The 57,671-nt window shown below is 59.8% G+C and carries 44 protein-coding genes and 4 pseudogenes (1 of these 48 running past the window's edge); 26 read left to right on the top strand and 22 right to left on the bottom strand.

Going from position 1 to position 57,671, the window contains the following annotated elements:
- Positions 1–140 carry the 3' portion of a conjugal transfer protein TraD gene (locus RFM98_RS25100; RefSeq protein ID WP_320311370.1) on the top strand. It extends 109 nt beyond the left edge of the window, so 140 of the gene's 249 nt are visible here — the last part of the coding sequence; the start codon falls outside the window, past its left edge; the stop codon is at positions 138–140.
- Between the two features lie 94 nt (positions 141–234).
- Here the strand turns inward: RFM98_RS25100 and RFM98_RS25095 are convergent, their stop codons facing one another.
- From RFM98_RS25095 to RFM98_RS25050, 10 genes are all read right to left on the bottom strand, one after another.
- On the bottom strand, positions 235–1,254 hold the full coding sequence (locus tag RFM98_RS25095; protein WP_320311312.1) for an IS110 family RNA-guided transposase: 1,020 nt from the start codon (positions 1,252–1,254) through the stop codon (positions 235–237).
- A 381-nt stretch (positions 1,255–1,635) separates the two neighbouring features.
- A complete protein-coding gene (locus RFM98_RS25090; RefSeq protein ID WP_320311311.1) occupies positions 1,636–2,595 on the bottom strand; it encodes a methyltransferase domain-containing protein in 960 nt (319 codons plus the stop codon).
- Between the two features lie 76 nt (positions 2,596–2,671).
- A complete protein-coding gene (locus RFM98_RS25085) occupies positions 2,672–3,601 on the bottom strand; it encodes an NAD-dependent epimerase/dehydratase family protein (protein WP_320311310.1) in 930 nt (309 codons plus the stop codon).
- Complete coding sequence (gene rfbC / locus RFM98_RS25080) at positions 3,601–4,164, bottom strand: dTDP-4-dehydrorhamnose 3,5-epimerase (protein ID WP_320311309.1); 564 nt, start codon at positions 4,162–4,164, stop codon at positions 3,601–3,603. The genes RFM98_RS25085 and rfbC overlap by 1 nt, the downstream gene beginning before the upstream one ends.
- Positions 4,161–5,228 (bottom strand): NAD-dependent epimerase/dehydratase family protein, encoded by a 1,068-nt coding sequence (locus RFM98_RS25075; protein WP_320311308.1) that lies wholly within the window; start codon positions 5,226–5,228, stop codon positions 4,161–4,163. The genes rfbC and RFM98_RS25075 overlap by 4 nt, the downstream gene beginning before the upstream one ends.
- A complete protein-coding gene (gene rfbF, locus RFM98_RS25070; protein ID WP_320311307.1) occupies positions 5,225–6,028 on the bottom strand; it encodes a glucose-1-phosphate cytidylyltransferase in 804 nt (267 codons plus the stop codon). Before rfbF ends, RFM98_RS25075 begins: the two co-directional genes overlap by 4 nt.
- A gap of 2 nt (positions 6,029–6,030) precedes the next feature.
- Positions 6,031–9,102, bottom strand: a complete 3,072-nt coding sequence (locus RFM98_RS25065; RefSeq protein WP_320311306.1) for a rhamnan synthesis F family protein — start codon at positions 9,100–9,102, stop codon at positions 6,031–6,033.
- A gap of 50 nt (positions 9,103–9,152) precedes the next feature.
- On the bottom strand, positions 9,153–10,499 hold the full coding sequence (locus RFM98_RS25060) for an HlyD family type I secretion periplasmic adaptor subunit (protein ID WP_320311305.1): 1,347 nt from the start codon (positions 10,497–10,499) through the stop codon (positions 9,153–9,155).
- Positions 10,489–12,720 (bottom strand): peptidase domain-containing ABC transporter, encoded by a 2,232-nt coding sequence (locus RFM98_RS25055; protein ID WP_320311304.1) that lies wholly within the window; start codon positions 12,718–12,720, stop codon positions 10,489–10,491. The genes RFM98_RS25060 and RFM98_RS25055 overlap by 11 nt, the downstream gene beginning before the upstream one ends.
- A gap of 33 nt (positions 12,721–12,753) precedes the next feature.
- Positions 12,754–13,509 carry a hypothetical protein gene (locus RFM98_RS25050; protein ID WP_320311303.1) on the bottom strand — a complete coding sequence of 252 codons (756 nt, stop codon included), beginning with the start codon at positions 13,507–13,509 and terminating at the stop codon, positions 12,754–12,756.
- 249 nt (positions 13,510–13,758) lie between these two features.
- Here RFM98_RS25050 and RFM98_RS25045 point away from each other — a divergent pair, with 249 nt between their 5' ends.
- From RFM98_RS25045 to RFM98_RS25035, 3 genes are read left to right on the top strand one after another with little or no spacing between them, the layout of a single operon-like run.
- On the top strand, positions 13,759–16,311 hold the full coding sequence (locus RFM98_RS25045) for a glycosyltransferase (RefSeq protein WP_320311302.1): 2,553 nt from the start codon (positions 13,759–13,761) through the stop codon (positions 16,309–16,311).
- Position 16,312: 1 nt separating this feature from the next.
- Positions 16,313–18,619, top strand: coding sequence for a glycosyltransferase family 2 protein (locus RFM98_RS25040; protein WP_320311301.1), 2,307 nt, complete (start codon positions 16,313–16,315; stop codon positions 18,617–18,619).
- A gap of 25 nt (positions 18,620–18,644) precedes the next feature.
- Complete coding sequence (locus RFM98_RS25035; RefSeq protein WP_320311300.1) at positions 18,645–19,796, top strand: NAD(P)/FAD-dependent oxidoreductase; 1,152 nt, start codon at positions 18,645–18,647, stop codon at positions 19,794–19,796.
- 155 nt (positions 19,797–19,951) lie between these two features.
- Here RFM98_RS25035 and RFM98_RS25030 read toward each other — a convergent pair.
- The 3 genes and pseudogenes from RFM98_RS25030 to RFM98_RS25020 form a co-directional block, all read right to left on the bottom strand.
- Positions 19,952–20,086, bottom strand: a pseudogene (locus RFM98_RS25030) (integrase); the annotation flags it as partial.
- Positions 20,087–21,639: 1,553 nt separating this feature from the next.
- Positions 21,640–22,428, bottom strand: a complete 789-nt coding sequence (locus RFM98_RS25025; RefSeq protein WP_320311299.1) for an undecaprenyl/decaprenyl-phosphate alpha-N-acetylglucosaminyl 1-phosphate transferase — start codon at positions 22,426–22,428, stop codon at positions 21,640–21,642.
- The gene (locus RFM98_RS25020; protein ID WP_320311298.1) at positions 22,425–23,438 is read right to left on the bottom strand and encodes an NAD-dependent epimerase/dehydratase family protein; all 1,014 of its coding nucleotides are present in this window, start codon (positions 23,436–23,438) and stop codon (positions 22,425–22,427) included. Before RFM98_RS25020 ends, RFM98_RS25025 begins: the two co-directional genes overlap by 4 nt.
- A gap of 404 nt (positions 23,439–23,842) precedes the next feature.
- On the opposite strand from RFM98_RS25020, the gene RFM98_RS25015 reads away from it, so the two are divergent.
- On the top strand, positions 23,843–25,858 hold the full coding sequence (locus tag RFM98_RS25015; RefSeq protein ID WP_320311297.1) for an acyltransferase family protein: 2,016 nt from the start codon (positions 23,843–23,845) through the stop codon (positions 25,856–25,858).
- A 46-nt stretch (positions 25,859–25,904) separates the two neighbouring features.
- Positions 25,905–27,959 carry an acyltransferase family protein gene (locus RFM98_RS25010; protein WP_320311296.1) on the top strand — a complete coding sequence of 685 codons (2,055 nt, stop codon included), beginning with the start codon at positions 25,905–25,907 and terminating at the stop codon, positions 27,957–27,959.
- Here the strand turns inward: RFM98_RS25010 and RFM98_RS25005 are convergent.
- From RFM98_RS25005 to RFM98_RS24995, 3 genes are all read right to left on the bottom strand, one after another.
- Positions 27,889–29,916 (bottom strand): hypothetical protein, encoded by a 2,028-nt coding sequence (locus RFM98_RS25005; protein WP_320311295.1) that lies wholly within the window; start codon positions 29,914–29,916, stop codon positions 27,889–27,891. The genes RFM98_RS25010 and RFM98_RS25005 overlap by 71 nt on opposite strands.
- Positions 29,917–29,919: 3 nt before the next feature.
- Complete coding sequence (locus RFM98_RS25000) at positions 29,920–31,179, bottom strand: glycosyltransferase (protein WP_320311294.1); 1,260 nt, start codon at positions 31,177–31,179, stop codon at positions 29,920–29,922.
- A gap of 143 nt (positions 31,180–31,322) precedes the next feature.
- A complete protein-coding gene (locus tag RFM98_RS24995; protein WP_320311293.1) occupies positions 31,323–32,222 on the bottom strand; it encodes a hypothetical protein in 900 nt (299 codons plus the stop codon).
- Between the two features lie 140 nt (positions 32,223–32,362).
- Here RFM98_RS24995 and RFM98_RS24990 point away from each other — a divergent pair, with 140 nt between their 5' ends.
- Complete coding sequence (locus RFM98_RS24990; protein ID WP_320311292.1) at positions 32,363–34,183, top strand: ABC transporter ATP-binding protein; 1,821 nt, start codon at positions 32,363–32,365, stop codon at positions 34,181–34,183.
- Here RFM98_RS24990 and RFM98_RS24985 read toward each other — a convergent pair.
- Complete coding sequence (locus RFM98_RS24985) at positions 34,180–35,013, bottom strand: class I SAM-dependent methyltransferase (protein ID WP_320311291.1); 834 nt, start codon at positions 35,011–35,013, stop codon at positions 34,180–34,182. The genes RFM98_RS24990 and RFM98_RS24985 overlap by 4 nt on opposite strands.
- Entirely contained in the window at positions 35,010–36,137 is a 1,128-nt protein-coding gene (locus tag RFM98_RS24980; protein WP_320311290.1) for a glycosyltransferase family 4 protein, read from the bottom strand. Before RFM98_RS24980 ends, RFM98_RS24985 begins: the two co-directional genes overlap by 4 nt.
- Positions 36,138–36,361: 224 nt before the next feature.
- On the opposite strand from RFM98_RS24980, the gene RFM98_RS24975 reads away from it, so the two are divergent.
- From RFM98_RS24975 to RFM98_RS24945, 7 genes and pseudogenes are all read left to right on the top strand, one after another.
- Positions 36,362–37,642 carry a nucleotide sugar dehydrogenase gene (locus tag RFM98_RS24975; protein WP_320311289.1) on the top strand — a complete coding sequence of 427 codons (1,281 nt, stop codon included), beginning with the start codon at positions 36,362–36,364 and terminating at the stop codon, positions 37,640–37,642.
- Between the two features lie 13 nt (positions 37,643–37,655).
- Positions 37,656–38,699, top strand: a complete 1,044-nt coding sequence (locus RFM98_RS24970; RefSeq protein ID WP_320311288.1) for an NAD-dependent epimerase — start codon at positions 37,656–37,658, stop codon at positions 38,697–38,699.
- A 34-nt stretch (positions 38,700–38,733) separates the two neighbouring features.
- A complete protein-coding gene (locus RFM98_RS24965) occupies positions 38,734–39,528 on the top strand; it encodes a class I SAM-dependent methyltransferase (RefSeq protein WP_320311287.1) in 795 nt (264 codons plus the stop codon).
- An 80-nt stretch (positions 39,529–39,608) separates the two neighbouring features.
- Entirely contained in the window at positions 39,609–41,579 is a 1,971-nt protein-coding gene (asnB, locus tag RFM98_RS24960; protein ID WP_320311286.1) for an asparagine synthase (glutamine-hydrolyzing), read from the top strand.
- 98 nt (positions 41,580–41,677) lie between these two features.
- Positions 41,678–42,952: an O-antigen ligase family protein gene (locus RFM98_RS24955; RefSeq protein WP_320311285.1), complete on the top strand. Its 1,275-nt coding sequence runs from the start codon at positions 41,678–41,680 to the stop codon at positions 42,950–42,952.
- Positions 42,953–43,480: 528 nt separating this feature from the next.
- Complete coding sequence (locus tag RFM98_RS24950) at positions 43,481–43,726, top strand: hypothetical protein (protein ID WP_320311284.1); 246 nt, start codon at positions 43,481–43,483, stop codon at positions 43,724–43,726.
- 315 nt (positions 43,727–44,041) lie between these two features.
- Positions 44,042–44,319, top strand: a pseudogene (locus tag RFM98_RS24945) (Ros/MucR family transcriptional regulator); the annotation flags it as partial.
- 18 nt (positions 44,320–44,337) lie between these two features.
- Here RFM98_RS24945 and RFM98_RS24940 read toward each other — a convergent pair.
- Complete coding sequence (locus RFM98_RS24940) at positions 44,338–44,706, bottom strand: YybH family protein (protein ID WP_320311283.1); 369 nt, start codon at positions 44,704–44,706, stop codon at positions 44,338–44,340.
- 89 nt (positions 44,707–44,795) lie between these two features.
- Positions 44,796–44,978 carry a hypothetical protein gene (locus RFM98_RS24935; RefSeq protein WP_320311282.1) on the bottom strand — a complete coding sequence of 61 codons (183 nt, stop codon included), beginning with the start codon at positions 44,976–44,978 and terminating at the stop codon, positions 44,796–44,798.
- Positions 44,979–45,096: 118 nt separating this feature from the next.
- Between RFM98_RS24935 and RFM98_RS24930 the strand changes: the two genes are divergently transcribed.
- The 3 genes from RFM98_RS24930 (at position 45,097) to RFM98_RS24920 (ending at position 45,818) form a co-directional block, all read left to right on the top strand.
- Positions 45,097–45,360, top strand: coding sequence for a hypothetical protein (locus tag RFM98_RS24930; RefSeq protein ID WP_320311281.1), 264 nt, complete (start codon positions 45,097–45,099; stop codon positions 45,358–45,360).
- Positions 45,357–45,533, top strand: a complete 177-nt coding sequence (locus RFM98_RS24925) for a hypothetical protein (protein ID WP_320311280.1) — start codon at positions 45,357–45,359, stop codon at positions 45,531–45,533. Before RFM98_RS24930 ends, RFM98_RS24925 begins: the two co-directional genes overlap by 4 nt.
- Positions 45,534–45,602: 69 nt before the next feature.
- On the top strand, positions 45,603–45,818 hold the full coding sequence (locus RFM98_RS24920) for a hypothetical protein (RefSeq protein WP_320311279.1): 216 nt from the start codon (positions 45,603–45,605) through the stop codon (positions 45,816–45,818).
- Positions 45,819–46,595: 777 nt separating this feature from the next.
- Here the strand turns inward: RFM98_RS24920 and RFM98_RS24915 are convergent.
- Positions 46,596–47,440: pseudogene (locus RFM98_RS24915) on the bottom strand (ATP-dependent DNA ligase).
- 129 nt (positions 47,441–47,569) lie between these two features.
- Here RFM98_RS24915 and RFM98_RS24910 point away from each other — a divergent pair.
- The 5 genes from RFM98_RS24910 (at position 47,570) to RFM98_RS24890 (ending at position 53,746) form a co-directional block, all read left to right on the top strand.
- Positions 47,570–47,755 (top strand): DUF3606 domain-containing protein, encoded by a 186-nt coding sequence (locus tag RFM98_RS24910; RefSeq protein ID WP_320311278.1) that lies wholly within the window; start codon positions 47,570–47,572, stop codon positions 47,753–47,755.
- A 257-nt stretch (positions 47,756–48,012) separates the two neighbouring features.
- The gene (locus RFM98_RS24905) at positions 48,013–48,294 is read left to right on the top strand and encodes a hypothetical protein (protein WP_320311277.1); all 282 of its coding nucleotides are present in this window, start codon (positions 48,013–48,015) and stop codon (positions 48,292–48,294) included.
- 157 nt (positions 48,295–48,451) lie between these two features.
- Positions 48,452–49,177, top strand: coding sequence for a thermonuclease family protein (locus RFM98_RS24900; protein WP_320311276.1), 726 nt, complete (start codon positions 48,452–48,454; stop codon positions 49,175–49,177).
- 193 nt (positions 49,178–49,370) lie between these two features.
- On the top strand, positions 49,371–50,690 hold the full coding sequence (locus RFM98_RS24895) for a DUF2130 domain-containing protein (protein WP_320311275.1): 1,320 nt from the start codon (positions 49,371–49,373) through the stop codon (positions 50,688–50,690).
- Positions 50,691–51,121: 431 nt separating this feature from the next.
- Positions 51,122–53,746, top strand: a complete 2,625-nt coding sequence (locus RFM98_RS24890) for a bifunctional diguanylate cyclase/phosphodiesterase (protein WP_320311369.1) — start codon at positions 51,122–51,124, stop codon at positions 53,744–53,746.
- Between the two features lie 251 nt (positions 53,747–53,997).
- Here RFM98_RS24890 and RFM98_RS24885 read toward each other — a convergent pair whose 3' ends face one another.
- Positions 53,998–54,933: a LysR family transcriptional regulator gene (locus tag RFM98_RS24885; protein WP_320311368.1), complete on the bottom strand. Its 936-nt coding sequence runs from the start codon at positions 54,931–54,933 to the stop codon at positions 53,998–54,000.
- A 128-nt stretch (positions 54,934–55,061) separates the two neighbouring features.
- Here RFM98_RS24885 and RFM98_RS24880 point away from each other — a divergent pair, with 128 nt between their 5' ends.
- The 4 genes and pseudogenes from RFM98_RS24880 to RFM98_RS24865 all read left to right on the top strand — a co-directional run.
- The gene (locus RFM98_RS24880; RefSeq protein ID WP_320311274.1) at positions 55,062–55,613 is read left to right on the top strand and encodes a carboxymuconolactone decarboxylase family protein; all 552 of its coding nucleotides are present in this window, start codon (positions 55,062–55,064) and stop codon (positions 55,611–55,613) included.
- A gap of 232 nt (positions 55,614–55,845) precedes the next feature.
- Positions 55,846–56,226 (top strand): SPW repeat domain-containing protein, encoded by a 381-nt coding sequence (locus RFM98_RS24875; RefSeq protein ID WP_320311273.1) that lies wholly within the window; start codon positions 55,846–55,848, stop codon positions 56,224–56,226.
- A gap of 172 nt (positions 56,227–56,398) precedes the next feature.
- On the top strand, positions 56,399–57,316 hold the full coding sequence (locus RFM98_RS24870; protein WP_320311272.1) for an NADP-dependent oxidoreductase: 918 nt from the start codon (positions 56,399–56,401) through the stop codon (positions 57,314–57,316).
- Positions 57,317–57,544: 228 nt separating this feature from the next.
- Positions 57,545–57,671 (top strand): annotated as a pseudogene (locus RFM98_RS24865) (IS5 family transposase); the annotation flags it as partial.

Genomic DNA, 57,671 nt, shown 5'->3' with positions numbered 1-57,671 from the left:
CCATCCTCGGCGCGCTGCTCTGTATCGCCGCCAAGCTGCAGAGCCATGAAGGAGAGCATGCGCGCGACCTATGGTCCGCGAAGGGGAAGCAGGCGTTCGATGCGGAGCGGATGAAAAAGAAAAAGGGCCAGCGAACTTAGCGGTGGTTGGCGAGCGGCGGCCGGTGCAAAGCCACGAACAGCGGAGTCCGTCCGCGCTGCGCTAGAACGCGAGTCTGCGTCCTAAGTTGTTAGACTAAGCGACCGTCCAGCGGAAGTCTTGTTCGTCGATCCACATGCGATGAAGTGTGACCGCCATTCTTCGAGCAAGCGCTACCTTGGCACGTCGAACACCCTGACGATCGGCAATCTTCATGGCCCAGGCCTTCATGCTCGACCAGCGGGTCGTCGGACGAAGAATGACGTTGGCCGCCTCGAACAACGCCGTTCGCGTCTCGCCGTCGCCGACTTTCGTGATGCGACCGACCCTGTCGACTTCTCCGGACTGGTATCGTCGCGGAGTGAGGCCGAGATAGGCGCCAACGGATCTGGATCGCCGGAAGCGCTTGGGGTCATCGATCGTCGCCCTGTAGGTGAGTGCTGTCACGGGTCCAATGCCAGGCATGGTCACGAGGCGTCGGCAGGTTGGATCCGCACGAACTGCCCTGAGAACGAGGCGGTGTAGATCGGCCAGGCTCTCGCGCAGGCTCTTGTGTAGCCGCAGGAGAGGCTCAAAGATCGAGAGCAACAACCTGTCTGTTCCGATCAGCTGGCGGACCTTGGCGTCGAACCGAACGCGCGTCACTGCCCCGACCTTAAGCCCCAACGGCCGCAAAAGCCCGCGGATGACCTGCTCGTTGCCGGTCAATGCTCGCACGGCCGCCTTCCGCGCCGCCGTCAGGGTGCGCAGCCGCTGGCCGACCGCGGACTTCAGATGAACGGCCTTGAACCAACCCGTGCGGACGATTTGCCCGATGCCCTGCGCGTCAGTCCGGTCCGTCTTGACGGTCATCGCGCTCAGCGCCGCTTTGACATGCCGGCTCTCCAGGCAGACGACGGGGAAGCCTTCGTCTACAAGATGCCCGCCAATCCATTCCGACGTCGCACCGGCTTCCAAACCAACGCGGACGAGACCATCCCGCCATCGGTCAAGAGCAGCCTTTACGGCCTCGGGGTCACCGAGCACCTTCCCCTGCCACAGCATCTCGCCAGTCTCGCCAACGACGCAAATGGCTACCGCGTCGAGAGAGATATCCAGTCCTGCATAAACGCCCATGCCGATCTCCTCTTGCCAGGTCGGCTCAGAGCATCAGGCGAACGCCGTCATTCCGAAAGGGGTCGGGCATTCAGCGAGCTGAACCGAATACCCCATCTCTTCAGAAAAGCGGCTGCGCTTCATGTCCTGGTCCTCTCGATGGGGCCAGAACGAACTTCAAACCGGATTAGATCAGAGGGGCAAGGTCAGACTCTTTGCGCCACTTCCACGGCGATACTTAGAATGGACTTTCGATCCATGTGCGGGATACAGGACGGCAAAGGGCAGGGTTTGGGTGTCAGCTGCGGCTGAATGCTACCCAGCTTCATCCCTCAGCCATGCAACCCAACATCATCTCGGCCTGAGAAGCGATTTGCTGCCCATCTGCCTCGATGCCGCGCCTCAAGGGTGTTGCTTGTTCTTAGATGCGGTAGTTGACGCCAAGTTGGCGAAAGTCCTTGCCCTTGCTTGCATCTCCTCCAAGCTTTCGAGTAAGGACGCGGCCTCGGATATACAGCGTGCCAAAGCACCGCGAAGCTGTTCGCCTTCGGGTTTCAGCGCCGAATCCAAGAGATCCAGTGATCTGTGGATACTCTCGGTTCGGCGCGTCAAGTCAGCCAGGTGCTCACCTACCAATTTGGTTTCTAAATCGAAAAACGCAGCCTGATCACGGAACGGCTCCGGCTGACCACTCCCAACCCGGAGCCGGTCGACCTCTTCCCTCGATCGTTCTATAAGGAGCATGTCCTCGCTCAGTTCGCGGGGTAGTTGGACGTTTTTTTCTCCGGTTCGCCACACATTCGTGCAAGGCACGTCGGCTGAAAGATATTGAAAGCGGTCCGGTGACGGCGTCGGTCCCTTCATGAACACTGCGACGAAGTCGTTCCAGATGTCCCCGGCGCGCTCTGCGATGAAGGACTCGACCAAGTGTAGGTCACAGCCGTTTCTCCGGGCCCAAAGCTCCAGTGCTTGTCCGCAATCCGGATAGAACCGCCAGTTGTCCGTTGGGAAGCGATGGTAGGTCCCGTTCGACGGTGCATTGATATAGATGACGGCGCCCGGCTTCGCTATCCTCGCCATTTCGAGAAACGTCTGCCAGAAGAAGGTATCGTGCTCGAAGACCGAACTCGCCACGACGACGTCGGCCGACTCCGCCGCGACCGGCAGTGGCTCCTCGGCGCTTGTGACGACATCAACGCCGGGACCTGGTTCAACATCCAGGCCGATGTAGGCGGCGCAACCCGGGCAAACTTCGCGCAACGCGCCATTCACATCTCGGGCCCCAATCTCCACGATCACTGATCGGTCATGGACGTACATCGCGAAGAAGCGACGCGCGATATCGCGTGCTGTGTCGTGCATGCCGAGGATGCCTCGTCGGTTGCTACGCAGAAATAACGACCGGTCTTTCCCTAGGCCTGTGTGAACGCCCTTGGCTCTACGCCAATGCTGAATAGAAATTCGCAGTCCCGTCCCAGGCTGCCGCTTCCGACCAGCCGAGGACCTCGTGATCCACCTCACTCGTGTTCATTCGGGCAATTGGCTCCGAAAAATCCGCTTGCTTGAGCAGATTGAGCCTACAGTCCCAACCCAGCCGCTCACGCATTGCCACAGCGAACCGTTCGGCGAACGCGCCCTGCGTCTCCACGTAACCCATAGGACCAATCTTCCCCGAACCGCGGGTCTCGATCGTTTCGGCGACGAAGCGCGCGTATACAAGCCCCAGCAGGTCCACGTGGATGTTGTCCCGAACGTAGCGCGGCGCGCGCACCTCCGCGATTTCTCCGTTTCGCCAGCATTTGATCATGTAGGCGCAAAAACGTGGCTCCTCGAATGGTCCGAACGGATTCGGGATCACGAACTTGCCGTAGGGCACGCCGTAGTGGCCGCACCAGTGACGGATGATCTCGGATGTCAGCCCTTTGGAGAGACCGTATGGAGAGAATGCCCGCAGGGGTAGATTGCCCGCACCCTCATTGGCCTCGAACACAGTCCCGGTGGAGACGACGCCTCGCAGGCCGTTTGCAAGCATTACTTCCAGCACCTTGCGGATATTGTTGGTGTTTTCCCCAACGGCTCCAATCACATCGAATTCCAGGCTGCGATAGTCGCCAACACGCGAAGCGTGATGGCACAGCACATCGAAAGCGCTCGCCTTGACTAGCTCCAGGAACTTCGGTTCGCCGAACGAGCATTCCGGGATGATCTCAGCGACGTGCGCCAGCTGCTCAACCCGATTCCGGCGCACACCGGAATAGGCAGACGGAGAACCTCGCAGCGGAGCGATGACGTCGAAGCCCGCTGCAGCCAGCTTGGCTGCGAACCAATACCCCGTGAACGAACTCGCTCCTGTGAGGACGACCCGCATCAGCGCCCTCCGAAATGCCCAACACCGTGAAACGCATGGTCGAACTCCGGCCAGGTGGAGTCCTTCGGAGAGATCACAGTTGGCTCGATCGGCCATTCGATCGCGAAGCGTGGATCGTTCCAGCGAATGCCTCGCTCGGTTTCGGGAGCATAGAATTCGCTGACCATGTAGAGCGCCTCGGTATCGTCGGCGAGGGTGAGAAAGGCATGCGCGAAGCCTTTCGGGACATACATCGACAGACGGTTGTCCTCGTTGAGTTCCGCGCCGAACCATTGGCCAAAAGACGATGAACCCGGACGCAGATCCAGAATGACATCCCACAGCGCACCCCGAACGCAGCGGACGACCTTGACTTCCGCATGCGGAGGCAGCTGGTAGTGGAGACCCCGCAATGTTCCCTTTTTGGCCGAGAGGGAGTTGTTGACCTGGACGAAGTTCGAGACGAGTTCCTGCTGGGCGAATTCGTTCTGGCAGAACGCGCGCGCAAAAAAGCCCCGGTCGTCGCCACGCTTCTCGAGCCCAACCGTAAACGCCCCTGACAATGGGGCCGCTTGGAAGATCATGCTGCTTCCTCCGACGCGCGTGGCAACCACCGCAGATCGCGGGTCAGCCGACCAGCCGCAATATGGGCTTCCAGCATCTTCAGCCGGATGAAAGGCGAGTTGCGGAAATCGGGATCGGCAAAATTCATGCGCCTAAGCCCAGCTGCGAGCATCTCGATCGATTGGCGCAATGTCACCTGCGGCTGGTGTGCGTTGGCTAAGGAGGCGAACAGCGAAAAATCGACCTGGTAGGACCGATTGTCCGGCTGTGCGGCGCGGTTGATGCTCACTGACGTGCCTGGGATGACTTCGGCCACCGCAGCAGCGAGGTCCTTGACTTGGTAGTTCCGATCGTTCGAGCCGACATTCACGGCTAGGAAGGCCCCGCCTTCGTCCGCCTTGCGCGTCGCCGCCCACTCGATTGCCCGCGCCATGTCTCGGACGTCGATGAGTGGCCGCCACGGGCTTCCATCTGAAAGGACCGTGATCGTGCCAAGTGCCAACGCACACGCCACGAAGTCGTTGAGTACGAGATCGAGGCGCAGGCGGTCCGACATGCCGCAGGCGGTGGCGAACCGAAGGCAAGTGACGATCATCCTGTCCGAGCTGAGGCCCGCCAGCTCTTTCTCGACGGCAACCTTCGAGCGCGCATACGCGGTCTGGGGATTGATGTCGTCCGATTCCGTCCGAGGAGCGCCCGGCGCAAAGCCGTACACGCTGCAGCTCGAGGCGAATACGAAATGAGACACCCCGGCTGCCCGAGCCTTTTCGGCCAGGGCGATGCTGGCGCGATGGTTTACGTCTGCAGTCACCTGCTCGAACTGATGCCCCATGGGGTCGTTTGACACCGCGGCAAGATGTACGACAGCGTCAACACCCTCCAGCACCTTGTCGGGGATTTCGCGCACGTCGCCGAAATGCTGCTCGTCGAGAATGCGTTCCGGAAGAATGGACGCCCCCGTCGTCGACAAGGCGAAGTACGCGTTGTCGAACCCAAGAAGCCTTGCGTCTGCCCGCACGTGTCGTAAGTGACGCGCGACGATCGGTCCGATGTAACCCAGATTGCCCGTGATCAAGATTTTCATGCTGCTGTCCTCGGGCGAGCGTTGGTCATTTCCCAAACCTTCCAGGGTGCCTTGCCAGATAGCCAGAGTTCTTCGAGATATCTTTTGTCGCGCAGCGTATCCATCGGCTGCCAGAAACCGCGATGGAAATACATGTCCAGCTGGCGCTCCTTCGCGAGCCGTTCCAGCGGCTCCCGTTCCCAGACGGTGGCGTCGCCTTCGATGTAGCGGCCAACTTTGGGCGATAGCACGAAGAACCCGCCATTGATCCAACCGCCATCTCCTTGCGGTTTTTCCTGGAATCCGATTACCCGGTTCCCCTCGTAACGGATCGCGCCAAATCGGCCGGGCGGCTGGGTGCCTGTCACCGTGGCCAGCCGACCGCTGGCCCGGTGCTGCGCTATGAGCTTAGTCACGTCGACGTCCGCCACCCCGTCGCCATAGGTCAGGCAGAACGCATCGTCATCGCCAACGTAATTCAGGATGCGCTTGATGCGGCCGCCGATCTGGGTGTCTTCGCCTGTTTCAACCAGCGTCACCGTCCATGGCTCCACTTCGGCCTTGTGAATCGTGGTCGAGTTGTTCCTCATGTCGAAAGTGACATCCGACGAATGGATGAAGTAGTTTGCGAAGTACTCCTTAATAACGTACCCTTTGTAGCCCAAGCAGACTATGAAGTCGGTTATTCCGTGCGCGGCATATATCTTCATGATATGCCACAATATCGGTCGATCACCGATCTCGACCATCGGCTTGGGCCGTGTCGCCGTTTCTTCGGATAGCCGAGTCCCTAATCCGCCGGCCAGAATAACTGCCTTCATTGCTATCCCCCATCGACTAGTTGCAGGTTTGCGGGACGGAGTAGCGTTCCGGCCCGCGGTTGGCCCGGCAAAGGCCGCACGTCGTTGAGCATGGCGAGCGGACCTTTGCCGGGGAAAGAGCGCAGGGCTTCTCGCATCTGGATGGCGAGATGCTCCTTGAATGCTGGGTCAATTACGGCCCCCAGAAGAAATAGATTTGCCACCCCTTCCGGGTTTTTCGTAACAAGCTCTCGTTTCAAGAACGGATAATCGAAATCGTTGATCAGCGTATTCCAGAAGCTATGCTGAGCATTTCTCGCAACCTGAGCCCGGATATCTCCTGCGGTATTGAAGTACCAAATCTTCGTGTGCTGCGCATAACCGTACGAGAGTGTCTGAACACCGTCGATTACTTGAGGAAATCCGTGTCGGAACTCCGGCATTGACTGGACAAGTTCGAGATCGGACTCGTATTGTCCCAGCCAATGCTCGACCACCGACTCGTATGGGCACATCACGTCGAGCATCAGCCCAGCATCCAGGGCGTAAGCTGACAACGCCACCTCTCCGAGGAGGATCACGTTCGTCTTGTCGTTTGGATAGGAATACTCCTGGAAGAACCTGTGGAACTCCGGCGTCGAGAACGCCGAGCGTCGAATGAACAGAACGCTCGACTGCAAATGGTAATGGTGCTGATACGAGTCAGAGAGCCCGAAGATATCGCCAGTGGAAGCCTTGAACCGCTGGAAGAGGTGATCCAGCGAGCGGACAGGTCCGATGATACTGTCGTTAATCAGCAGGACGTGGTCGGCCGACTGGACCAGGCCATCCAAGGTAACCAGCGCGCTAACCCACGATCCGAAGTCGCGACCGTAATCGCCTCGCGAGATGAACGTATGCACCTTGTCCTTGAGATGGGCCGCCAATAGCGCGTCGTTCTCGGAGAAACTGTTTACGACGCAGATAGCGTATCCCCTGGAGCGGAGGGCTTCGATCATCTCCAGATGGAAGGTCTGCAGGTTGGCTCCTTCGCAATGAATCGCGAAGACGGCCAGCCCTCCCCTTCTTGCGAGAAGGCCAATTCGATCCAAGTCTACGAAATGCTCCACTTTGCGGAGATCAGCCAAATGGTGCGCACCGGTTCTCGTCACCCCAAAGGGGAATGGTCGCTTTGGACCAGGAGGTGAATCCTCTCCCTTGGCGCGGTTTTGCAGATCGAGAGCGCGCGGCTTCCCCGCCTGGTGTGCCTCCCGCGACCAGCGGCAAACGGCCTGCCCGTTGTTTGGACCGCCATCACCCCCGACATATGCATCCTTCAGCACGAACTGCGCTTCGGGGAGTCCTTGCTCGGCGGCCAAGCGAAACCAGGAGAGCGCTTTTTCGCGGTCCGCCGGGCAGCCCTGCCCCTTCGAGAGCATAACTCCGAAGTTGTATTGCGCGAGCCAATGCCCGAGCTTGGCGGCCCGCTCGTACCAATGAAGCGCACGGGAATGGTCGAGCTTTATCCCCTGACCCGCGGAAAAGAGCACCCCGAGCTGGAATTGGGAGGGCGCATGGCCGGCATTGGCGGCCTTCTCGAACCAGTAAATGGCCGCATGAACATCCCGCTCGCAGCCGCGCCCTTCAATATACACGGCTCCCAACGCGAACTGGGCTTCGACGTCTCCGGCCTCACCGGCCCTTCGATACCATTCCATCGCATCTGCCATGCGGCCATTGCCTCGAAGAAGGTGGCCAAGCTGCAGGGCAGCTCCCGTGTCATACGCGCCTGCAGCCTCCCGCAACAGGTTTTCCGCGCGGATCGGGTCATGCACCCCCTCGCCTCCGTGGAGGTGCAGCATCGCGAGCGCGGTTTTCGCCTCAGGATCGCCGCTGGCGGCCGCCTTTCCAAACCATTCGGCCGCCGCCCGCCAGTCACGCGGAACGCCATCCCCGGCGACGTGGAGCCGGCCAAGGTGGAGTTGGGCCGCGGCAAGGCCGGCTTGCGCAGCCACTTCGTACCATTCGACCGCCTTGGCGATGTCCCGCCCGAATGGCGCGCCTTTCGCATAGAGCACAGCGATGTTGTGCGCTGCGCTGGCATGGCCTTGCTCGGCAGCGCACAGGAACCAGCGTGCAGCCTCGCGAAGATTCTGCACGAAACCCGTGCCGGTGGCATACAGGCCGCCCAGGATAAACTGGGCGCTGGCGTCGCCAAGTTCCGCCGCTCTCTGGTACCACACGCTTGCCTCTTGCAAATCCGGTGCGGCGCCCTTGCCCCGCGCGTAGAACTCGCCGAGAGCGATGACAGACGGAAGGTGGTCGCGTTTCGCCGCCTCGCGAAGATAGGTTTCGGCTTTGCTGAGGTTTTCCGGCAGGCCATCCGCGGTCATATGGAGAAGGGCGGCGTGGTGGAGTCCTCGGGGATCGCCCTGCTCCGCGGCGAGAACGAAGAGACGGCCGGCCTCTTCGCGATCGGCGGGCCTGCCACTCCCGTTGAGGCTCATGTGCGCCAGTGCCACCTGCGCTCGCGGATCACCTTTTTCGGCCGCTTCCCGGTACCAACCTGCAGCCGCGGCGAGATCGACGGGAACGCCCAGCCCATTATAGTGGAGGTCGCCGAGACCGGCTTCGCCTGCCGCCACCCCGTTCTGCGCCGCGGCCTCGTAATATCTGCGTGCCTCGGTGTGATTGGCCGCACAGCCGAGTCCGGAGCAGAGCATATCGCCCAGGACTGCGTATGCTTCCGCCTTGCCGCCGCTGGCGGCTGCACGCAGCCAGTGCAAGGCTTGAACGGAGTCCTGGTCGACGCTGATACCTTGGGGAAACAGCGCCTCGAGCAATTCGTTGCTGCAAACCGACTCTTGGCCCCCCGATTCAGGACTCGTCCGTACGCCGTTCAAGTAGATCAGTCCAAGCTGGAATTGGGCGTCGACATACCCGGCCTCAGCGGCGCGTCGATACCATGACACGGCCTCCGGCGCATTGCGCGTCACGCCTTCCCCGCGCGAATAGAGGACCCCAATCCTGTAAGGTGCCTCGGCGTGGCCAAGGTCGCTCGCCGTTGTCCAGGCTTGGAGCGCCTTGAGTGGCAATCCCTTGCCATATTCGGCCATCCCCCGCCTGAACGCCTTTGCGGCGCGGCGCTGTCTGAAAGAACGAGAAATCATGGTTCGCGCATCGACTCCCCAACGCCACGAATAAACCCACTGAGCAGGAACGCCGCGACGGACCTGGTCCCGACGTTCATATCCGCGGTCAGCGTCATGCCCGGGATCAGCCGGAAGTTCGGCCCAGCAGCTGTAAGCTTGATCGCGTCAATGCTGCATCGCGCTCTGTAATACGCCTCGGCCGGCTGGCCATTGTCGTCGGTCGTAAAGGCGCCCTCGCTGATCCAGCGCACCTTTCCCTCGGCCGCGCCATGTTCGGCGAAATTGAACGCGTCGATCTTGAGCACGCATCTGTCGCCGTTCCGAACGAAGGCGATATCGCGCGAAGCGATGCGCACTTCAGCTTCGAGAGGCGCGTTCGCTGGCATTAGCGTCAGCAAGGGATCGCCCTGCTTGAGGACCGATCCTACCGACAGCTTGGCCATGGTCAGAACCACCGATTCCTCGTTCGCCGTCAACCGTACGAGGTCCTGGCGCTTTATGGCCTTCTCGATCTGGGTTTTGGCCGTATCGAGGCCGTTACGCGCAGTCACGAGCTCTTGGCTGAGCGCCCCAAGCCATTGCTGCCTGAAGGCGTCTCGGTCGGCCTCCAGCGCGCCTATCATATACTGCGCCTCGGTCAGGGCGTGTTGGTCCTTCTCGAGGGACTGCAGGATCTCGAGATGCTGATCCTCCGATATCAGCGCGTTCAACTGGGAGCCGCTGCCCTGCTTGGCAAGCGAGGTCTTCATCGCCAGCACACGCCCCGCGATTTCCTCGCGCTGCCGAAACCTGCTTACGCTTTCCTCGAGCTTCTGGATGGTGGCCCGGGTTTGCGCGATCTTCGCGTTGAAGCTGTCTATCTGTGCATTGAACTGCACCGTGCGCTGTTCATACAGCTTCGTTTGCAACGCGGCGTACTGCAGGAAACCAGGGTCGCTGCTGTCGGCGAAGGACAACCGCGTGTTCTTGAGTTCCGCTTCGATGCGGGCGATCTGCGCTTCCAGGCTCGCGATCTGTAGCCTGAGCTGCTCGACGTCGGCGGCAGCGAAGGTCGGGTCCAAGGTCGCCAGGATTTGTCCGTTTTTAACGCGCTCGCCTTCGCGGACGTCGATGCTTCGAATGATCGACGGGTCAAGCGCCTGGAAAACGCTGACGTCCCGCGTCGAAACGATCCTGCCGGATTGGCTGGTGATCACGCGGTCCACCTGCGTGCAGACCATGACCACGATCACGGCGGCCAGAAGGGCGGCCAGTGCGAAGACGGTCAACTTCGCCCAGCGCGGTTCGGGGGCCTCCCGGATCGCGTCCGTCTCCGACTGGAATTGCCGGATCGCGGCGATTGACGATTGGTCACGCGACACGGCTTTGGCCTCCGAAATTATCCTTGCGAGGCGCTGTCGCCGTGAGGTGTCGGTTCTGCTGGTGCCATAGTTCCTTGTAGACGTCCGAACGTTCCAGCAGTTCATCGTGGGTTCCGATGCTGCTCACCCGCCCGCGCTCGAGCACGAGGATGGCGTTGGCCGACATCAGGGATGACAGTCGATGCGAAATGACGATCAGGGTACGGCCGCTCGCGATGCGAGCGATGTTTGAGGCGACTATTGATTCGCTCTCCGGATCGAGGGCGCTGGTTGCCTCGTCCAGGATCAGAATGCGGGGATTGACGATCAGGGCGCGTGCGATCGCCAACCGCTGCCGCTGGCCGCCGGAAATGTTCGGCGACCCTTCGTAGACATAGGTTTCGTACCCGCGCGGCAGTTTGTCGATGAACTCTTCCGCGCCAGCAAGGCGCGCCGCCTGAACGACCTCGTCAAAGGTCGCATCGGTCTTGGCGGCGATGATGTTTTCCCGGATCGTCCCGCTGAAAAGGAAGTTCTCCTGCAGTACAACCCCGAGATTGCGCCGCAGGTGATCGATGTCGTATTCGCGGATGTCGACGCCGTCGATCTTGATCAGTCCTTCGTAGTTGGAGTGGAGGGACTGCAGAAGCCGGGCGACAGTGGTCTTGCCTGACCCGCTTCTGCCCATGATGCCCAGCATCGTTCCCTCAGGCGCCTCGAACGAAATGTCCTGAAGGACAGGAGAGGTCGAGCCCTTGTACGTGAAGGTGACGTTCGAGAATTCGACATGTCCGCGCACCTTGGCGCGCAGGCCGTTGCCGGAACGGCCCTCTTCTTCTGGCTGGTTGACCAGCCGGCTAACGACCGCGACGGCGATCCGGGCTTCGTCGTACTGATTGACGAGTTGTGCGATCTGCATCAACGGCCCCGTTACCCGCTGAGACAACATCAGGAAGGCGAACAGCGCGCCGACGTAGACGGGATCGTTGGTTGTGATGGCGATGTAGGCGCCGAGCGCGAAGGAGCCGCTGACCGCCAGCCGTTCGAGTGGCCTTACGACAGATTGGATCAGGTTGGCGGTCAAGCCCTCGGCGAAGCGCAGCTTAGTGACCCGAGCGACATGGACGTCCCAAAGCTGCCGTTGGCGTGCGTCGAGGGCCAGCGATTTCACCGTGCGCATTCCGAACAGCGTCTGCGCGAGGAATGCTCCGCGGTCCGATTCCGCTTGTTCGACCGACGCCACCTTCTGTCGGTAGTTTGGCAGCATCGCGAGAAGCCAGGCGACGATGAGCACGCAGATCGCCAGGACGACCGCGGTCATCGCCGGGCTGAAAAAGAACATGAGCGGAAGGAAGAAGATCAGCGTGGTCGAATCGAGGATCGTTCCGAACAGGTGGCCAACGAGGAAGGTGCGGATTCTCCAGACCTGGCTCATGTCGTACGCGATCGTGCCGACCTGAGTCCTCTCGAAGAAGTCCATCGGCAGGTTCAGGACTTTCTCGAATATGTGTGTGAGGAGCTTTGCGTCGATGCGCGAGGTAAGGAAGAGAACCAGGAACTGGCGCAACCAAGCGAATACGGCCTCGAATACGATGAAGACGGCCATCGTCACGGATAGGACCGAGAACGTGTTGAAGGCCTTGTGGTAAATCACCTTGTCGGTGAGGAGCCGCCAGAACATGATCGGCGTCAGCGCCATGATGCCGAGCACGAACGCGCAGATCGCGACGTCTCGCACGATCCAGCGCTCTCGGAAGATCAGGCCGACGATGAACCTGATGCTGAACGGCTGGCGCTCGTCGGCAATGTCGTAGTTCCGTTTGAGAAGAACGGCCTCCCCAGTCCAGGCTTGCTGGAAACGCAACCTGTCGATGACAAGCGGCGCCTCCTGGGTGGAGTTTGGATCCTGCAGCACGACGCGCATGCCCTTGCTTTCGAGGCGCAGCAATACAACCCAGGTTCCGTTCTTAAGCCCGACCACCGCCGGAAGGGCCTTGTCGAGATGTTCGATCCCGAGGTGATCGAGTTGCAGGACCTTCGCCCTCAAGCCGACACCGGTCGCGCAGTTGGCGATATCCTTGGATGACAGTTCCCCGTCCCCAAGCGAATTGCGTTGGATAAGCTCCGAAGCCGTAAGATGGATTCCGAAATGGCGCGCGATGACGACGAGGCAGCCAAGGCCGCTTCCCTCGCGCGATTTCGAACTCTGCGGTGCACGCGTTGTTTCCGCGAGAGCGATCATGGCAAGGCACACCGTTCGGCGGCACGCTCGAAACTACAAATGAACGTGCACAAGGTGAAAATCCGGAGATTGTACGATGAGACTGCGATCGGCGTCGGAGAACGGCGTCGCTCCAGTATGCGTGGCGATCGTCCCGGAATGCTGGTCGGAGATGACCGCGTCGATGCTTGATCGGGTCAGGCCGTGAGCCTCGCCGACTTTGCCCGCCAAGGGCTTGCTCGCTTCGATTGCGGATTGCCGAGCGGCGTCGCCGCCGGGTCGAGCGGGTCCGTAAACGTCGGCGAGATGCCCCTGGCTGACGATATGGGCGCCAGACTCATTTGTTCCAGTTCCGGGATGGAGGATGTCATGCAACAGCAGCCCAGTTCCATCGCCAAAGCCGGCAGCATTGACCGTATGGGCGGGATCAGGTGGCGGCCCACCCGCCTTGCCTTCAAGCCCAGTCCCATGCGCGACTAACGGCTGGCCGAAGCTGCCGTGGGCATGTGTAGACGTCGCCAGCTGTCCCTGATGATGGGCATCAAGGTGAAGAGGCTGGAAGCCTCGGTCAGCCGGTTGCGCCGCATCATGCTTGCCGCGGCCAATTGCGGACGCATCCTCGTCAAGATGGGAGTTGAACTCGGCCCATTGACCGGGGGAAAACTTGGTAGCGCCAGACGCGCTGTCGATTGTCGCCGCAGTGCCAGCGAGAAGATACTTGTTTACAGCGGCAACGGCCGCCTGATCGACATGGTTGGCCGCCAGAATGACAGACTCAAGGTGTATGAACCCAAGATCGTAGATAGCCACAGGCCCCAACCCCTGTTACGCGACCACAACACGCAACTTGCCCTCAGTCGGGGGGTCTAGCTGCCCCAAAATGCTCGGCACGCTCTTTTTTTGTCTCGCGCACCAACACTTGCGCCAAGAACGGCTCCTGGCGGCCCTTATCTCAAGCTGTTAGGAATTTGTTTAGCATGTTGGACTGGCTTGGACAATTATTAGAATGGGTTAATTTAGTAACTTATTAATACGGTTAAAATGGGACCCGACGCTCATATGACCTTTGAAGAGCCCCATCACCACTCCCTCGAACTTCTTGCGGCACAAGCGCTTGCACGGGGCGAAGCGGAGGCAGCATTCAAATTTGCAGACCGCCGGTGCCGGGTCCGCCCGCATCCGGAACCACGAAGCTACGTCCTAAGAGGCCAAGCGCTATTCAGGCTCGGCGACAAGAGCGCCGCCATTCGCGACCTGCGGAACGCGCTCGACCTTGCCCCGGAGGATATCGCTGCCAATCGCAGAATGTTGGCCTGGGCTGACGGCGCAGGCAAAATCGAGGCCGCAGCAGCTCTCATCCCACAGGACCGCGATCTCGACACCTTGCGAGTGGCGATGGAAGTCCTGCACGCTGCCGGTCGACGTCACTTCGGGAGCCTGACCGTTCTCGATGACACGATCGAAGGATGGGCAGTTTGGACGGGACACGAGCCGCTCGAACTGACGGTGACGGACGGGTCCAGCTCGGTTGCCGGCCGCATTCAGCCTGATCCATTGCACGCCTTCAGCGATCTTGGCCGCGCGGCTGGCTTTCGTCTGCCGCGACCAAACTCGCCATCCTCTCAGTTGATCACATTGTCGGTCGAGGGCGAGGAGTTCCACTCCAGGCGGGTTCCGGGCAATGCCGTCTCCGTGAGCCATCAAGGCGCTCCATACGGGAATGGCAGCGTCCTGGCGGCTCAGGTGGACGTCCCGGAGGTGACAGTGGTGGTTCCGGTGTTCAAAGGCTACGACGCGACGCGAGCGTGCCTGGATAGCCTTATGCCTGCTGTCAGGCCCCCACGGCACCGGGTCCTACTGGTCGACAATGCGACGCCCGAGGTCCGTATCTCGAATTACCTCGATGAACTCTCCACCCGAACCTCGGTCACACTCATAAAGCTCACCCGGAACCTCGGTTTCGTTGGTGCCGTCAACAGAGCGCTATCGCTTATCCCGGTGGGCGATGTCGTGCTCCTCAACTCCGACACGATCGTACCGTCCGGCTTTATCGACAGGTTGGCGGAAGCTGCGCGCTCCTCGCGTGATATCGGGACGGTCACCCCGCTGTCGAACAATGGGGAGTATACGAGTTTCCCCATCCCGAACACGGCCAACCCGGTTGGATCCCTCGGCGATGTCACGATCATCGACGGCATCGCCGCCAGGACCAATGCCGGGCATGTGGTCGACCTTCCGAGCGGCATCGGCTTCTGCCTGTATGTCACGCGAGCGTGTCTCGATGCCGTCGGATTGTTGTCGGAAAATTTCGACCAGGGCTATCTCGAAGATGCGGACTTTTGTCTGCGCGCCCGCGAAAGGGGATTTCGAAGCGTGTGCGCGCCGGGTGTTTTCGTCGGACACGCTGGCTCGATATCCTTTGGTCGGGAAAAGAGATCGCTGGTTGTCAGGAATCTTGGCGTTCTGAAGCGCCGATTTCCGGAATACACAAAGCAATCAGCTGCATTCGTCCGTGCCGATCCGCTGCGGCGAATGCGAGAGTCGATCGAGCGAGCGGTTCCTGCATCGGCCGTGCGTCCGCGCCTGCTCGTGACTGGTTCCGGCGCTGTAGGAGCGGTTACGGGTGAGCGAGCGCGCCTGTTGGGGCGCGCGAAAGTCCCCTCCGTAATTCTCGAGGTCCGCCATGAGGCACACAGCACCACTGCCAGGCTTCTGAATGCGGCCGGGGGGCTTCCTCAATCGATACGGTTCCAGCTCTCGCTTTCTAGCGAGCACGAGGCGTTGCGCGAATATGTGAACACGATGCGACTGTCCGGAATCGAGATCCTAGACCCAGCGAAGGTTCCCCTATGCCTGATCGAATTGATTGCCGCGCTTGGAGTTCCCTATGACATTTTCATAGCCGATGCCGGGCTGCTCGGCCGGCACAACGAGTCCCTGTCGGCTGCGGCTATACGATCGGGTCGACAGGATCAGCTCGCGTCGGTGATCCGGTCAAACGATGAGTCAGTCGACGTCGGCGAGCACAGTCGGGTTCAACGGTGGCGCGAATTCTCCGAAGCTGCCGGCCGCATTCTCGTCCCTTGCGATCATGCCCGGGCATTCGCCTCAAGTTTTTTTGCCGAGCACCGGCTTACTGCAATAGGCACTGGGGACGGGGGGCGGAATTCACCGCGCAATCCGACAAAGCAGGCCGTCTCGCGGCTGGGGCTTGTCCCAGTCAGATCCTGCGCAGAAGAACAGTTCCTCATGTGTTCCCTGGCACGGGTTCTACGCGAAAAGAGACCGGAGCTGTCAATTACGGTTATTGGCTCGACACTTGATGATCACGGCTTGATGCGGTTCGGCAATGTGTTCGTCACCGGCTCGGTGGAAGCAGCGGAACTCGACTGGGTGTCGAGGTCTTATGGTCTGCAGTCCCTGTTCCTGTGCGCCACCCGGCCCATATTCGGCCATCCGCTCGCTACCCTCGCCCTCAATTCTGCGCTTCCGGTAACCTTCTTCGACTGGTCCCTCGGGCGGCTTAAGTCCAGAAAGGGCGACCTTCCTATTGATCCTGGCTCAGATCTCAGTGACATCACCAGCAGCCTCTGCGAATGGATGGAATCCTGAGATGCCTGATCCTGGCGGGTCGGACCCCGCAACCGCGCACCGCTTGTGGACGGAATTTGCCCGTGCAGGCGAGCGGCACTTCTTGGGATTTGTCGTCGACCAGAGCGACCGCGAACGCAAGTTCGCGGTCGAGATTCTGGTGGACGGATATCCGCTGAAGGTCCTACTGGCGCAGGACTATGTCCACGAACTGGCCGCAGCGCAGGTCGGAGACGGCTGCTACGGATTTTCCTTTTCGCTGGACCAGAACGTCCTCGCCGACGGCGCGGTTGTGGAGGCGCGGTTGGCGAACATCGGAAACGTTGTAGGCCAGCCGATCGCCCTGGAATGCGCATTGCCCCCCTTGCGCGATTCATCTGCCGTCGGGGCCGTCCGCTGGCTCGGCTCGCTTCGCTTCTCCGGCTGGGTCGCCAACCTCGAAGAAGCCGGAGAGCTGAACGTTTTCGTCGACGGGGTCCTTATTACGCGGGCTCGAGCATCAGGATGGAGCCATGTTGGCGATGGGCAAGACGCCCGTGCTGTTCGCGCATTCGACGTTCATTTGCCGGAAAGATTCGCAGACGCAAAGGCTCATCAGCTCGAGGTGGTCAATTGGCTTGGCGAGAGCTTGGCCGGGAGCCCCGTCGCTTTTCTCGCTATTCCAGGCGTTCCATACGAGGGCGCGGCACATGCGGGGTGCCAAACGGCGCGGCAGTATCTGCCTGGATCATGGCCCTTGTCACGGTACCAAGAATGGCGGGAACGGTTGCCAGTCAATCCCGGCCCCGGCGAAGCGCGGCAGGTTGCCGTTGTTATGATCGGGTCAGAAGGGATGGATGTCTCCCAGGCGAGCTTGCATGAGCAGAGCCATCCCGACTGGGTTGTCCCCTTTTTCTCAAGCGGAGCGGAGTTGGCGACATTCGACCCAGGTCCCGTGCTTTCCTTTCTAGAGGGAACGGACTGCGCCTATGTGGTCTTTGCGCTTTCAGGAACCTTATTCTCGCCGACCGCAATGCACCGAATTGTCGGTGCTTTCGCCGCGTTCGAGGGAGCGCGCGCGATCTATGGCGATTTCGACATCAGAGGCAAGGACGGGTCGGTTTGGCCGATGGCGTTGCCAGCCTTCGACTACGAGCGAATGCTGGAACTGGGTTACTGCGCCCACCTGTTCGCGCTTCACTCCGCCGACGCAATCCGCTCCTTGTCCAGCGGCGCGTCGAACCTCTATCGCCTGTTTAACTCGATACTCGACGATCGCAACTCGTCCAACCACGATATCATCCATCTTCCGGGGGCGCTGGCGATATTTCCCTCCTTCGACGCGGCAGCGGCCCGCCCGGCCCTGGCGGCGGCCAGCCTGGCCTGTCTTGAGCGTAGAGGGATCGAGGCCACTGCTACGCCGAACGTAGCAGGCGTATTTCCCGCAGTGCGGATTAGTCGGAATGTCGCGAGCAGGAGCGCAACCGTCATCGTTCCCACGCGCAATCGGCGGGACCTGTTGGAAGACTGCATAGAGTCGATCCGACCTGCGTGCAAAAGAGAGCGCGTTGAGATTGCGGTCGTTGACAACGACTCCTCAGACACGGCCACGCTCGCCTACCTGGCACAGATCGACAACCGGATCGCCAAGGTTTTGCGCGTGCCCGGGCCGTTCAATCGGGCTCGCCTTGTCAATAGTGCCGTGAGGGTCACCAATGGCGATCTGCTCTGCCTAGTAGACCCCCACGTCAGGGCGTTGGACGATCTATGGCTGCAGGAGATGATGGGCCGGATTGGAGAAACGGACGTCGGGGCGGTGGGCGCCCTGCTCGTCCGGACCAGCGGCGTTGTACAACATGGCGGTGTCGTGCTCGGCCCCGGATTTGCCGCAACCCCTGCCTTCAGCGACCGGGTCGACGGCGATTTCGGATATGCGGATTTGCTGGTGGCGGCGCACGAATGCAGCGCCGTGACGGCGGCGTGTCTGATGACGCGCCGGAGCGACTATCTCGAGGTCCGCGGCATGGACGAGGTGCGCTTTCCAGCCAATTTCCATGACGTCGATTACTGCCTCAAGCTGCGCGCGCTTGGACGGCGGATCGTATTCACGCCGCACGCGAAGCTCGTCCATGACGAGCCCGCTCGCAGCGAAATCCAGGCGCCGCTTTTCGAGCGCGAGGTGCAAAACCTGCGCACGAAGTGGAGCAGCGTCCTCGTTGCGGATCCCTTTTACAGTCCCATGCTTTCTCTCGATCCATACCCGTTTTCAGCTCTTGGCTGGCCCCCCCGCGAGATGGGACCAAGGGACAGCCGATCACCGCCTGCTCTCGGCGTTCCGCATGGGTTCTGAAGGCTTCGAACCAGAAGGTGCGTAGATGGCAAGCGACGTCGAATGCGTAGTGGTCGGAGCTGGCGTTGTCGGGCTTGCCATAGCGCGGGAACTGGCGCGCGCGGGTCACGAGGTCGTTGTTGTCGAGCAGGAAGCCGCGATCGGGGCGCACAGCTCATCCCGGAATAGCGAGGTCATCCATGCTGGGATCTACTATGCGCCCGGAAGCCTCATGGCGCGTCTTTGCGTGCAGGGGCGAGAACGGCTGATCGACTATTGTGCCACCCGGGCAGTCCCGTATTCACTATGCGGAAAGCTGATCGTGGCTGTCACTGTGGATGAATTGGATGTCCTCGACCGAATTGCTGATCGGGCCAGACAGAACGGGGTCACGAGCCTCGTCAGCCTGACCGGAGCTGAGGCTCGGCAAATGGAGCCCGATATCCGGTGCGTGGCGGCATTGCTCTCGCCGGGCACCGGCATAGTCGACAGCCACCAGCTGATGCTCTCCTTTCAAGGCGAGGCGGAAGCTGCAGGGGCGATGGTCGCGTTCGGCAGTCCTGTGACCGGCATCCGGCGTGACTACGGCGGGTTGCTCGTCTCGGTAGGCGGCGAGAACCCGGTGGAAGTTCAGGCGCAAGTCGTTGTCAACTCCGCCGGCCTTTTCGCGCCGAGCGTCGCCGCAGCGATCGAGGATATGCCAGCCCATCTGGTGCCCAATCCTTACTTCGCCCGTGGGAACTATTTCGTGCTCTCAGGGAAGTCGCCGTTCTCGCGGCTCGTCTATCCCGTTCCGGTGCCGGGAGGCCTGGGGACGCATGTTACGCTAGACCTGGCTGGGCAAGCGAGGTTCGGGCCGGACGTGGAATGGATCGAACGGATCGACTACTCGGTGAACTCGTCCCGACTGCCGCGCTTTGCAGAAGCGATCCGTCGCTATTGGCCAGCCCTCGACGAAAACCGGCTGCGCCCGGGATATGCGGGCATCAGGCCCAAGACCGCCGGGCCGAACGAAGCGCAGCAGGATTTCCTCATTCAAGGCAGCGACATCCACGGCGTGCCGGGCCTTGTCAATCTGTTCGGGATAGAGTCGCCTGGATTGACAGCCTCACTTGCCATCGCCGCGCACGTTCGGGAGAAGTTGATGAATTCATATTCGGTGTACCTGACTTCATCGGGCACCGCGCGAGGTAAATGAAAAGCCGAGCACACGCACGTCGCCAACCGGCTACTGACCGCGTCGACACCTGGCACCCGCGGAGCCTGCTTACAGGCAAGGCAGAACTTACCGCTACGACCGAGGTGAGGCGCAAATTGTTCACGGCTCCACTCGTGAAGTGGAGCCGCTCTTGATCAAACCTCAGTTGCCACGGCAAGTTCGAGAGCATCTTCTACGTCGACACCCAGATAGCGGACCGTATTCTCGATCTTGGTATGACCTAGCAAAATCTGGATGGCTCGGAGATTTCCCGTCGCTTTGTAGAATATCCATGGAGCCGCGCCCGCACCTAAAGGTGGCCGCATCATGACGAGTCTCGCCATCGCCGGGCAAGCGAATTTGTCGAGGGCGCCGACCGACGCTTCTGAGAGAGACAGGGCTCAGGACTCATTGGAGATGACGGTTGCGGCTGGGGCGATGACGGAGAAGAAGGCGGTCGGGCACCAGCGCGACATAAATATCAAACCGACAGCTGCTTTTGGGATTTTCATTCGTCGGCGCGAACGACCGATATTAGGCGCGAAGCTGCCATCCAGAACGCCCAAATACCGAACCTAGTGTCCCACTTTGTCCATAAGCACCCGCAATTCGGGCTGATGCGCGACGCAGAAAGTTCGAAAAGCTTCCAGGAGCCCCAGGCAAACTGGACGCTGCATCGGACACTTAGGTCCCGCGGATATCGTGGCGAACGTCCTCGACGGAGCGGCCAATTTCATCGGCAAAAGAGCGTCCGAATAGGGCTGTCGGCGGCTCCGTCGTGGGAACGAAAAAAGAAGAGAAGCAGAACTTTCGTGTGCGTTTTTTGCACACGACATCTCGTAAGTGGCTGGTTTTGCTTGAGTGTCCGTCCAATCCAGCAATCGCCGGAAAGCGAAGCCGAAGTCCGCGAGCCCCTGCCCCCGCTGGCAATAGGAAAGATCAACTGTTGGCCGCTTGGGCCATTTTCAGTTACAGCATGGCGGCAGGGTTGCCGCTCTCAAGGCCGACGTTCAGCTTGATCGAACAAAATTTTCTGGCTTTCTTCCCGCTGTTCTTCGTATCGCTATGGCTGGCGGTCACGACGGTTCTCGCGGTGTTGTCGGGTTGGTTTCGGCTTATGGCGAAGTTTCCAAACCAGACCGTGGAGCCGCTACTGAGAATTCGCGGTCAGTCTGGCTCAATGGGATTTGGCGTCAGTATGCAGGGCATCTTGACGTTCAGTGTGTGCCCTTCGGGCCTCCGGGTCGGAATCATGCGGGTGTTTGGACCGTTTTGTCGGGACTTTCTTGTTCCCTGGGAAGCCCTCAGGGTCATTAGGAAAAGCTCCCTGTTTGGACCGGTCGCAAGGCTTCAATTTGGGTACCCCGCGATCGGATACTTGACCATTCCGACACGCGTTGCCAACAGGGCTGGCAGGTGCGGCGATGGTGCAGTGGCCAGAGACTGGGCCGTTCCCTGAAGAGAAGCGTCCTGACGCGCTGCGAAGGCTGCTGACCCAATGGGCTGCGACCACTTGCGCCGCAGCCCTGTTCTTTGCGCTTGCGCCCTTGGCTCTCGCGCCGACCGGAACGCGTCCACCGATTGTAGTCGCTATCCTATTTGCGGCGATCGTCTTTGGCGTGGCCGCAATCCTAAGATATGTCCTCGAAAACAATTGAAAGCGACGTCAGGCCGACCTCGATCCGGACTGGCGATCAACCATAACGCGGAGCCGAGCACCACGCCCAACGATTGAACTCTCCGAGATGCGTCGCAAATCCGCCGTCCAGCGGACGAAAACGCTTACGGTGATCGTCTCATAGAGGAAGCGAAAGCAGGCAAGGAAGCTATCCCGAACAAGGTTCTATGGATGATGCCAGGCGGAGAACACCAATCCAATCGCAAGCGCGGTCACCGCATAAAGAGCCGGCAAAGCACTGGGTTTGACACTAGCCCGCAGTAAAGTGTGTCCAAGATGGTCTGTGCCGCCAACCCATGGCTGACGTCCCTGAAGCAGGCGGCGGATGATAACGAACATGGCATCGATCAGTGGGACTGCCGTCCAAGCCAATGATGCGCCAAGCCCTTTGCCAGAGGCGCACAGCACAATGGCCGCGCCAAGCAAAAGGCTTCCACTGTCACCCATGAAAACGCGCGCCGGCGGATAGTTGAAGCAGAGGAATCCCGCGCATGCGCCCGCGCCGGCCAATCCTGGATCGCCGCCCACACCCAGGAAAGCTGCTGCGACCGCACTCGCTGCAAGACCATCCGCGTGATCGAGCATATTGACAGCGTTGCAGGCTATCCAGATGAAGACCGGGACCCACCACAAGCCTGTGACGATCCCGGCTAGGACCGCCGCTGCGGCTAGTGCTGCAGCTTTGGCACCGGCCGAAAGCGACCGGACGTCATCGAGAGCGCCGATCAAACAGAAGGCAGCCAGCAGGAGAACATGATCGACCGGAAACCACGGGGACATCGCAATCAGGATGGCGGGCCCTGCCAGTCGAGGAACCTCGCCCGATGTATGCCATCGATCGCTCTTTACCTTCGAGACCGCGCCGGTACGGACCGCGAGGCGCGCAAGCAGCCAAACGCAAGGAAGCGCGATAAGCAGGGCCCCGAGAAACGGGACCAACGAGCCAAGCGTCAAGCCATTACTCGTTCAGTACGCATATGCTCGATGCAGTCGGTGATTATCTGTTTTGTGCTTCGAAGCGGGCGCCAGCCTGTCGTCTTGGTCAAAAGGCCCGTGTCGGGTACGCGATCATAGGTAACAGCGAACCTCTCACCGAAGATCGCGTTGGAAGGCTTCCTGACGATAGGTGCCTTCGTCTTGGCGGCTTCAACCACCATCTTTGCAAGATTACCGATCTGCAACGCCTCGCTGCCCCCTAGATTGACCGGTCGTCCACGCAAAGACCGGGATCGCATAACGAGCAGCAACCCCTCTGCAGCGTCGGCAACATGGAGAAATGCCCGCCTCTGCTCGCCGTCGTCGTGCACAACGAGCGGTTCGCCCTTCAAGGCTGCGCTGACGAAGACCGGCAGCACCAAGCCGGTTGCCGGGCTCTGGCGCGGCCCGGCCATGTTGAATGGCCGCACGATCCAGGTCGGAATTCCGAAATCGAAAAACAATCCGGCGACCAGATGCTCGACTGCTGCCTTGGCAGCGGCATACCCCCACCGTGGCCGGAGATCCGTCATCACAGGATCGGCCTCGGTAATTGGGCGGTCACGGCCGGAGCCGTAAACCTCAGAACTCGATGTATAAAGAAGTGGACGCCGATGCAGCCGACATGCCTCTACAATTGCGCAGCCTGACTCGAGAATGCCGCTGGTAACGGCAAAGCGTTCCTTATGGGCAAGTTGGACGCCGATTGGGCTCGCCAGATGAAACACAGCGTCAGCCTGCCCAACCGCGTGACCGACGGCCGCATTGAACGCTGGATCGCCAATCCTGAAGGTATGGATAGTCAAGCGGGGGTCGCTTGCTGGAAGATTCCCCAGCGAACCATTCGAGAGATCGTCGATAATGGTTACATTGCAGTCGCGTGCGAGCAGCAAATCGACGAGTGCCGACCCCACGAAGCCTGCGCCACCTGTAACCAGAACATGAGTGTGCGGGCCTAATTCAACCATGTCCGCGCTATGGTTGTCCAAAGTTTCCACCCTCCAGATCGCCCCTCGCCTCGCAACGCAGGGACAGTCTTTCTATACAGTCAAGTACGGAGCGAACAACCCGTTTTTCTATCAAGCTGCCGAGTTTTCGTCGTACTCCATAGGATCGACGGATAAGCACCCCGTCCTGACATGTGCCAGAAGCCAGATGTTTGGCCCATGGGGGCAGGACTGATTCTAGCTACTGCTACTGTGCAGGTTTCGTCGTTGTTAGCGTGAAACAATTGTAGCGGTATCCCCATGTTTCTCTCCGTTCGAACTACGAGGACGGCTAAAGATTCGAATGTGTGACGGAAAGATAGCCAGCCAGCGATTCCCGCCCCCGCCTCATCGACTCATGGAGCGCAATCAGGCTATGACACCTAGGAGTTGGCTCGGGGGGACTCTTGAAATTCGAGCATCGACCAGACATTGACGGCTTGCGCGCAATCGCTGTGCTCGCGGTCATTTTATTCCATTTCGATGCGCCTGGTTTCTCGGGAGGATTCGTCGGCGTCGACATTTTCTTTGTTATCTCGGGCTATTTGATCACACGGCTTTTGGTAACCGGAGGCGGCCAGCGGTCGCTAATTGAATTCTACGCCAGGCGAATGCGCCGGATACTACCGGCAATGCTCGTGATGATTTGCCTATCGCTCATCACGGGTTGGTTTCTGCTGCTCCCTGGAGACTATGCCAGCTTAGGCCGCAGCGCGGCTTATTCCACGCTCGGGTTGGGAAACTACTACTTCCTGTGGAATACGGGCTATTTCGACCGCGACGCGACACTGCTGCCCCTGCTGCATCTCTGGTCGCTCGGCGTCGAAGAGCAGTTCTATCTCGCATGGCCGGTTTTGCTTCTGATTGCTACCCGACTGTCGCGGGGCCGCCGGGCGCCCATCGTCGTAACGATCTGCGTCGTCGCGCTGATTAGCTTCTCGATCGCCCTTCTGCTGGGGGCGGTGGATCCTAAGCAGGCATTCTACGCTCCTTTCAGCCGGGCCTGGGAACTGGCCTTGGGCGGTTTACTCGTGTTCGTCCCGCCGACGGGCCGTCGAGCTACTTCCGAGGCGTTTGGTCTGGCCGGCCTTTGCCTGATAACCATCGGCACCATCTGGTTATCATCGAGCCGGCCCTTTCCGGGCCTGAGCGCGCTCGTTCCGGTGGTCGGCGCTATGTTACTCGTCTGGCCCCATTCGCAGTCAAGGGTCACGGCATTCCTTGCAGTGGCGCCTCTGCGGTTGACGGGCAAGATTTCCTACAGCCTCTATCTTTGGCATTGGCCGATCCTCGTCTTTTTCCGTCACTATGCAGGCACCGCAAAGCCAACGACTACCGAGGCGTGGGTCCTTGTCGCGGCGGCCTGGCTCGTTGCGTATCTATCATGGCAATTCGTTGAGGAGCCCGTTCGCCGCCTGCGGCTACCGGCTTTCAGGACGCTCATGGCTGGAGCAGCCGCCGCTCTGGCGGTCGCCTTAAGTGGCAATGCCATCTTCGACGCTAGCGGATTCACCGGCAGGATCCCAAAAGAGGTCGAGGCAATGCGGAGCCTCGATGTGATGTGGGATTGGCCGTGTCCACAGACGGTCAGCATTCCCGAGTTGGGCAGTACTTTTTGCGCTTTCGGCGCGCGCTGGGACAAAGCAAAACGTCACGCCGTGCTGTGGGGTGACAGCCATGCGGAGCATCTCGCGCCGCTAATCAATATTGTGGGCCAACAAGAGAACACGGCCTTCTTTCTTTATCATGCCTGTCCGGCCGCATTCGGGGAAGGTGTCCATCGCGATTTTCCAGAACAGCCAAACTACCAGGAAAGCTGCGCATCGTCCCGAGAGGCAGTCGTCGATATGCTGAGACAGCGAAAAGACATAGATCTCGTGGTGCTGTCTTCTGCCTGGACAAGCCTGACTTACACCAATGTCGTTGCCGATGACGGGCACCAGACGGACAAAGTCCTGTTGTTGCGCAACGGCCTGCTCGGCCTCGTCAAGGAAATCGCCGCCCCGCAACGACGCATCGGAATCATTGGGCAGGTCCCGGGACCGGGCGTGGATTTGACTTCCTGCGCGGCGATGCGAGAAAGCAGGATACTGAGACGCTGCTCGACCGATATGGACAGCGAGCGAATCCTGCGGCTGTGGTCGCCGATGGTGACTGCGCTGGGCTCGCTTGCGGACGAGAATGGGGTGTTCTTCGTCGATCCGCTCAAAGGCATGTGCCCGGACAGGCACTGTGCCACCTACATCAACGGCGAGTTCATTTACCGCGACGGATCTCACATGCGTAGAAACCTGGGATCGGAGACTGACAAGGTGCTTGCGCGGACGATGGGTCTCTACAAGGCCCTCGCCGCAAGTGACGACCAAACCCGGATGTCGGCGGCGAACCCCCTGCAGCCTTCGACCACCAACATAAGCAATTGACCCCGTGATGAGAGGCGGCCGAGCCCTGTCTTGGACAGCGATTGGCGTGGCCCTGCGGGAAGACAAGACCGTGCCGTCCACTGGAGCGCAAGGTGGCTTACGCTCGTCTGATGCCTATGTGGTGGCCGACAAGCCGGACTATCGTCGCACAGACATAGACGGACTTAGAGCGGTCGCCGTTTTAGCGGTGCTCTTTTTTCACTTGAGAGTTTCCGGCTTTTCCGGCGGCTTCGTCGGCGTTGATATTTTTTTCGTGATCAGCGGCTTTCTGATCACCCGCATTGTTGCAGCAGACATCGAGGCAGGACGCTTCAGTTTTGCGCGGTTCTACGCGCGCCGGGCTCGCCGCCTCCTGCCAGCCTTCTTCACGACACTGACGGTTTCATGCGCCGCCGCATTTCTATTGCTTGCGCCTCAGCATCTGGAAGGCTTCGCGAATTCTGTCGCGGCTGCAGCCTTCGGCGTTTCGAATATCCTTTTCTGGCGCGAGTCGGGCTATTTCGACCTCGCCGCACGCGTGAAACCGCTTTTGCACACCTGGTCCCTGAGTGTCGAATGGCAGTTCTATCTCGTCTGGCCGCTGCTGCTTTCAGTTTTGCTTGCGCTATTCCCACGGCGGATTGTCTGGCCGGTACTGGCAATCGCCACTTTAAGCTTCTGTCTTATCCTCGTATTCCAGGACGGATCATTTTGGCTGCTTTCCCGAACGCGGGCGTCTGAATGGATCGCGGGCGGCCGTGCGACGGTCTTCTACAACACGCCTTTTCGCGCGTTCGAATTCGCTTGCGGCGCGGCTCTGGTGTGGCTCCCGAGGCCGCGACCCGCCATTGTTCACGAATTCCTTGTGTTGTTTGGCTTGGCACTCATCTTGGGCGCCATCTTCGTTCTCGATAGCGGCTCGCGCGCTCCGGCTTGGAACGTCCTTCTGCCTGCTGTCGGCGCATCGATGGTGCTGCATGCGGACCGATCGCGGTGGGCAGGACTTGTCTTACGCAACCCTCCGGCCGTGTATATCGGCCGTATCAGCTACTCGCTTTACCTCGCCCATTGGCCCCTGATCGTGTTTTGCGAATATGGCCTCGTTCGAGCACTCCTGCCGACGGAGGCCATCCTTGTCGGGCTGACATCGCTCGTCGTAGCGGCTCTGATGTTTCATGTCGTCGAGCAACCTTATCGAGCCGGTCGCGACTTCATCCGCCCTTCCAGACTGGCCTTGGCGGGCTTGGTCTTGTTCTCCATCGCCAGCTACGCGATGTCGGGGGGAATGCCTTGGCGAGTTCAGTCGTTCGCCGCGGGAACGGAACTTGCCGACAGCGCGGCCTTGAAGGCGATCACCGGTTCATTGGATTGCCAGGATTTCTGTGAATTCGGAAATCTTCAAAGCCCAAGGAAAATCTTGGTCGTGGGGGACTCGCACGTCGACCACTACACACGCGCGCTCGGTGAACTCGGGGGGCAAGAGTTCCATTTTCTGTTGGCGCAAGCAGGCAATTGCTTTTTCGGTGCCGATCTTCAGACGCGGACCAGCGGTGCCGTCACGCGCCACTGCCGGGCCGCAAACGACCAGGCCGCGCGCTGGTTGGAGGCCGGTGGAATCGTGGCCATCGTTCAAGGGCAGCGCTGGCCTGGATATCGCAATCTCCTCGAACAAAAAGCCGATGGCGTTCCAGTTGATTTGCCTGATCCGGCGAAGCTGTTCCCGGCGATGCTCGGGGACATCGCGAAACTCTACGCCGGTTTTCGTGGTCCGATCATCCTCATCGGGCACGCCCCAAATACCAACCTGATCTGCGCCCTGAGGCCAGCCTACTTCTCTTTGCCGTGCCCGATACCCTCGCGGGTGGAGCATGTTATGTTCAAGGCAGCGTTTGACGAGTTCGCAGTGACGCATCCCGGGTTCGACCTGGTAGATCCCGCCGAAAATCTATGCCCCGCGACTGGGTGCCACGCGACGGATAGAGAGGGACATAGTTACTACGTCGATGACCACCACCTCTCGATCTTCGGCGCAAGGCTTGTTGCTCCGAAAATCATCCAGAAGCTTGAGACCGATTTATCGGCAGCATCAGCACAGCCATCGTCGCTATCGACCAGGCGATGATCGTGCCCAAAAGAGTGAAGCAGAGCGCGCTGGCCGAGACCGGAACCGCGACCTGGTAGGTTCGTTCGCTTTTGCGGGGATCGCTCGCATCCGCGGTCGCGAAGAGCACCGCGTCCTGCCAGCGAAAAGTATATTCGCCCGGCCCGACGGCGGGCCATTTGTGGGGGGACCAGTCAACCCGCTGGAGCGGTGTCCCATCCTCGCTCAGATAGGACGTTTGCCATTGGGGCATGCCGGCGAGGGTGTCAAACCGGAAAAGGCCCGGAAAATGTGAGCGCGGTAGCAATGCCTCGTATGCGCCCCGCGCGGTGTACATGGTTCCGTTCGGGAGCCGTCCGGTCGTCACCGGCGGCGTGACGAGCAGTATTGCAGCCCAGCCCGCAGCAAATGCCGCAACGCCCGCCGCGGTTCCGAAAGCAAAGCTCCAGGGCTCGCTTCTTCCGGTTGGCGACGAGTGTCGAGCGGGCCCTCTGCGCTCGGCAAGCATGCCGCCAATTCCCAGGGCGACCGGAAGGAAGAGAGAGGGAGTGAGCAAGATGTCATGCGACGTCAGCATCACCCCTACGAGCGCTATGCCAAGAGTGAGATGATCGGCGTTGCGGGCAAAGCAGAAAGCGAAGCCCACCAGGCCGATCGGAATTAGCCAGCCGAGGTGACCAAATGCGATTGCGAAGAGAAGGAAGGTGTTGTGGGGCGCAAGGGCCTGGGCCTCTTCAAGTCCGCGGCCAAAGAAGCCGCCTTCCCTATAGGCAAGAAAGCCGCGCTCCAGAAAGAGAGCCCGTGCCGAGATCGAGTTTCTCATGCCTTCATCGGTCAGGCGTTCGCCGATCGCCTGCATCTTGGCGACGTTTGTGGTTTGGCTCACCTCGGGCGAAGATGCCGCGCCGGGCGGTGATGCAGCGACAGCGTCTGCAGGTTGACTGGCTTTGGGAGCTAGGGCCGGAGGTATTGCCGGCGGCGGCTCGATGCCCACAAGCTCGCTCTGCCCGGGCGGAGCCAGTTGCGCCACCGAATTCCCTTCGGGTGCAATCGGGACTGAAGCGTCTGGGGGCGATGGATCGTCAGACGCATCGACAGCCTCGGATGCCTCGTCGAGCGCCCTGTTGACCGACAAGACGCCGGCGAAGGATTCCTCGATGGCCAGGCGGAAATAAGCATTTGTGGCGAGCGCGATACCTATGGCACCTGACAGCACTAATGCGACGACGGCCGCCCGGCCCCAGCCCTCGAAATCGATCTGAAAACGACGGCCTCGGCTAAATTGCTGCCAGAGGTGAATGATCAGCGGCACTGCCACGGTACCAAACGCGGCGAGCAAGGTCGAACGGGACAGTGTGGCAAGCAGCGCCACGCCCACCAGCACAAGGAAGCTGCCTCGCCATTTCTGCGAGACGGCGCGGTAGGTTGCCGCCGCGCCAAGCAAAAGACCTGCCGCCGCGACATTGGGATTGATCGCCAGGCCGGCCGCCCGGCCAGGCGTGTTGGTAAAGCCGTTGGCGAACAAAAGGTCGAGGAAGCACGCCACCGCACCGAGTGCAGTGACGGACGCCGAGATGCGCAGCAACGTCGCGGCGTTGGCGGCAAGCATGAAGACAATCGCGGCGCCGCCGAGAAAAAGCGTGATCAGATAGCATGCCGCGACGATCTCGACCGGATGAAGCGCAACCGGAGCGACTCCCATGATGGCGGCGATCGCAAGCAAAAAGATGGCGCTGCGCACGTCCCGACGTGTCGCAAGAACGGTGATCGCAACAATCAGCACGCCGCCATAGAGGGCGTGGAACACGAGCCTCGCGAACTCGTCCCGTCCCGTGAAGAACGGCAGAAAATATGGCATGAACCAAGACTGGTAGAGGACGATGATGAACGCGCAGAGTCCAGCCGAGATGTTCGTCACCATCGCCCGCAGCAAATGCGTCGAATGCGCTGAGCGTTCCGAGCGGGCAAGCCCGCTCATTCGTCAATCCGCGAGATAGAGGCGTTCATATGCATCGACCATAGCTGCTGTCGAATAGCGTTCCCGCATCGTCCGTTGGCGAAACTCTCGGTCGGCTGAGGGCTCCGGCAACCGATCGAGAACGGCGAGAAGCCCACGAGCCAGATCGGCAGGGTCGCGAGGCTCTACCAATACACAACCCGGCATGCCGGTGACAGCCTCCGGATTTCCACCGACGTTCGTGGCGACGACAGGAAGACCTGCCGCGAGCTTTTCCATCAAGGCGTTGCAAAAGCCCTCCTCGTGGGAAGCGATCACACCAACGTCCATGCCAGCGAGCAGGCCAGGGACATCACTCTGCATTCCTAAAAGCTGCACTTTCGATGCAATGCCGAGCCGCTGCGCTTGCTCTGTGAGGGCAGCCCCGATCCCCCGATCCTGTCCTGCTATGAACAGCCTCAGCGTCGGTCGGCTCTGGCTCGCGCGGGCGAATGCCTCGATGAGATCGCTGTGCCCCTTATATGGAATCAGATTGGCGACTATCGCGATGCCAATATCGTCAGGATCGAGACGAAGGTGGCGCCGCGCCTCGTCCCGGCGACGGTCAATGTCATCGAAGCGGCTGAGGTCGAGACCGTTCGGAATCACGCGGACGCGATTGACATCGTAGCCGTCGCGAGCCGCTATATCGGCCGCGACCGCATTGGAGTTCGCAACAACCACATGGGAAAGCCGATTGGCGATCCGATCCATGCGCTTCAGCCGCGGCCATCGCTCCTGATGGTTGCCAAGGCCGCGTCGCGACGTGATGACGAGGGGTGCCAGCGCGAATCGCCCCGCCAGGGCACCCAGGAAGTTGGTCAAAGGAAGGAAGGCATGGACCGCGCGCGGCCGCGTCCAGGCTATCCGACCGACAAGCGAAGCGACCGCGGCGCCAAGAACCAGCATTGCCTTCACGCTTGGGCGCGTCTTCGCGGCGACGCTCGGTTTGGCATCCTGCTTGGCAGATGTCGACGATGCGGTGGACGGAGTCGGGCGATGAAGTCCGTACAATACCGGGATCCCGGCACGATTGAGAGGCTCAGCCAGAACGCCGCCAAGCGAAAGTGAAAAGACTTCGACCTTCCAGCCCCGTTTCTTCAATTCCTTGGCAAGCAGCACGAGCTGGCTTTCCGTGCCGCCGTGATCGAGCTGGCCGATAACAAACAGCACGCCGCGACGACGCCGTCTCCGGAGCCTGGTCGAAGACACGGTCGAGGACTTTTGTGCCTCCGCATCAGTCATCGGAGCTTCTTCTCGCAGCACCATCTGCTCGCCGCTCACACTCACTGGTCGGCTTGCCATAGGATATAGGACCTCTGCAAGCGTAAGCTCCTGTCGGGCAATGAGAGTTCACAAATGGTCACGAGCGAATTTGAGATCCGAAATCAGGGGGCGCCGGAAATCGGCGGCGGCACGGACTGTGCTTTGTCTTCGCGAAGCCGAAGCACCATGCCGCCGGTAACGAGCAACATGCCCACGGCGAGAAGCATGAGCGGCGGCGCCCATTTCAACCGTTCGAACTTTGCTTCGTACGCACGCAGGCCATTGTAACCTTCGGGAGTCCCGAGCGGCTGCCAGGACTGAGCATATGCTTCTTTTAGAAGAGGCAGCATCGTACCGAACTGCGCGTAGTAGGAATCGATGATCGACGGATCCTGTTGTATTTCGGCAAGCGACTGCGGGACGAAGACGCCGTAGTCGGGATCGAGAACGTAGCCATTCGACTGAACGACGGTGTGCGCGGGCGCAGCGTATATCGTCGCTTCAATCCCCTGATCTGCGAGAATGGAATAGACAATCTTCGAAACCTGGGAACAAAACCCGTAGCCGCGGTCAAGGGCTTTGCGAGGGGTCGCAAATTCATAGTTCTGCAGGTTTTCCCGGTATTCCGGCCGAAAGCTGAGCATCCAAAGCAGGTAATTGTCGAAAACGCTGATCCTGGTGTAGCGCGTATCAGTCGCAGCCCAGCTGTCACCTTCGGTCCAATAGTGCACCATCCCGCCAGCAACGGCCTTTGTCAGGCGATCGAGATATGCCTGCATCGGCTCATCGGGGCCACGGTAGAGGTCCTGGATATTTCCTATGTCCTGCCCGAACCCCAGCGGCCCCTCGGTTGCCGCGGCAGGCGGTGCCGGATAGGCGCTGACCAATCCGAGGGGGTACGCTGAGACAAAAAACAGGAAGGCTGTTCCGATGCCAGCCAGCAAAATGCCAAGCGAGCGCGCCAGGCCCGATATTAGGCCCGGGCGCGGTGTTCGATACCGAATCTTGATGGCATCACTCATTGTTGCAACGTAGCACCGAGCCGCAGTCGCAGCCTTATGTCCATCGTCGGGAATTTGTGGACGGACTATTTTCTGGCTTCCGGGATAAAGTTGTCAATCGGCGTCAGTTGTGGCTTGTCGTAAGGCGCTGAACGTGTGCATTGGGCGCTCTGGATACGGACATCGACCCGGCATTGAACGAAAACCGAAATTCAGGCAGCACCCTCGATACGCTCCGACGCTTGTGGCGGCAGGTACCGAAGCGCCGGCAAAGGCAGTTTTTCGGCCTCTTGGTTCTGATGGCGTTCGGCGCGCTTGCTGAAGCCGCCACGCTCGGCGCTTTGCTTCCATTTCTTGCTCGCATCGTCAATCCCGAAGCGATTGGCGATCAGTCGTTCCTTGCTCGCCAGCTCGCGGGCTTTAGGCTGCCCGGTTCTTCCGACAGCCTTCTTGATTTGACGGTTCTGTTTTCCGTGGTCGCGGTCACGGCCGGTGTCGTGCGTATATTCCTCACATGGGCTACGAATTCCTACGTCTTCTCGCTCGGGCATGAATTGGGCGTGGAGGTCTACGATCGTGTGCTCCATCAGCCTTACAGCTATCACGTTTCGCGCAATTCCAGTTCCGTGCTGGCCGCGCTCCGCCAGGTTCAGGCGATTACCGCGGGCGTAATGCTGCCGCTGTTGCAATCAATCAGCGGCATAATCATCGGCGTCTTCATCGTCGCTGCCCTTTTCGTCCTAAGCTCCTTCGTTACCTTCGTTATTTTTGCGGGCTTTGGGGCGGTCTATCTCATCATGTCGCTTGTCATCCGCAAGCACCTGAAGAGGAACGCGCAGATCATTGCCAGTGTGCAGGCTGAAGGCATCCGTTCTGTGCAGGAGGGGCTAGGCGGCATCCGCGACGTCATCATCAATGACACTCAATCTTACTTTCTGTCGCGATACACCGAACTCGACGGACATATGCAGCGCGCGAATGCAACGAACTCGCTCGCAGCGGGCGCTCCACGTTTCGCGATCGAAGCGGCTGGCATGGTGATTATCGCGGTGCTTGCCTATTTCCTGATCACCCGGACCAACAATGCCGGCCAAGTGCTTCCGATGCTTGGAACCTTCGTTCTTGGAGCGCAGCGCCTGCTCCCGTCCATGCAGCTCGTATACGGTAATTGGGCGCTCATACTGAGCAATCTTGCCGGTGCAGAAGTAGTGCTCAAGGCGCTCGAGGCGCCACTCGGCCCGGAATGGAACCAGCCTCCGGTCAAGCGGCTGCCGTTCGATCGGACGATCGTGCTCAACGATGTGTCGTTCCGCTACGCTTCCGATCAGCCGCCGATACTCGAGCGGTTCAACCTCACCATCCCGAGAGGAAGCAAGGTCGGGTTCGTCGGCAAGACGGGCAGTGGCAAGAGTACGACGGTCGATCTGATAATGGGTTTGCTCGAGCCGACCAGCGGAGCGATAGAGATAGACGGGCAAAGGCTGGATGGCACCACACGCCGGGCCTGGCAACAGCAGATCGCCCATGTGCCGCAAAGCATCTTCCTGGCCGACGCTTCGATTGCCGAGAATATTGCCTTCGGCATCCATCCCGCGAGTGTCGATCGGGATCGCGTCCGCAATGCCGCTAAACAGGCTGCCCTGGGGGACTTCATCGACAGTCTGCCACAAGGCTATGAGACGCGGGTCGGCGAACGCGGTGTGCGGCTCTCAGGTGGTCAGCGCCAGCGCATCGGCATCGCTCGGGCGTTGTACAAGCAGGCGTCGGTGCTCGTCTTCGACGAAGCCACGAGCGCACTCGACATGGAGACCGAGGCGGCGGTCATGGAGGCGATCCGGGAACTGCCTGCTGGCCTGACCGTGCTGATTATCGCGCATCGCCTCACCACGGTCGAAAATTGCGACGAGGTCGTAACTCTCGAGGACGGCCGGCCGCATGTCTGGACAAGAACCGGACAGGTCGCTCAAAGCGACTTGCACTAGGTCGGTCCACGCAGTGGGCAGCTGCGCTCACGGAAAAGGAACTCCGTGCAGGCTTCACCCGTGGACATCCTGACGAGCTCGAATCTCGTCTTCAGGTGATCAACGACCGCCTGATCGTCGGCAAATTCCATTGGCCAGCCGCCAAGCCAGTCGCGGACGTCGGTCATGTAGCTCATGCCGCGCCCCTTTTTCTTGTCGTAAATCTGCTTCAGAAGAAGCGGCCATCGTAGCGGATTGCGGCCGAGCCCGAAGCGCCAGATATACCAGTATTCCATCCATCGCCTTTTGCTGGCGCTGGCGGAATTGTAGCGACGCTTTACATCAAGCCAGAATTGCGCGGATGGCCTAACGACATTCGACGAATAGAGGGCAATGAAGAGGAGGCCGCCCGGCGCCACCCTGTCAGCTGCATTCTCGATGGCCTGCCACATGGCTCCGGTATGGTGGAGCACACCCCAGGAATAGACCAGGTTCCAGGTGCCCAGCTTCTCCAGATAGTCGAAATCGAGCACGTCACCGCGCTCAACGGTCCAATTCTGCGGGTCACCCGCCAATTGGCGCAATTTCCCCGTAGTCTTCACCGAGAGTGAATCAAAGTCGAAGGAATGTATCTTCCGTGCCCTTGCATCGAATGCGGCAAGCGAGTGCAATCCGCTGCCGCTGCCGATGTCCAGAAAATCCATCCCTTCGAGGCTTTCCTTTCCCAGAAACGACAAAAGTTTTCTGGCAGCCAACTCGCGGCGCTCATTCGAATAGTGCCTGTCGACGAACGAAGCCCAATTGGCTCCAAATTCATACCGGCTCGATGCCGAATTTTTTGCAAATGTCATTCTGAACGGCGCCCGGATTCGATTATTTCCATCATATGGGCAGTAACTTTATGAATATCATAGCGCTGTTCCGCAATCGCGCGGCTATTGCTGCCCATACCCACGGTCTCTTCGACGTTGTCGATCAGCCTAATCATCGCCTCCGCCAAAGGCGTTGTGGTACCGACTGGCACCAGCAGTCCGTTTACCGCGGGGACGATCGGGGCTCGGCAACCTGGCGCATCCGTTGTGATGATCGGGCGTCCCATCGCCATCGCCTCCAGAACCGAACGTGACGTACCCTCGCGATAGGAGGGAAGCACGAAGATGCGCGATTCGGCGATGACCGTACGAACGTCCTGGACAGCCCCGCGATATTGGATCGTGCCATCGGCGACGGCTGCCTCGACTTGCGAAACGGGAAATCCCGCCGGATTTGGATCTTTATCTCCGACCAGATCGAAACGAGCTTCCGGCCGAGCAGCCTTGACCAATTTCGCCGCCCCCAGATATTCAGCGAGGCCTTTGTCGCGTAGGAGGCGGGCGATCATAAGAAATCGCGGTTTCTCCGGCAGTGGCGCCACCTTGAAACGGTCCAGATCTACGCCCGATCCGTTGACAACATTGGCAGGTGTCCGCCCAAGCAATCCAAGTCGACGAAAGTCGGCGCGATCGTCCTCATTTTGAAATGTCGCCGTGGTGGCCCCACGCAGGCTGGCAGCGTAGAGAAGTCGCGCCACGAGGTTCACGATCCTCCAGCGCAGCGATTTATGGCGATCGGTAAATGCATAGCCGAGGCCGGTGATAAGCGCGTGTCGGCGCGATACCCCCGCCATCAGCGCCGCGGGTATGCCATAGACGATCGGCTTGATCGCGCAGGTCAACACCACCTGCGGTTTGAGTTCTCGCATCTTTCTGTAAATGCGAAATGCCAAAAGCGTGTCGCCGAAGGGGGCTATGGCGGCCCGCTCCATTGGCAATGGATGGAAACGGATGCCGTTTTCGGTCAGCCAACGAACGGTCGTTGCATCAACCGGCGCTGCGGCATGAACTTCATACCCGGCAGCTCGTAGCGCAAGTAGAAGATGTCCCCTGGTCGTTGCAAGGGAAGTTGGCTCGCTCACGATGACGACAATACGTTTCATGCGCCCGATTTTCCTGGACCGAGTGCTTTAGGCCATTCGTCACTTCTAGATTTGTGAGCCATGAAACCCAAAGCCTGCCCTATGTTTTCCACAACATCGATCCGCTTCGGCACACAAGACTATTTTTGAGTGGAGACTTTAGCCTTCGTAAGGGGGCATCGTTGAATTGACCCATTGCCTGCCATACAACGCCTCGACTCGTAAGTGACCTGGGGAAATCGCGGATGTCGGAACGCATCGCTGTCATCGGCCTGGGGTATGTCGGCCTGCCGGTGGCTGTCGCGTTTGGCAGAGCTTTCCCCGGAACGATTGCGTTTGATATCAGCGATCGCCGGATCAACGAGCTGCGCAATGGCCTCGATCGCACGGGCGAGGTCGACACGTCGGCTCTCGCGCAATCCTCGATCGTGCTAACGACCGACCGGGAGGCTCTGAGGGGCGCGACTTTCTTCATTGTGGCCGTGCCAACCCCCATCGACATCAACCGCGCGCCAGATCTTGCTCCTCTGAAGCTGGCATCCGAGCTTGTCGGGGAAGTGGTGAGCAAAGGTGCCGTCGTTGTCTTCGAATCGACCGTCTATCCAGGCGTCACCGAGGATTTCTGCGGCCCGATCATCGAGCAGGCTTCCGGCCTACGGCATCCCAGCGACTTTACCCTCGGCTATTCGCCCGAACGCGCCAATCCGGGCGACCGCGAACATTCGCTGCAGCGGATCGTCAAGGTCGTCTCGGGCGAAAACAATGAGACGCTGGAGCGTGTGGCTAGCGTCTATGGCCGCATCATCGATGCCGGCGTCCATCGGGCTCCATCGATCAAAGTTGCCGAGGCGGCGAAGGTCATCGAGAACACGCAGCGCGATCTGAACATCGCGCTGATGAACGAGCTGGCCATGATCTTCGAGCGGCTCGAAATCCGAACACAGGATGTCCTTGATGCCGCGTCGACGAAATGGAACTTTCTTCCCTTCAAGCCGGGCTTCGTGGGCGGTCATTGCATCAGCGTCGACCCATATTATCTGACAGCGAAGGCGGAGGCGGAAGGCTATCATCCGCAGATCATACTCGCCGGCCGCCGCATCAATGACGGTATGGGCGCGTTCGTCGCCCAGCAGATCGTCAAGCAGTTGATCCGCTCGGACCTGCCCGTGAAAGGAGCTTCCGTCGGCGTTCTCGGATTGACGTTCAAGGAAGACGTGCCAGATTTACGCAACAGTCGCGTTTTCGACATGGTCAGGGAACTGAGGCAGTTCGGAATTGCCCCAAAAGTCCATGATCCACTTGCCGATGCCGAAATCGCGAGACGCGATCATGGCGAAACAATCGTACCGCTCGAAGAGATGAACGATTTGCAGGCGCTTGTTCTGGCAGTACCGCACAAACACTATCTGCAAGGAGAAAGGTCAGATATTTTTCAGATGATCAGGCCAGGCGGGACGCTGTTCGACGTCAAGTCCGCAATCAAACCCAATGAAATTCCCGACACGATAAGGTATTGGAGCCTCTGAGGCTCGGCCTGAAATGAACGCCAGGGACACGTTTGTGATATCATCAAGCAGGCCCATACTGATTACCGGCGCAGCCGGCTTCATAGGCTTTCACCTCTGCCACAGGCTGCTTGCTGAAGGCCGCCAGGTTGTCGGCCTCGATTCCATGAACGAGTACTACGACGTCAGCCTGAAGCGGGCACGGCTCGAGCAATTAAGAAAATACTCGAACTTTCGTTTCGAGCATGTCGATCTCATCGATCGCGATTGCATCTCCGCGCTCTTTGCATCGGCCGCGCCGGAGATAGTTGTCAATCTCGCTGCGCAGGCAGGGGTTCGCTATTCGCTGACCAATCCGCACGCTTATGCGGAAAGCAATCTCAACGGCTTCCTCAACATCCTGGAAGGGTGCCGGCAGGCCTCGGTCGGCCACCTTCTCTATGCGTCGTCGAGCTCGATCTATGGTGGCAGCACGCGCATGCCATTTTCGGTGCATGATTCCGCCGACCATCCCCTCAGCCTCTATGCCGCCAGCAAGAAGGCAAACGAGCTGATGGCGCACACCTACAGCCATCTGTTCGCATTACCGACGACCGGCTTGCGTTTCTTCACCGTCTACGGCCCGTGGGGACGGCCCGACATGGCCCTGTTCATCTTCACCAAGGCCATCCTCGCCGGCCAGCCGATCGATGTTTTCAACCATGGCAACATGCAACGGGATTTCACCTACGTCGATGATATCGTTGAAGGCATCGTCCGCCTCATGCGGCGTCCCGCGGCAGCCGACCCCGACTGGACGAGCACCGCCCCGGATCCGGCGACAAGCAATGCGCCCTACCGAATCCATAATATCGGCGGCAATACCCCCGTTCAGTTGACCCGATTGATCGAAGTGCTGGAAGACGCACTCGGACGAAAAGCGAACCGCAATCTCATGCCGATTCAGCCAGGCGACGTTCCGGCGACTTTTGCCGATGTCAGTTCGCTCGAGGAGGCGACCGGTTTCAGGCCAAAGGTACCGATCGACATCGGGATCCCGCGTTTCGTGGAATGGTATCGGGATTTCTATCGGGTATGATCGACTGCTTCGGTGGGCAACAGGTGAACGGTCCATGAATGCGCGCTATGATTTCGGCCGTAACTGGTCTGAGCTCGCCGGGCGTTTCGAGGACGAGCACCTGAACCAGGCTTGCGAGGATCTTCGCCGCCTGGTGGGAGACCTGGAGGGCAAGACATTTCTCGACATCGGTTGCGGATCCGGCCTGCATTCGGCGGCCGCGCTTCGGCTTGGGGCGACCAGGGTTCAGGCCCTTGACTATGACGCCGGCTGTGTCGAAACGACCAGGGCCGTGCTATCCCGGTTCGCGCCGGATGCCAGATGGAGCGCGGAGCCAGCCGATATCCTCGACAGATCGTCGCTGCCGTCCGGGACATTCGACGTCGTCTATTCATGGGGCGTCCTGCACCACACCGGAGACATGTGGACAGCAATCCGCAACACGGCCGGTTTCGTTGGGCCCGGCGGGAAATTCGGCATTGCGATCTACCTCAAGACGCCGCTTTGCGGACTGTGGGAAGTCGAAAAGAGGCTCTACTCCTCTCATCGCTGGCTGCGGCCCCCGGTGAAAGCGCTCTTTGTCTCAGCCTACATTTCGGCAAGAACGCTGCGCCACCGGGACGCGATTTCCTTTGTGAAAAATTATCGCGCGCGCCGAGGCATGGAGTTCTTGGCGGATGTCGACGACTGGCTGGGCGGCTACCCCTATCAATCGACCTCGGCCGCAGAGTTGGAGATGTCCATCGAAGAGCTTGGGTTTCGGACCGCGAGACGCTTCAACGTTACCCCGGGAATTGGCCTTTTTGGCACAGGTTGTGGCGAATGGTGTTTCGAACGAAACGATCTATAACCCCTTTGGCTAATCTCTTTCTGATTTCTCGAAATGGCGAGGAAGAGCGGCGCCGGACCACCAGGGAGATGTGACGCCGGATGTGCGGAATTGTCGGCATTATGGGTGGAGCGGCCGCCACGAGCAGCGGCGCCTTGACCGTGCGCCGGATGGCAGACACGATCCGGCACCGCGGGCCGGACGGCGATGGCGTCTGGACTGATGCCGAGGCCGGCATCGCTCTCAGTCAACGCCGGTTGGCAATCATTGACCTGTCAGCAGCCGGCGCACAGCCGATGACCTCGCATAGTGGCCGCTACGTGATTGTCTTCAATGGGGAAATCTACAATCACGGCGAGATGCGGACGCTTCTCGACCGGGAATTTGGCGCCACCGCCTGGAATGGCTACTCCGATACCGAGGTTTTTCTGGCGGCCATCGAGGTGCTGGGAGTAAGGCGGGCGCTTCAATCGGCGGTCGGCATGTTCGCCTTCGGACTTTGGGATCGGCAACAGAGGACGCTCACTCTTGGGCGCGATCGCCTCGGGGAAAAGCCGCTTTATTACGGCCGTATCGGCAAGGCATTCGCTTTTGCCTCTGAACCCAAGGCCTTTCATCCCCTTCCGGGCTGGTGCGCCGAGATCGACCGCAATGCACTGGCGCTGCTGATGCGCCACAACTATATCCCCGCCCCCTACAGTATCTATCAGGGTATACGGAAACTAAGACCGGGTCACTTTCTGATCCTTTCCGATCCTATGCGCGAGCCGCGTGTCGAGAGCTACTGGAGCGCTAGCGAGATCGCCGAGCAAGGCAGGCGCGAGCCTTTCCAGGGAAATAAGGAAGAGGCCGTGGATGAACTCGAGCGGCATCTTCGCCGGTCGCTTGAAGGACAGATGATCGCGGACGTGCCGCTTGGCGCTTTCCTCTCGGGCGGCATCGATTCTTCCGCGATCGTCGCGGTCATGCAGTCGATCAGCTCACGCCCCGTGCGAACGTTCACGATCGGCTTCAGCGAGTCCGGCTTCAATGAGGCCCATCACGCTGAACAGGTGGCGCGCCATCTCGGCACCGATCATACCGAACTTTATCTGAGCGAGCGGGATGCCCTAGACGTCGTGCCGCAACTGCCCGGCATCTACTGCGAGCCCTTCTCGGACTCCTCGCAAATCCCGACCTTCCTGGTGTCCAAGTTGGCGCGAGGCAGTGTCACTGTGGCGTTGTCTGGGGATGGCGGAGACGAGCTGTTTTCCGGCTACACGCGCTACGCACTCGCCGATTCGTTCTGGAGCAAGCTTTCGCGTGTCCCGATCGGTTTGCGTCGTATGTCAGCCAGTCTGGCGAAGCTGCCTTCGCGCGACCTCTACGACAATGTCGCGGGCGGGATCATGCCGTTTTTGCCGCAACGCCTGCGCCGCGAGCGTGTGGGCGATAAGATCCACAAAGCAGCGTCGGTCCTTTCACTACGAACAGTGAATGACGTCTACCGTCGGCTTTGCACACACTGGGAGCCGACAGAGGTCATTCCGGGCGCTGTGGAGCCTCCGACGATGCTGACGGGACTTGAACCACTGCCGATCCTATCGGGTAATGTGGAGCGGATGATGTATATCGACATGATGAGCTATCTGCCAGACGACATCCTGGTGAAGGTCGACCGCGCGGCGATGGCAGTCAGCCTTGAGACCCGCGTGCCGCTACTCGATCACCGCCTCGTAGGCTTCGCGCTTTCGCTACCGCTTTCCATTCTGCGCGCCGCAGGGCAGACAAAGTGGCCGCTCAGGCAACTGCTCTACAGGCATGTTCCTCGAGCGCTTGTCGAACGTCCAAAGATGGGTTTCGGGGTGCCAATCGATAGCTGGCTGCGCGGTGCGCTGCGTGACTGGGCGGAGGCGCTGCTCGACGAGCGGCGACTGCGGGATGATGGGTTCTTTCAACCCATGGCGATCCGGCGCGCGTGGTCCGAACACCTCTCCGGGCAACGCAACAATCAGTATCTCCTTTGGGACGTACTGATGTTCCAGTCCTGGCGCGAAGTGACCGAGGGCTCTTCAGCGGCAGTCGCGGCTTGAATAGGCGAAACAGTCCCACCTCCCCATCAGATACCAAAGCGGGCTGCTATACCGGCTCGGGCGGAGGACGCGAGGACGGCGAATGGATGAAGGGATCTATGTTCATCCCAGCAGCAAAGGCATTGGACCCGCTGACATCGCTACGGCGCCACCTCACGGCCGAACGAGTAAACCGGTATTTCTCCTTCGCCTGCTTCTTTTCGCCACCGGTACTTGGGTCGGTGGTCAGCTTCGTATTTCATGGTGGCGCGCTCTGGTCGCTGGCGCTGCTGGCGGCCGGGCGTCGGCGCCTGAACATCGACCGGCCGATGCTTGGCATGACCATCGCTATTTGTGCCTATTGCGCGGCACAGATCGTGGCATCGATCGTTAATGGCACATTGCGAGCTGACGTTACGCATTTCCTGCCGCTGGTCACCTTGCTGTTGTTCCCGATCTCCTATTCAACCTGGAGCATAACTGATAAGGCGGACCTGGCTCGCCTGGCCGTACTCGCAAGCGCGGCGGCATGCGTTGGAGCACTCGTGCTCGCCGTTGTCCAATATCACTGGATCGGGATGCTGCGGGCCGAAGGCGGCGCCGGAAATCCGATCGTGTTTGCAACGGTCACTTGTCTCGCCGTGATGATGTGTCTTGCAGGCGCACTGTCGGGAGTAGAAAGAGCCTGGAGGCCCCTCACCGCCGCGGCGCTCGCAGGCGTAATTGCGACAGTCTATTCCGGCTCACGCATGGTCTGGCTGGCGTTGCTGATCGCCGCTGTCGCTGTCGTTGCGATCAATCGCAAGAGGTTGACCCGGCCGGATACGAGGCGTGTGTTGGTAATAGCTGGCGTTTCCGGTCTGCTAACGGCAGCAATCACCTTTCCAATTGTCGCGGATCGCACGCATGTCCTGTTCGATAACTGGAACTCCCTCACAAATAAGGGCGATCATTCCACCCCGTTAGGCTTGCGGGTCGGGCTCTGGGAAGTCGGACTCGATGCATTCCGCCATTCGCCACTCTTCGGGCACGGCATGTCCGCCAGTCGGACGATCTCAACGCAGGGGTTCAAGGAGCGTTTCGGGATTCAGGGGCTCAGTCACTTTCACAATGGCTTTCTGACAGCGTCGGTGCAGGCTGGACTTGTGGGCGCGCTTGCGTTGGCAGCGATTTTCGTTGTCGCGATACGGAACGCGATAACGGTTCTCCGCTTCAGCGCCGATCCGACAGAGCGGTTCGGGGCAACGATGATTGTCCTTACTGTCACAACATATCTTGTTGGCGGTCTAGCCGGCATGCTCGTCGGCCACGACATTCTCGATTCGACGCTGATGATTTTTTTGATTTCGGGGACTTACCTGGCTTGCGGACGAACGATTTCACCGGTCCGCTAAACGAAGGCGCGCCTACGAAGGTAGCTGACGCAAAGCTGTCGATGGCCGGAAGAAGTTTGTCGGTGCGGCCGCCGACGCGGGTTCAAGCCATCAGAGTAGCAGGCCCTCCTTCGAAATCTTCGCAGCCGTGCAGGTTGGCGCAAGGTACGTCTCAACCGCTGATATTTGAACCTGTAGGGCACGGCCGCTCTTTTGCCTCCTAGAGCGGGATGAGATTAGTGATGGTCATAGCCTGAGTTTTGGAAGTAGTGTGAGCACTCTGTCGGTGTGACGCGGTTGAGTGTTTGTGCGATAGCGTCGCAAACGGCTTCGACGGTGCGTCTTGCTGCCTTTCTGAGCCAGTGCTTAAGCTTTGAGAAGAGCTGAGATCGAAGTGGACTGATAAAGCTCACGCACGGCGCCTATGGCGAGGAGGAGCAACGGCATTTCGGCATTCTCACCGGCTGATTGTCCGAAAGCGTACATAAGCTTGATGGCCGCTGAAAATAGAGCGTAAATCACGTTGGTTTGGGTTCAGGGAGGAGCTCAATGACCAACGCTTTTCACAGCGTCACGGTGGAAAAGGCGACCGAAGCCTATGTTCTTTCCAGGGCTCGAGCCCGGTTCCTTTCCATCGCACAGGCAATCCGCGCCATCCGAACACTTATGCCTGCCTGCAGAACCAGCGACAATGAGTTAGAGGGTATGTTGGCGGCGGCCTGCATCGTTCACGGAATTCCCGTGGTCTTCGACGCAACGATGGCCAAGGGCGAGGAAATGCGGCTCCATTCGTAGGGTCTGGAGATGCTCACGGTCACGCAGACAGCCATGTCGTCAGACGTTCGGCAGGCGATTGTCCGCTACCTGCTCGATAAGGTCACAATCCCTGCATTTCAATCGCCGAGGCTGTTCATGTCATGAGAGAGATGTTTCCGCTTTGCGAGTTGACGGATTGGCAACTTGGCGATCTCATTGCACGAGCCGCCATCGACGCGGGGTTTGCAGTTGATTTCGACGCCGAGGTTCCCTGAATGAAGACAATGGTCGGCGAATATCTGGATCACCGATTGCAGGTGGGAATTCGTCCCTATCAAAGGTCGGACGCCTGGCCAGACACCAGCCGTCAATCCGAAAAGGTCGGTGTTCTCCGGACTACATCATCTGCCTGGAGGACGGGAAGAGGTTCAAGTCGTTGAAGCGCCATCTCAACGTGCGCTACGGCCTGACGCCAATGGTATCGCGAGAAATGGGGCTTGGCGCGCGACTACCCCATGGTGGCGCCGAACTATGCTGCTCGGCGATCGGCGCTCGCGAAATCCAGCGCGTTGGGAAGAAAGCCGGGGGCTAAGCCGGTCAAGAAGGCGCCTGTGGAGCGAGCGATCAGCTAGCCACGGAATTGCGGAGCATTACCCGCCAGCGTCAGTACTGTTGAGACTGCACATCCGGATCAACCAGCCTCCGTCAGCCTGACGCTCCAAGATACTCAGTGAGGTGCCGTTGCCGGTTGCCTCTCCTTCCGAGTAGGCAGCCAGTGTCCAGGCAAGATTTCCGGAGCTGCCTGCTTCGATCACTTGAAGGGTCTTGTTGGGCCCGGCATGTTGAACCCAAATGCCGTGCAACGCCTCTATTGCAGCTCGGCCGCGTGCAGGCGGCCCATAAGGTGAATGAACTTCTGCGTCGTCGGTGAAGATAGCAGCGCAGCCGGCAGCATCCCCCAATCGATACGCCGCTACATACAAGTCCCAAATTTCCTGGAGATCATCGAAGATGGGCATTGTTTCCTCCTTTGCCTCTCGATCTTATTTTAGCGACAGCTCATGATTGCGACCAGGTCCATCAGGAGCCCGTCATTCATCTCGCCAGATCACCCGCCTCTCCCAACGAATTTCGACCAGGCGTCGGCGCTCATCCATTCGCGGCTGCCGCAGTTCTGGCAGCGAGCCTTGTCCCTCACCTCGTCGATCGTGACGTTGCCGATGACCTCCCGCAACTCGAGCGGCTTGTAGTAGCGCGTGACGTTGCAGCGCGCGCTGCGGATGGCCGCCACCTGCCCGGCGTCATGGGCATGCGTCAGGGTCCAGGCGGCGCCTCTCGGCCACTTCTACTTGACTCTTTGTTCCTATTTTGTTCACTGTTAGCCCGACAACCTGAGGAAGGACCGTTGAATGTCGACCCACGTCCTTCCAGAGCAGAAAAAGCCGAAGTTCATTGTTGTGGTCGCCTTTGACCGCGGCGACGACGGAGAGATCTTTCCGGTGTACGGTCCGACTGATCAGCAAAGCGAAGAGCGGGCCATCCGGACGGCAAAGGCACTGGCTGGCAAGCACGTAGGCGTCATCGCTTGGAGCCGAGATGCCGATCCGGCGCTGGGAGACTACGGCCCGCCAAACACCCTGTTTTTGAGCGGCGACTTACCTGACCTGGAATGAGCGATGAAATCAGACTGCCCAAGCCGGAATACGCCACGCCGCCTGATGTGCAGCATCATGTTTGCGAGCATGACGGCTGCAGCAAAGATGCCGGTTGGGGCTTCGCCAAGCCGAAGCAAGCGCCGCACTGGTTCTGCTTCGCGCACCGCGGCGACGGTGAGCAATTCCTTTGAGGAGCGAGGCCACACGAACTTGAAAGCACTGCCGACCACATCGCTGATGCCTCCCGCGCCGATCTGCAGGTGCTGCTTCGACGAGCCGCGTTGCTACTCCGAAACGTCGGCGGGATCAGCCTTGGCGCGCGTACCGACGACGCCCTGACCAGCCTGGCGGCCGAGATGGGCGAAGCCAAGCCCGATCTGGTGGAAACCATTGTCGGCGACTGGCTTGTCGCCAACGCCTATTTGCTGGTGCCTCCTATGGTGGACGATGAGAGCGAAGTGGAAGGCAGTGCATGATCTCCGCCCCGAAGCACGATCGCGAGTACGTTGACCGAGACGTAGACTGTCAGGAGGCAATGGAACCAGGATTTCAGGCGATCGTCGACTGCATGTTGGAAGCAGGATGGTCGCGTGGCGAGGTCAAGCGCTCGCTCCGTCGGCTGATTGCGGCCGACAATGCAGCCCAAAGGGAAAACGCTAGGGTCGAAGCCGAACTTGCGATAGCGCGGGCAATGATCCGCGCAGGAAAGGCACCCTGAATCGTTTGATCGGGTGCAACTATCAACGGCGCCGCAACCGGACGTGATCTTGCTGGTGACAACTCAGCAGACCGGTGAGATGGCGCTTGCCCGGCACAATAACCCCGCTGCCGAGGTCGGGGCAGCGCGCGGCCGGCGAGGTAGCCCGGGTTCCGCGATCACACCATGTCTGATTCAGGATATTTTAGCTAAGCTGCATATGCGGCGGACCGCGGTTCGCCAGGCCCGCGCACGCTTCAGGCAATCTCCCAACGAGAGGCGCCGGCCACCTTAGCCCGCTGCGGCTGGTGGTGGCACACCGGCGGCGGGCTATCGACCTAAAGGTCGGCTCGATAGGGAAATGAGTTCCTCCTCATCTGTGATGCCAGCCATGAAGTTGGCGATGATGCGCGAGGCCAGAGCGTCGCGTTGCTCGGCGGTTTGGCCGTCGAATTTCAACCGGTCGAACACGCTCGCGAGGAGATCAAGCTCCGCCGGCTCGAAAATTCCTGCATCCTTTTGCTCTCTGGCGGATCGGCATGGGGCTGTCTCCTCGCTATTCCTCGCGAAAGTCCTGCAACGATGCGTGGCGCAGATCCTCCTCGCCGCGAAGGTGCCTCACACGGCCGATCAGGCCCGGCTTAACCCATTGCGTCGCCGACCGCTTGATGCCCTTTGGCGCGGCCCCTACGTGCTCCTGGACGCGCTGCCAGAGCCGTTCGCGCATTTCCCGGTTCAAGGTGATGAAAGCCGATCCGATATAGCAGGTTTGCCGGGCTCGCGCTCGACGCCGAGCAGTTCGTATTCATCGATCGTGTAGCACTTGGCCTTCAGCCAGGCGGCCGAATTGCCGCTGCGATAGACGCTGTCCTTGCGCTTCGACACCATGCCTTCCAGTCCCGCCTGGTCGATCAGATGGAAGATCGATTTCGCGTCGCCCGGCAACGCCTGGCTGAATTGGATGTGCCGATCTGTCGGTATCAGCGCATCGAGGATGTCGCGCCGGTCCACCAGCGGCATGTCGCGCAGATCGTGGCCATTAAGATGCAGCAGATCGAAGGCCACAAAATAGAGGTCGTGCTAACGCCTGGTTATGACCTTTCGCAACTCGCCGAAGTCGGAGTGTCCGGCCTCATCCAACACGACGATTTCCCCGTCGACAATGGCGCTGTCAGCATTGAGTGCGCCCGCCGCTTTCACGAGGTCGCGGTATTTCGATGTCCAGTCGAGTCCTCGGCGCGTGAAGATGCGCGCGCCTTCTTCGTCGCGGACGATCTGAGAGCGGTAACCATCGAATTTCACCTCGTGCAGCCAGCCGTCGCCCTCCGGCGGCTTGTCGACGAGGGTAGGCATCAGGGGAGAGATAAACGACGGTCGGCCCCCGCCGGCGGGCTTACGCATCGGAACTCCACGCAACTTCGAATTTGATTCAATATCGCATGGCCGTAAGCGTTCCGTTAGCACTTGCTGAAAAAGCAAGTTGGAACATTCACGCAAGACGTCGGTTTCCCGCTTTCAGGAGGAACAGCTATGACAGACGACAAGACCAAGCGAGATTTCAGAGACCGCGACCGCGTATCCGCAGACGAGGATTATGAAGTGCGATATTTCGCGAAGCAGCACCGGATCACGCCCGAGCAGGTTCGGGAGTTAATCGACTCCCACGGCAACGATCGCAAGACGTTGGAGCGTGAAGCGAGAAAGCTGAGAGGGTGACAAAGCTCTCTGCTTTGGGACCACCGATCATCGGCAGATTGCAGGTTCGAGCGGTCGTCACCGAGCAGGATCACTTCCACATCTGTCTTGCCTGCGGGCAGGCCATCGATCGGCGCGATCTTCGGCAAGTGATCTGGCACGAGCAACCGAGTCATAAGCCGCTAGAGATGGATAGCTGATTCCGGATTTCGTTCGGGCACGCGGAACAAATTTCGCGCATCGAAGTTTAGCGAGTGGGGGTTACGGGGGATTCCGCAATGTTGCTTGCTCTGGATGATGCGCTCTCGACGGCTGTTTTGGCCGGCAGAGGCGCAGACGCGGAAATCTTCGGCGTGGTCGATCTCACTAACAAAATCGAAACTCGCATCGCACTTATCAGCTTGGGCCACGCCATCCAGATTGTCGCCAACGCGTCGGTGCTTGGTTACGACGTTCGCGGTGCGATGGTCTTATACGGGGAACCAGGAACGCCAAGTTTGAGGATATGGGCCTGCGAACATCTGTGGGCGCAATATGGTGGCGCTCTGCTCGAGCCATAGTGGACTTCGATCCTATTTAAGAGCATCTTCCCGAGTGGGGGGAAAGGGCTTGGATAGGTCTCGTCACGACAATCGATCTGACCAGTGGCGGAAGCGCAGCGGCGCTAGGCGTTCGCGCGCCCTGCGTTGGGCGAGCGTGCCGCGACGACTGATCTCTGTGACCGTAGTTGCGGCCGGCGCGCTGGCCGCGCTGACCGCCATGCAGCACAGCGACAGCTTGCACGAGATCAGTCTGCAGACCTTGACCGGGCCAAAACCGGAGCCGATCGCTGGCGTCGCGTCGGTCATCGACGGCGACACAATCGAGATCCATGGGCAACGGGTTCGCTTCAATGGCATCGATGCGCCGGAGGGCAAGCAGTATTGCGACGACGCCAAGGGCTTCGAATATCCGTGCGGCCGACGATCGGCTGAAGCCCTGGATAGCTTCCTGGCTGCTTCTAGGCCGGTGCAGTGCACGTTCGTGACCTGGGACCGCTATCACCGCTACGTCGGTGACTGCCGACGCGCCGACGGCGCCAGCGTGGCGGCGTGGATGGTCGAAAAAGGCCAGGCGCTCGATTGGCCGCGCTACAGTCATGGCGCGTATGCAGAGCAGCAGGCAAAAGCGGAAGCGGCGAAGGTCGGCTTGTGGGTCGGCAACTTCCAAGCTCCTTGGGATTGGCGCTCCTCGCACGGCGACGGCGCGGCACCGCCGAGCCAGCCGCTCGGCATCATGAGCCGCAAGCTGGTCGCACAGAGCGGCGGCCTTTCATGCGAGCCCCGGCGGTACTGCTCGCAAATCAGCTCGTGCGATGCAGCCCAATGGTATCTGCACAACTGCACGTGGGGCCGCAAACTGGACAGGGACGGTGACGGGGTAGCCTGCGAGACGCTTTGCTAGGGAGGGGTTCATGGATGATAAGTTCTACAACCGCGTCGGCGGCGATCGAATTCATGAGCTATGACGGTGCTACCGTTCGAGCAGCTCAATTCAGTGGAATGCCCAGGTAGTTCCCTTTTTGTTCTGTTCACTGCTGCGAGCATCGGCTAAACTACGGCCTCAAAGGAAACCGATTCTTCCGAGGCGAATTTCGATGACCGTTCAACCTGTCAGCAAGACTCTGCACGGCCACAAGATTTTCAGCGAGCCGACGATCACCTGCCCCAGTTGCAAGACCGACATCAAGCTCAATGAGTCGCTCGCAGGGCCTCTGATCGCTGCAACGTGCGAGGAGTACGAGCAGCGCATCGCTCAGACAAATGCAGCGATTGCCCTCAAGGATGAAGAACTCGAGCGTCAGCGCCAGGAAGTCGCAGCGGCGAAAGAAGGCGTCGAGAGCCTCGTTGCCGAGAAGCTCAGGATCGAGCGGGGTCACATTGCGGCCGACGAGGCTCGCAAGGCCAAACTTTTGCTCTCGGCCGATTTGGAGGAGCGCGACCGCAAGGTGGCCGAGTTGGAGGAGACGCTCAAGGCACGCGATGACAAGCTCGAACAGGCGCAGAAGGCGCAAGCGGAATTCCTCACGAAGCAGCGTGAGCTAGAGGACGAGCGGAGAGAAATAGCTCTCACAATCGAGCGAAAGGTCCAGGAAGGACTAGACGCTGTTCGTGCAAAGGCCAGGTCTGACGCGGAAGACGGTCTCAAAATGAAGATTGTCGAGAAGGAGGAACAAATCGCCGGTATGCAGCGCCAGATCGAGGATCTGAAGCGCCGCGCTGAACAGGGCTCCCAGCAGTTGCAAGGTGAAGCTCTGGAGTTGGAGTTGGAGGGACTGATCAGCGCTCGGTTCCCGGTTGATGTAATCGAGCCGGTGGGCAAGGGCGAGTTCGGTGGCGACGTCATTCAGCGGGTGGTCGGTCCGGCCGGTCAGCCATGCGGGGCCATACTTTGGGAGTCAAAGCGCACCAAGAATTGGAGTCAGGGCTGGCTCGCCAAGCTGAGGACCGATCAGCGAGCGGCGAAGGCGGACATCGCCTTACTGATTTCTGAAGCCCTGCCCCAGGGAATTGGGACATTTGACCTGGTCGAAGGCGTTTACGTCGCCCATCCCAAATGCGCCATTCCCATCGCTGTTATGCTGCGGCAGTCGCTAATCGAATTGTCCAACTCACGATTAGCCCAAGTCGGGCAGGCTTCAAAGGTGGAGTTGGTCTACGGGTATTTAACTGGGCCGCGCTTTCGGCAGCGCATAGAGGCCATTGTCGAAAAATTTTCCGACATGCAGGACGATCTCGCACGTGAGCGCAAGGCCACCATCCGGCTGTGGGCCAAGCGGGAAGCACAAATTCAAGGAGTGATTGAGTCTACAGTCGGCATGTATGGCGACCTCCAGGGCATCGCTGGAAAGGTGATGCAAGAGATCGAAAGCCTCGAAGTGCTGGCTGTTGCAGGCCCCCTCCCCGAAGTCGATTAGTAGGTCTCATCGGAACGGCCGGAAAGAGGCCGCAAGCGGACTGTTTCGGAGGAATAATTGTAACAGTGCACGTTCAGCTCCGCCTGTTGACCATGCGGTCGGGCGATATAACCCTGATCTGAGTCACATCAGTTGGCGAACGGTAGAACCGCGACGGACGGGCAAGTTAAAGCAGTCACTATGATCTGCCATCGCGCTTGACCTCCTGGCGGCGCTTTGGCGCGATACGCGCTTCCGACCGTTTCGCTTCTTCGTCGATCCATCGTCCGGACTGACAGATAAGGGTTGGTCTCTCGATGTGCCTTTTCTAAAGTTTGAGGAGGGGTACCAAGACTCGATTAAGGCTGCTCCTATACCCTGCACCAGTCGGAAGTTAGGCCGACCGAGATTCCACTTTGCAATTTGCCATTCATCAGCGCTTCCGCACCTTGATGACCTGGACCAGTCTTCCGGCATTGATTGCGCTTGTCGTGCTGTTGATCGCGGGAATTTTTGCTGACCATCAAAACAGCATTGTTGCCGAACAGGCATTGCGCGTTGACGTTGCGAAGGAGATGAACCTCGTCCGCGCCAATCTCGAGGGCAATGTCAATGGAGACCTTCAACTGGCGCGTGGTCTGATCGCGACGATCGTTACCGAACCAAATATGAGCCAAGCCCGCTTTGCCAAGCTGGCAGTGAGCCTGTTTCGCGAGAAGACACAGGTCAGAAACATTGCCGCTGCCCCCGGCCTGGTCATCTCTTTGATGTATCCAATGGAAGGCAATGAAAAGGCCGTTGGACTGGACTTTCGCAAGGACGAAGATACGCGTGAAGCGGTACTTCGGGCACGCGATACCAAACAACTGGTGTTGGCCGGACCCGTGGAACTCAAGCAAGGAGGTCAGGCGTTTATCGGTCGATTCCCTGTATTCCTTGACCGTGACCGCCCAACTGAGACGTTCTGGGGTATAGTGGCTGCCGTAATCGACATTCAGAAGCTGTACGAGGACAGCGGTCTTTTAGACAAGAAGCTGTCGATCGAGATCGCTCTGACGGGCAAGGACGCTCTGGGCCGAAGCGGCGAGCGATTTTACGGTCCCGCACACGTGGCAGAAGACAATCCGGTCACGGCCGAGGTGCGATTGCCGACAGGATCGTGGCAGATTTCCGCCGTTCCCAAGGGTGGCTGGAACGCCACGCCCCGGAACGCTTGGATTTTGCGATTAACAATGCTCATCGGCGGCGCTCTGGTCGTGGTTCCGATTGTCATTGCGGGGCGGCTTTTCGAGCAACGGCATAAGCATTACGCCGATCTGCGCCGCAGCGAACGACGGCTTGCACAGCTTTCAGAGAGGCTGGAGCTTGCGCTTGATGCCTCACAAATTGGCGTCTGGGAACAGGATCTCGACTCGGACATCATATACTGGGATGACCGTCTGAACGAAATCTACGGAAAGCCGGCAGATGGCGGACCGAGAACCTTCGAAGAGTGGTCAAGATCGATCCATCCCGACGATTCTGAGCAGGCCAAGCGGGATTTCGCGCAGGGGATCGCGACCGGCATATACTCTTCGGAATATCGCGTAATGCTTCCTAACGGAACTATTCGACATCTTCGCGCGCGTGCCAAGAGTTACAAGGACGGTACCGACCACAAGATGGTCGGAGCGGAATGGGACGTGACGGCGGACGTGGCCCTGAGGCGGGAGTTGGAACGGGCAAAGAACCTCGCCGAAACGAGGAATGCTGAGCTAGAGGCGGCGACGGCGCGCAATGAGCACACAGCGCTTCACGATTCGCTGACTGGCCTTCCAAATCGCCGCCACCTCGACATCGTGCTCGATGGTCACGCCGCCACGGGGTCAACGGCTAACAGCGGCGCCGCGCTTCTTCATCTTGATCTCGATCGCTTCAAACAGATCAATGACACACTTGGTCATACCGTCGGCGACGCCGTCTTGATCCATACCGCGAAGGTGCTGACCTCGACTATCGGGTCGGCAGATTTCGTTGCCCGGGTCGGAGGCGATGAGTTTGTCATAGTCTGCTGGCGCGACATCTCGATAGAACAACTCAAGCAGTTGGCCGACCGGATAATCCGGAGATTGCGGCAGCCGGTTCCCTATAAGGACCACCAGTGCCGTAGTGGGGTCAGCATCGGGATCGCAGTCGGTAAGGGCGGTCCTATCGACGGACCACGCCTGATGGTCAACGCGGACATAGCCCTCTATCGGGCCAAGGGCCGAGGACGCAATCGGTATGAGTTCTTCACCGAAGATCTTCAGTCTGAGATCGTTCGGACCAAACGGCTGGCCGATGAGATCCTCGGAGGGTTGGAACGCAACGAATTTGTTCCGCACTACCAGCTGCAGTTCGACGCGAAAACGCTAAAGGTTGCCGGCGTTGAGGCGCTGGCGCGCTGGAACCATCCGATCGACGGCCTTCAACCGCCAGGTCGGTTCATGAAAATTGCGGAAGAGTTGAATGTCGTTTCCACTATTGACCGGATAGTTCTCAAACAAACTCTCCACGACTTTGATCAGTGGAAAAGAGCTCGGCTGTCGGTTCCGCGCGTCTCGGTGAACGTCTCTGCAAGACGGCTACAGGACGACGAGTTGATCAGCAGCCTGACTTCACTTTCAATAAAACCAGGCACCGTTTCCTTCGAGCTACTAGAATCAATCTTCCTTGACGATAACGATGAGCTAATGGTTTGGAACGTCAACCAGATCAAGGAACTCGGGATCGACATCGAAATTGACGATTTTGGCACCGGCCACGCCTCGATTGTCAGCTTGCTCAAACTTCAACCGCGACGGCTGAAAATTGCACGCCAGCTAATTAGTCCAATCTCCGAATCGGCCCAGCGGCGCGAGGTCGTAGAATCGATTGTGCAGATTGGCAGGTCCTTGGGGGTGGAAGTTATCGCCGAAGGTGTCGAGACAATGCAGCAGGCCAAGATCCTCAAGGATTTGGGCTGCGACATCTTGCAAGGCTATGCGCTCAGCCGACCGATGAGCGCATACAAGATCATTGAGTTCTTAAGCAGCCGTCGAATGCGCGCTGCGTCCTGAGATCGACGCACGCCGCTACGAGTATCACGGCTCCGGCCTTAGCCCTGCAAGGTGCAGGTCTAACCCTGAGGGTGGGGCACGATCCGCTTATCGAGAGTGTGCCCTTGCTCGGTGACGATGGCCCGTTTCTTTGGCAAGCCGGCTGGACTGGTGGCCGAAGCTGTATCACGTGATGAACCGCCATTTTGTGTGCTTCCTCCGCAACTCAGATCTCAACCGGCCGTCGGTGCGGCTGGCCTGCGTGGACGTTCCTAACGGGAGCCAGAAGGCCCGAGGGTGGTATCGTCGGTGTCGAGCGATTTTCTGAGCCGTGGTGCAGCGAACTCGAGGAAGCGCCGCATTTTCAAGGGCAGGATGCTCTGCGCCATATGCACGAGATGGACGGGCAACGGTTCGGCCTCGTAGTCCTGCAGGATAATGCGCAACTTCCCCTGCCGAACCGCCCTGGCAACCTGGTAGGACAGGACGTTGGTGACGCCGATACCGGCCACGGCCGCATCGATTGCGGTTTCGGCAGTGTTGACCCACAGGCGGCACAGGGGCCGCACCATCTGCGCTGGTTCGCCTGCCTTAGGCGCGAAGACCCATGACTGGCCCGACGCCATGGCTGAAAAAGTCACGCACATGTGGTCCGCCAGGTCGGCAGGGGTTTGCGGAATCCCGTGTGCGGCGAAGTATTCAGGGCTGCCGCAGACGATGCGGCGGATCGACCCAACGCGCGTCGCGATCATCGTACTGTCTGGAAGCTCCCCGATGCGGACCGCCATATCGATATGGTCGTCGACTAGATTCACTTTTCGGTCCGACAGGGTCATGCGGATGTTGATCTCGGCGAAGTGGGCGAGGAAATCGGTGACCACTGGGCGAACGTGGAGCCGCCCAAAGACTAGCGGCGCCGTGATGGTCAGTTCGCCGCGCGGGGTGCTGTACTCGCCGGCAGCCTGGGCTTCGGCTTCGTCTAGCTGCTCCAGAATGCGTTTGCAGGCGGCCACATACAATACACCCGGCTCGGTGAGAACGAGCTTTCGGGTCGATCGGACGATGAGCTGCGTCTTAAGGTGCGCCTCGAGCTCTGCGACTTTGCGGCTCACCGTCGGCAAGGGCATGCCAATTTTACGGCCGGCGCCCGAGAAACTCCCCTCCTCCACGGTGGCCAGCAGGATGTTCATGGCTTCCAGACGATCGATTGCCATTACTCCCTGTTGGTCTCATCCTTCGAGAGGACGCCTTCCGAAAATAGCGGATTATTCCACAGGTCAATACAACCTAGTTCCCTGAATAAACCGCCTACCGGGACACCAACGGAAGAAAAACAATGCCCAGAATAGCCATTCCTGCCCGCGACGATGCCCCAGCCGAGTCTCAACCCATTCTCGACATCGTCAGCAAGACGCTCGGCTTCCTGCCGAACCACTATCGTCTCATGTCCATTAGCCCGAACGCCCTCGGCGGTTGGGCGGGCCTGACGGGGCCGACGTCGAAGACCCTCGACCTGAAAACGCGGGAGGCGATGGCGCTCGCGGTCTCGGCGGCCAACGGCTGCGACTACTGCCTGGCCGCGCACGGCTACGTCTCGACGAAATTGGCAAAGATCCCCTCAGAGGAGATCGCGCTGAATCGGCAAGGCCAGTCGAGCGACCCGAAGCGGCAAGCTGCAGTGGCCTTTGCGAAAGCCCTCATCGAGACGCGCGGTAAGGTTTCCGATGCCCAGTTCGCGTCGGTCAAGGACGCTGGATGGACTGACGCCAATATCGTCGAAATGATAGCGCTGACAGCCCAATTCGTGCTGACCAACTTCATGAACAACGCAATCAAGACCCCGATCGACTTTCCCGAAGTCGCGCCTGCAAAGGTCGCGGCCTGGTAGCACGCGGCGGCTGCGCGGTCGCCCAGGATGCGGCCGCCGGAGTTGGAGAACTAGAGGCTCTGTGGCGTTCTGAAGGCGACGTTAGAGCTGGCCGAATCACGGCGTTTTCCGCCCTGGTGACGGCGCGCGTCCACGAGCGGCCAACTACCAAGACAGCGCAGGCGGCCAGTCGGCCGCCGCGCGGCAGAACCATGGGCAATACCCGTACACCCAACCGGAAAGGAGACCTACCATGCAGATCCGTTTCGTCACGAAACCCGTGCACGCCTACCTGATCGACTACCCCGTCGCGATTGTCCTAATTGCGGCACCTTTTATTCTCAAACTCGGCCAAAGCGGCCCGGCCGCAATATGGCTGTCGGTTGTCGCGGGCGTAGCGGCCCTCGTGCTTGCCGCACTGACAGACCACCCGGCCGGCGTGGTCAAACTTATCCCCTACCCGTTACACCTCTGGATCGACCGCCTTGTGGGCCTCGTATTCCTAGTCGCACCGTTTGCATTTGGCTTCACTGGGCTCGACGCCTGGTATTATTGGGTGTTCGGCGTAGCGGTCTTCGTGGTGACCTCCGTACTCAACGCGCCCGAGGAACTGCTGGCCTCAACCGGCCTCTGAGACCCGCATGGTATTTCGCATGCAGCAGGCTAACAGAGCGATGGGATGCTATGAGGCCTGATACTTGCTGCTGCCACCGCTCAGGCGGACGACGGCGTCTATTAGAGGTTGCGCCGATTTCGTACTGAGTGATGAGCCAGTGGGACTATTCCGTGACTGAGGAGTAATTATCATGAAAGCAATCGTAGTGACCGACCAGGCTGCCGGAACCGCGGGGATGAAGCTGGCGGAGCGGCCCGAGCCGCAGGCAGCGATAAACGACGTCGTCGTTCAGGTTCATGCGTCGGGATTCGTCCCGACCGAACTGGAATGGCCCTCAACCTGGGCCGATCGCCGCGGCCATGACCGAACACCGTCGATCCTTGGGCACGAGTTGGCCGGCGTGGTCATCGCTCTCGGCTACGGTACAACGGGACTGTCGGTAGGGCAGAGAGTGTTCGGCCTCCCCGACTGGCATCGCGACGGCACGCTCGCGGAGTACATAGCCATGGAGGCCCGTAACCTGGCGCCGCTGCCGGGCGACGTCGACTTCACTGTCGGCGCGAGCCTGCCAATCTCGGGCCTGACCGCGTGGCAGGGACTTTTCCAGCACGGCCGCCTTCAGGCGGGCCAGAGCGTCCTTGTGCACGGCGCGGCCGGCGCAGTCGGTTCGATGGTGACCCAACTCGCGCGAGAGGCTGGCGCTTATGTCATAGGCACCGGTCGCGCCGCCGACCGTAAGAAGGCACTCGACTTCGGCGCAAGTGAATTCGTCGATCTCGAGAACGACGCCTTGGAAGACGTCGGCGGTGTCGATCTGGTGTTCGATGTCATCGGCGGCGACATCCAGAAGCGGTCCGCAGCCCTGATCCGAGCCGGCGGTACGCTGGTGACCGTCGTCGGACCAACCAAGGTGCGTTCCGCGGATGGCCTGACGATCGACTTCGTTGTCGAGTCCGATCGCGCTCAACTGGGTGAGATCGTCCAGCGGGTGCGGGACGGACGACTGCGGACAAACATCGGCACCGTCGCGACCCTCGACGATGCCGTCGCCGCCTTCAACCCGACCAAGCGACGCGCGGGGAAAACGGTCATCCGCGTTCGTCCATGAGAACTCGGGGCAGAGCGAGCAGTTCTGCCCTCCTTGTGGATTAGCGCCGGCCAGTTCAGCCGCCCCGAGGATCGCATTCTTGAGTAGCGAAGTCGTCTTGTTTGGCGTGCCCTTTGCGTGCCCGCCAGTTTTCTTTCTGTTCTGCTCTAGGCTGTAGTGACAATTTAACGGCTTGGGATTCCCATCGCGAGGCAAATCAGATTCAAGGCTGACTTTTGGAGGTCGGCGTTGGAAGGTGAAGTTCTACGCGACGATCAGTGGGAGCAGATCCAGCCGTTTGTGCCGGGTGGGCGCAAGGGCAAGCGCGGCCCGCGTAGCGATGGCCGGCGCTTCTTCGATGCGCTTTTGTGGATCG

It is taken from the genome of Mesorhizobium australafricanum (assembly GCF_033977265.1).
In the GTDB taxonomy this organism is placed as follows: Bacteria; Pseudomonadota; Alphaproteobacteria; order Rhizobiales; family Rhizobiaceae; genus Mesorhizobium; species Mesorhizobium australafricanum.
This window is presented reverse-complemented; position numbering and strand designations above follow the sequence as displayed.

Bases quoted from the DNA above. Each gene is read 5' to 3' on its own strand.
- RFM98_RS25055 (WP_320311304.1), bottom strand. From the start codon at position 12,720: ATGATCGCTCTCGCGGAAACAACGCGTGCACCGCAGAGTTCGAAATCG.
- RFM98_RS24895 (WP_320311275.1), top strand. From the start codon at position 49,371: ATGACCGTTCAACCTGTCAGCAAGACTCTGCACGGCCACAAGATTTTC.
- RFM98_RS24955 (WP_320311285.1), top strand. From the start codon at position 41,678: ATGTTCATCCCAGCAGCAAAGGCATTGGACCCGCTGACATCGCTACGG.
- RFM98_RS24930 (WP_320311281.1), top strand. From the start codon at position 45,097: ATGTCGACCCACGTCCTTCCAGAGCAGAAAAAGCCGAAGTTCATTGTT.
- RFM98_RS24870 (WP_320311272.1), top strand. From the start codon at position 56,399: ATGAAAGCAATCGTAGTGACCGACCAGGCTGCCGGAACCGCGGGGATG.
- RFM98_RS25045 (WP_320311302.1), top strand. From the start codon at position 13,759: ATGACCTTTGAAGAGCCCCATCACCACTCCCTCGAACTTCTTGCGGCA.
- RFM98_RS25035 (WP_320311300.1), top strand. From the start codon at position 18,645: ATGGCAAGCGACGTCGAATGCGTAGTGGTCGGAGCTGGCGTTGTCGGG.
- RFM98_RS24995 (WP_320311293.1), bottom strand. From the start codon at position 32,222: ATGAGTGATGCCATCAAGATTCGGTATCGAACACCGCGCCCGGGCCTA.
- RFM98_RS24940 (WP_320311283.1), bottom strand. From the start codon at position 44,706: ATGCCCATCTTCGATGATCTCCAGGAAATTTGGGACTTGTATGTAGCG.
- RFM98_RS24985 (WP_320311291.1), bottom strand. From the start codon at position 35,013: ATGACATTTGCAAAAAATTCGGCATCGAGCCGGTATGAATTTGGAGCC.
- RFM98_RS24950 (WP_320311284.1), top strand. From the start codon at position 43,481: ATGACCAACGCTTTTCACAGCGTCACGGTGGAAAAGGCGACCGAAGCC.
- rfbF (WP_320311307.1), bottom strand. From the start codon at position 6,028: ATGAAGGCAGTTATTCTGGCCGGCGGATTAGGGACTCGGCTATCCGAA.
- RFM98_RS24980 (WP_320311290.1), bottom strand. From the start codon at position 36,137: ATGAAACGTATTGTCGTCATCGTGAGCGAGCCAACTTCCCTTGCAACG.
- RFM98_RS24975 (WP_320311289.1), top strand. From the start codon at position 36,362: ATGTCGGAACGCATCGCTGTCATCGGCCTGGGGTATGTCGGCCTGCCG.
- RFM98_RS24880 (WP_320311274.1), top strand. From the start codon at position 55,062: ATGCCCAGAATAGCCATTCCTGCCCGCGACGATGCCCCAGCCGAGTCT.
- RFM98_RS25005 (WP_320311295.1), bottom strand. From the start codon at position 29,916: ATGAGCGGGCTTGCCCGCTCGGAACGCTCAGCGCATTCGACGCATTTG.
- RFM98_RS25085 (WP_320311310.1), bottom strand. From the start codon at position 3,601: ATGCGGGTCGTCCTCACAGGAGCGAGTTCGTTCACGGGGTATTGGTTC.
- RFM98_RS24910 (WP_320311278.1), top strand. From the start codon at position 47,570: ATGACAGACGACAAGACCAAGCGAGATTTCAGAGACCGCGACCGCGTA.
- RFM98_RS24905 (WP_320311277.1), top strand. From the start codon at position 48,013: ATGTTGCTTGCTCTGGATGATGCGCTCTCGACGGCTGTTTTGGCCGGC.
- RFM98_RS25095 (WP_320311312.1), bottom strand. From the start codon at position 1,254: ATGGGCGTTTATGCAGGACTGGATATCTCTCTCGACGCGGTAGCCATT.
- RFM98_RS25075 (WP_320311308.1), bottom strand. From the start codon at position 5,228: ATGAAAATCTTGATCACGGGCAATCTGGGTTACATCGGACCGATCGTC.
- RFM98_RS25040 (WP_320311301.1), top strand. From the start codon at position 16,313: ATGCCTGATCCTGGCGGGTCGGACCCCGCAACCGCGCACCGCTTGTGG.
- RFM98_RS24890 (WP_320311369.1), top strand. From the start codon at position 51,122: ATGACCTGGACCAGTCTTCCGGCATTGATTGCGCTTGTCGTGCTGTTG.
- RFM98_RS24970 (WP_320311288.1), top strand. From the start codon at position 37,656: ATGAACGCCAGGGACACGTTTGTGATATCATCAAGCAGGCCCATACTG.
- RFM98_RS24925 (WP_320311280.1), top strand. From the start codon at position 45,357: ATGAGCGATGAAATCAGACTGCCCAAGCCGGAATACGCCACGCCGCCT.
- RFM98_RS24965 (WP_320311287.1), top strand. From the start codon at position 38,734: ATGAATGCGCGCTATGATTTCGGCCGTAACTGGTCTGAGCTCGCCGGG.
- rfbC (WP_320311309.1), bottom strand. From the start codon at position 4,164: ATGATCTTCCAAGCGGCCCCATTGTCAGGGGCGTTTACGGTTGGGCTC.
- RFM98_RS25000 (WP_320311294.1), bottom strand. From the start codon at position 31,179: ATGACTGATGCGGAGGCACAAAAGTCCTCGACCGTGTCTTCGACCAGG.
- RFM98_RS24875 (WP_320311273.1), top strand. From the start codon at position 55,846: ATGCAGATCCGTTTCGTCACGAAACCCGTGCACGCCTACCTGATCGAC.
- asnB (WP_320311286.1), top strand. From the start codon at position 39,609: ATGTGCGGAATTGTCGGCATTATGGGTGGAGCGGCCGCCACGAGCAGC.
- RFM98_RS25090 (WP_320311311.1), bottom strand. From the start codon at position 2,595: ATGCACGACACAGCACGCGATATCGCGCGTCGCTTCTTCGCGATGTAC.
- RFM98_RS25065 (WP_320311306.1), bottom strand. From the start codon at position 9,102: ATGGCCGAATATGGCAAGGGATTGCCACTCAAGGCGCTCCAAGCCTGG.